Annotated in this window: 58 protein-coding genes and 1 riboswitch (1 of these 59 only partly in view); of the genes, 30 read left to right on the forward strand and 28 right to left on the reverse strand. The window is 69.1% G+C overall.

The features are described 5' to 3' along the window. Positions 1-127: 127 nt before the first annotated feature. From ACFVWL_RS04255 to ACFVWL_RS04275, 5 genes are all read right to left on the reverse strand, one after another. Entirely contained in the window at positions 128-1261 is a 1134-nt protein-coding gene (locus tag ACFVWL_RS04255) for a bifunctional 2-methylcitrate synthase/citrate synthase (RefSeq protein WP_387178916.1), read from the reverse strand. Positions 1262-1263: 2 nt separating this feature from the next. Then, on the reverse strand, positions 1264-2166 hold the full coding sequence (gene prpB / locus ACFVWL_RS04260; RefSeq protein ID WP_387178919.1) for a methylisocitrate lyase: 903 nt from the start codon (positions 2164-2166) through the stop codon (positions 1264-1266). A gap of 136 nt (positions 2167-2302) precedes the next feature. Continuing rightward, positions 2303-3829, reverse strand: coding sequence for an MmgE/PrpD family protein (locus ACFVWL_RS04265; protein WP_387178921.1), 1527 nt, complete (start codon positions 3827-3829; stop codon positions 2303-2305). 3 nt (positions 3830-3832) lie between these two features. Next, positions 3833-4516 carry a GntR family transcriptional regulator gene (locus tag ACFVWL_RS04270; protein ID WP_387178923.1) on the reverse strand — a complete coding sequence of 228 codons (684 nt, stop codon included), beginning with the start codon at positions 4514-4516 and terminating at the stop codon, positions 3833-3835. A gap of 34 nt (positions 4517-4550) precedes the next feature. Continuing rightward, the gene (locus ACFVWL_RS04275; RefSeq protein WP_387178927.1) at positions 4551-5558 is read right to left on the reverse strand and encodes a DMT family transporter; all 1008 of its coding nucleotides are present in this window, start codon (positions 5556-5558) and stop codon (positions 4551-4553) included. Positions 5559-5597: 39 nt separating this feature from the next. Here ACFVWL_RS04275 and ACFVWL_RS04280 point away from each other — a divergent pair, with 39 nt between their 5' ends. The 7 genes from ACFVWL_RS04280 to ACFVWL_RS04310 all read left to right on the forward strand — a co-directional run bounded on the left by ACFVWL_RS04280 (position 5598) and on the right by ACFVWL_RS04310 (position 11593). Then, entirely contained in the window at positions 5598-6134 is a 537-nt protein-coding gene (locus ACFVWL_RS04280) for a CGNR zinc finger domain-containing protein (protein WP_387178930.1), read from the forward strand. 112 nt (positions 6135-6246) lie between these two features. Beyond that, positions 6247-6822 carry a glucose-6-phosphate isomerase family protein gene (locus tag ACFVWL_RS04285; RefSeq protein ID WP_387178932.1) on the forward strand — a complete coding sequence of 192 codons (576 nt, stop codon included), beginning with the start codon at positions 6247-6249 and terminating at the stop codon, positions 6820-6822. Positions 6823-6831: 9 nt separating this feature from the next. Next, positions 6832-8322: a xylulokinase gene (xylB, locus tag ACFVWL_RS04290; protein ID WP_387178935.1), complete on the forward strand. Its 1491-nt coding sequence runs from the start codon at positions 6832-6834 to the stop codon at positions 8320-8322. Further along, positions 8322-9287: a phosphoglycerate dehydrogenase gene (locus ACFVWL_RS04295; RefSeq protein ID WP_387178937.1), complete on the forward strand. Its 966-nt coding sequence runs from the start codon at positions 8322-8324 to the stop codon at positions 9285-9287. Before xylB ends, ACFVWL_RS04295 begins: the two co-directional genes overlap by 1 nt. Next, positions 9284-10255, forward strand: coding sequence for a shikimate dehydrogenase family protein (locus ACFVWL_RS04300; protein ID WP_387178940.1), 972 nt, complete (start codon positions 9284-9286; stop codon positions 10253-10255). The genes ACFVWL_RS04295 and ACFVWL_RS04300 overlap by 4 nt, the downstream gene beginning before the upstream one ends. After that, complete coding sequence (locus ACFVWL_RS04305) at positions 10255-11226, forward strand: phosphotriesterase (protein ID WP_387178942.1); 972 nt, start codon at positions 10255-10257, stop codon at positions 11224-11226. Before ACFVWL_RS04300 ends, ACFVWL_RS04305 begins: the two co-directional genes overlap by 1 nt. Before the next feature lie 70 nt (positions 11227-11296). Next, complete coding sequence (locus ACFVWL_RS04310; protein ID WP_387178945.1) at positions 11297-11593, forward strand: putative quinol monooxygenase; 297 nt, start codon at positions 11297-11299, stop codon at positions 11591-11593. A 15-nt stretch (positions 11594-11608) separates the two neighbouring features. Here the strand turns inward: ACFVWL_RS04310 and ACFVWL_RS04315 are convergent, their stop codons facing one another. From ACFVWL_RS04315 to ACFVWL_RS04335, 5 genes are all read right to left on the reverse strand, one after another. Continuing rightward, positions 11609-12190, reverse strand: a complete 582-nt coding sequence (locus ACFVWL_RS04315) for a VOC family protein (protein WP_387178948.1) — start codon at positions 12188-12190, stop codon at positions 11609-11611. 142 nt (positions 12191-12332) lie between these two features. Continuing rightward, positions 12333-13334 carry an ABC transporter substrate-binding protein gene (locus tag ACFVWL_RS04320; RefSeq protein ID WP_387178951.1) on the reverse strand — a complete coding sequence of 334 codons (1002 nt, stop codon included), beginning with the start codon at positions 13332-13334 and terminating at the stop codon, positions 12333-12335. A 156-nt stretch (positions 13335-13490) separates the two neighbouring features. Then, positions 13491-14525 carry an ABC transporter permease gene (locus ACFVWL_RS04325; RefSeq protein ID WP_029258495.1) on the reverse strand — a complete coding sequence of 345 codons (1035 nt, stop codon included), beginning with the start codon at positions 14523-14525 and terminating at the stop codon, positions 13491-13493. Continuing rightward, positions 14525-16027 carry a sugar ABC transporter ATP-binding protein gene (locus tag ACFVWL_RS04330; protein WP_387178955.1) on the reverse strand — a complete coding sequence of 501 codons (1503 nt, stop codon included), beginning with the start codon at positions 16025-16027 and terminating at the stop codon, positions 14525-14527. The genes ACFVWL_RS04325 and ACFVWL_RS04330 overlap by 1 nt, the downstream gene beginning before the upstream one ends. Before the next feature lie 189 nt (positions 16028-16216). Beyond that, entirely contained in the window at positions 16217-17086 is an 870-nt protein-coding gene (locus tag ACFVWL_RS04335) for a sugar phosphate isomerase/epimerase family protein (protein ID WP_387178958.1), read from the reverse strand. A 196-nt stretch (positions 17087-17282) separates the two neighbouring features. Here ACFVWL_RS04335 and ACFVWL_RS04340 point away from each other — a divergent pair, with 196 nt between their 5' ends. Then, on the forward strand, positions 17283-18284 hold the full coding sequence (locus tag ACFVWL_RS04340; protein ID WP_387178961.1) for a LacI family DNA-binding transcriptional regulator: 1002 nt from the start codon (positions 17283-17285) through the stop codon (positions 18282-18284). A 40-nt stretch (positions 18285-18324) separates the two neighbouring features. Here the strand turns inward: ACFVWL_RS04340 and ACFVWL_RS04345 are convergent, their stop codons facing one another. The 3 genes from ACFVWL_RS04345 to ACFVWL_RS04355 are packed head-to-tail and all read right to left on the reverse strand — an operon-like array spanning position 18325 to position 21089. Further along, the gene (locus ACFVWL_RS04345) at positions 18325-18744 is read right to left on the reverse strand and encodes an RbsD/FucU family protein (protein WP_387178964.1); all 420 of its coding nucleotides are present in this window, start codon (positions 18742-18744) and stop codon (positions 18325-18327) included. Between the two features lie 46 nt (positions 18745-18790). Then, positions 18791-19807, reverse strand: coding sequence for an aldo/keto reductase (locus ACFVWL_RS04350; protein WP_387178967.1), 1017 nt, complete (start codon positions 19805-19807; stop codon positions 18791-18793). Then, positions 19794-21089, reverse strand: a complete 1296-nt coding sequence (locus tag ACFVWL_RS04355) for an L-fuconate dehydratase (RefSeq protein WP_387178970.1) — start codon at positions 21087-21089, stop codon at positions 19794-19796. The genes ACFVWL_RS04350 and ACFVWL_RS04355 overlap by 14 nt, the downstream gene beginning before the upstream one ends. Before the next feature lie 124 nt (positions 21090-21213). Between ACFVWL_RS04355 and ACFVWL_RS04360 the strand changes: the two genes are divergently transcribed. Next, positions 21214-22074, forward strand: a complete 861-nt coding sequence (locus ACFVWL_RS04360; protein ID WP_387178973.1) for a fumarylacetoacetate hydrolase family protein — start codon at positions 21214-21216, stop codon at positions 22072-22074. Continuing rightward, entirely contained in the window at positions 22071-22838 is a 768-nt protein-coding gene (locus ACFVWL_RS04365) for an SDR family NAD(P)-dependent oxidoreductase (RefSeq protein WP_387178976.1), read from the forward strand. Before ACFVWL_RS04360 ends, ACFVWL_RS04365 begins: the two co-directional genes overlap by 4 nt. Positions 22839-22943: 105 nt before the next feature. On the opposite strand, the gene ACFVWL_RS04370 is transcribed toward ACFVWL_RS04365, so the two are convergent. Further along, positions 22944-23918 carry an amidohydrolase family protein gene (locus tag ACFVWL_RS04370; RefSeq protein ID WP_387178979.1) on the reverse strand — a complete coding sequence of 325 codons (975 nt, stop codon included), beginning with the start codon at positions 23916-23918 and terminating at the stop codon, positions 22944-22946. Positions 23919-23964: 46 nt separating this feature from the next. Between ACFVWL_RS04370 and ACFVWL_RS04375 the strand changes: the two genes are divergently transcribed. Continuing rightward, complete coding sequence (locus ACFVWL_RS04375; RefSeq protein WP_387178982.1) at positions 23965-24642, forward strand: FadR/GntR family transcriptional regulator; 678 nt, start codon at positions 23965-23967, stop codon at positions 24640-24642. 28 nt (positions 24643-24670) lie between these two features. Here the strand turns inward: ACFVWL_RS04375 and ACFVWL_RS04380 are convergent, their stop codons facing one another. Then, complete coding sequence (locus ACFVWL_RS04380; RefSeq protein ID WP_387178984.1) at positions 24671-25333, reverse strand: transaldolase family protein; 663 nt, start codon at positions 25331-25333, stop codon at positions 24671-24673. A 118-nt stretch (positions 25334-25451) separates the two neighbouring features. Between ACFVWL_RS04380 and ACFVWL_RS04385 the strand changes: the two genes are divergently transcribed. From ACFVWL_RS04385 to ACFVWL_RS04410, 6 genes are all read left to right on the forward strand, one after another. Then, a complete protein-coding gene (locus tag ACFVWL_RS04385) occupies positions 25452-26426 on the forward strand; it encodes a ribokinase (RefSeq protein WP_387178987.1) in 975 nt (324 codons plus the stop codon). Positions 26427-26475: 49 nt separating this feature from the next. Then, positions 26476-26880, forward strand: coding sequence for a D-ribose pyranase (gene rbsD / locus ACFVWL_RS04390; protein WP_387178990.1), 405 nt, complete (start codon positions 26476-26478; stop codon positions 26878-26880). Beyond that, complete coding sequence (locus tag ACFVWL_RS04395; protein ID WP_387178993.1) at positions 26880-27692, forward strand: GntR family transcriptional regulator; 813 nt, start codon at positions 26880-26882, stop codon at positions 27690-27692. The genes rbsD and ACFVWL_RS04395 overlap by 1 nt, the downstream gene beginning before the upstream one ends. Before the next feature lie 43 nt (positions 27693-27735). After that, positions 27736-28092, forward strand: coding sequence for a cupin domain-containing protein (locus ACFVWL_RS04400; RefSeq protein ID WP_387178996.1), 357 nt, complete (start codon positions 27736-27738; stop codon positions 28090-28092). Positions 28093-28134: 42 nt separating this feature from the next. Next, complete coding sequence (locus ACFVWL_RS04405) at positions 28135-29193, forward strand: PLP-dependent cysteine synthase family protein (protein WP_387178999.1); 1059 nt, start codon at positions 28135-28137, stop codon at positions 29191-29193. A 124-nt stretch (positions 29194-29317) separates the two neighbouring features. After that, positions 29318-29833, forward strand: coding sequence for a glycine cleavage system protein R (locus ACFVWL_RS04410; RefSeq protein ID WP_387179002.1), 516 nt, complete (start codon positions 29318-29320; stop codon positions 29831-29833). A gap of 79 nt (positions 29834-29912) precedes the next feature. Here ACFVWL_RS04410 and ACFVWL_RS04415 read toward each other — a convergent pair whose 3' ends face one another. Then, complete coding sequence (locus ACFVWL_RS04415) at positions 29913-30596, reverse strand: FadR/GntR family transcriptional regulator (protein ID WP_387179004.1); 684 nt, start codon at positions 30594-30596, stop codon at positions 29913-29915. 165 nt (positions 30597-30761) lie between these two features. On the opposite strand from ACFVWL_RS04415, the gene ACFVWL_RS04420 reads away from it, so the two are divergent. The 4 genes from ACFVWL_RS04420 to ACFVWL_RS04435 are packed head-to-tail and all read left to right on the forward strand — an operon-like array spanning position 30762 to position 35252. Beyond that, on the forward strand, positions 30762-31997 hold the full coding sequence (locus ACFVWL_RS04420; RefSeq protein ID WP_387179007.1) for an aminotransferase class V-fold PLP-dependent enzyme: 1236 nt from the start codon (positions 30762-30764) through the stop codon (positions 31995-31997). Positions 31998-32055: 58 nt separating this feature from the next. After that, positions 32056-33366, forward strand: a complete 1311-nt coding sequence (locus ACFVWL_RS04425; RefSeq protein WP_387179010.1) for an ABC transporter substrate-binding protein — start codon at positions 32056-32058, stop codon at positions 33364-33366. 3 nt (positions 33367-33369) lie between these two features. Next, positions 33370-34335, forward strand: coding sequence for a carbohydrate ABC transporter permease (locus ACFVWL_RS04430; RefSeq protein WP_387179013.1), 966 nt, complete (start codon positions 33370-33372; stop codon positions 34333-34335). Further along, entirely contained in the window at positions 34332-35252 is a 921-nt protein-coding gene (locus ACFVWL_RS04435; protein ID WP_387179016.1) for a carbohydrate ABC transporter permease, read from the forward strand. Before ACFVWL_RS04430 ends, ACFVWL_RS04435 begins: the two co-directional genes overlap by 4 nt. Positions 35253-35321: 69 nt before the next feature. On the opposite strand, the gene ACFVWL_RS04440 is transcribed toward ACFVWL_RS04435, so the two are convergent. The 3 genes from ACFVWL_RS04440 to ACFVWL_RS04450 are packed head-to-tail and all read right to left on the reverse strand — an operon-like array spanning position 35322 to position 38414. Continuing rightward, complete coding sequence (locus ACFVWL_RS04440) at positions 35322-36335, reverse strand: aldo/keto reductase family protein (RefSeq protein ID WP_387179019.1); 1014 nt, start codon at positions 36333-36335, stop codon at positions 35322-35324. A gap of 53 nt (positions 36336-36388) precedes the next feature. Further along, positions 36389-36898 (reverse strand): hypothetical protein, encoded by a 510-nt coding sequence (locus ACFVWL_RS04445; protein ID WP_387179022.1) that lies wholly within the window; start codon positions 36896-36898, stop codon positions 36389-36391. A 10-nt stretch (positions 36899-36908) separates the two neighbouring features. Then, entirely contained in the window at positions 36909-38414 is a 1506-nt protein-coding gene (locus tag ACFVWL_RS04450; protein ID WP_387179024.1) for a PLP-dependent aminotransferase family protein, read from the reverse strand. 19 nt (positions 38415-38433) lie between these two features. Between ACFVWL_RS04450 and ACFVWL_RS04455 the strand changes: the two genes are divergently transcribed. Next, positions 38434-38742 (forward strand): hypothetical protein, encoded by a 309-nt coding sequence (locus tag ACFVWL_RS04455; RefSeq protein ID WP_387179026.1) that lies wholly within the window; start codon positions 38434-38436, stop codon positions 38740-38742. A 30-nt stretch (positions 38743-38772) separates the two neighbouring features. Here the strand turns inward: ACFVWL_RS04455 and ACFVWL_RS04460 are convergent, their stop codons facing one another. Further along, positions 38773-40428 (reverse strand): DUF4407 domain-containing protein, encoded by a 1656-nt coding sequence (locus tag ACFVWL_RS04460; protein WP_387179029.1) that lies wholly within the window; start codon positions 40426-40428, stop codon positions 38773-38775. Between the two features lie 86 nt (positions 40429-40514). Next, the gene (locus ACFVWL_RS04465) at positions 40515-41087 is read right to left on the reverse strand and encodes a TetR/AcrR family transcriptional regulator (RefSeq protein ID WP_387179032.1); all 573 of its coding nucleotides are present in this window, start codon (positions 41085-41087) and stop codon (positions 40515-40517) included. Between the two features lie 65 nt (positions 41088-41152). On the opposite strand from ACFVWL_RS04465, the gene ACFVWL_RS04470 reads away from it, so the two are divergent. Further along, on the forward strand, positions 41153-41818 hold the full coding sequence (locus ACFVWL_RS04470; protein ID WP_387179035.1) for an NAD(P)H-dependent oxidoreductase: 666 nt from the start codon (positions 41153-41155) through the stop codon (positions 41816-41818). Here the strand turns inward: ACFVWL_RS04470 and rlmN are convergent. Then, positions 41767-43068 carry a 23S rRNA (adenine(2503)-C(2))-methyltransferase RlmN gene (gene rlmN / locus ACFVWL_RS04475; protein ID WP_387179037.1) on the reverse strand — a complete coding sequence of 434 codons (1302 nt, stop codon included), beginning with the start codon at positions 43066-43068 and terminating at the stop codon, positions 41767-41769. The genes ACFVWL_RS04470 and rlmN overlap by 52 nt on opposite strands. Positions 43069-43139: 71 nt before the next feature. On the opposite strand from rlmN, the gene ACFVWL_RS04480 reads away from it, so the two are divergent. From ACFVWL_RS04480 to ACFVWL_RS04495, 4 genes are all read left to right on the forward strand, one after another. Beyond that, positions 43140-43700: a ribosomal protein L7/L12 gene (locus tag ACFVWL_RS04480; RefSeq protein ID WP_387179040.1), complete on the forward strand. Its 561-nt coding sequence runs from the start codon at positions 43140-43142 to the stop codon at positions 43698-43700. Between the two features lie 62 nt (positions 43701-43762). After that, positions 43763-44401: a bifunctional 4-hydroxy-2-oxoglutarate aldolase/2-dehydro-3-deoxy-phosphogluconate aldolase gene (locus ACFVWL_RS04485; protein WP_387179042.1), complete on the forward strand. Its 639-nt coding sequence runs from the start codon at positions 43763-43765 to the stop codon at positions 44399-44401. 37 nt (positions 44402-44438) lie between these two features. Continuing rightward, complete coding sequence (locus ACFVWL_RS04490) at positions 44439-45134, forward strand: ankyrin repeat domain-containing protein (protein ID WP_387179045.1); 696 nt, start codon at positions 44439-44441, stop codon at positions 45132-45134. Next, positions 45131-45880, forward strand: a complete 750-nt coding sequence (locus ACFVWL_RS04495) for a sulfite exporter TauE/SafE family protein (protein WP_387179048.1) — start codon at positions 45131-45133, stop codon at positions 45878-45880. The genes ACFVWL_RS04490 and ACFVWL_RS04495 overlap by 4 nt, the downstream gene beginning before the upstream one ends. Positions 45881-46053: 173 nt before the next feature. Here ACFVWL_RS04495 and ACFVWL_RS04500 read toward each other — a convergent pair whose 3' ends face one another. After that, positions 46054-46884, reverse strand: a complete 831-nt coding sequence (locus tag ACFVWL_RS04500; protein ID WP_021198290.1) for an NAD(P)-dependent oxidoreductase — start codon at positions 46882-46884, stop codon at positions 46054-46056. 46 nt (positions 46885-46930) lie between these two features. Then, positions 46931-47689, reverse strand: coding sequence for an SDR family NAD(P)-dependent oxidoreductase (locus tag ACFVWL_RS04505; protein ID WP_387179052.1), 759 nt, complete (start codon positions 47687-47689; stop codon positions 46931-46933). A 170-nt stretch (positions 47690-47859) separates the two neighbouring features. Here ACFVWL_RS04505 and ACFVWL_RS04510 point away from each other — a divergent pair, with 170 nt between their 5' ends. Together ACFVWL_RS04510 and ACFVWL_RS04515 are read left to right on the forward strand one after the other, a co-directional pair. Beyond that, a complete protein-coding gene (locus ACFVWL_RS04510) occupies positions 47860-48585 on the forward strand; it encodes a phosphotransferase (RefSeq protein WP_387179054.1) in 726 nt (241 codons plus the stop codon). 2 nt (positions 48586-48587) lie between these two features. Beyond that, positions 48588-48932 (forward strand): CHY zinc finger protein, encoded by a 345-nt coding sequence (locus tag ACFVWL_RS04515; protein ID WP_387179057.1) that lies wholly within the window; start codon positions 48588-48590, stop codon positions 48930-48932. 6 nt (positions 48933-48938) lie between these two features. Here the strand turns inward: ACFVWL_RS04515 and ACFVWL_RS04520 are convergent, their stop codons facing one another. The 3 genes from ACFVWL_RS04520 to ACFVWL_RS04530 form a co-directional block, all read right to left on the reverse strand. Continuing rightward, positions 48939-49718, reverse strand: coding sequence for an energy-coupling factor transporter transmembrane component T family protein (locus ACFVWL_RS04520; protein WP_387179060.1), 780 nt, complete (start codon positions 49716-49718; stop codon positions 48939-48941). After that, positions 49715-51166 carry an ABC transporter ATP-binding protein gene (locus ACFVWL_RS04525; RefSeq protein ID WP_387179063.1) on the reverse strand — a complete coding sequence of 484 codons (1452 nt, stop codon included), beginning with the start codon at positions 51164-51166 and terminating at the stop codon, positions 49715-49717. Before ACFVWL_RS04525 ends, ACFVWL_RS04520 begins: the two co-directional genes overlap by 4 nt. A gap of 2 nt (positions 51167-51168) precedes the next feature. Further along, positions 51169-51825, reverse strand: coding sequence for an ECF transporter S component (locus ACFVWL_RS04530; RefSeq protein ID WP_387179066.1), 657 nt, complete (start codon positions 51823-51825; stop codon positions 51169-51171). After that, positions 51818-51927, reverse strand: a riboswitch (TPP riboswitch). Its footprint overlaps the gene before it by 8 nt. Positions 51928-52008: 81 nt before the next feature. Between ACFVWL_RS04530 and ACFVWL_RS04535 the strand changes: the two genes are divergently transcribed. Continuing rightward, entirely contained in the window at positions 52009-53679 is a 1671-nt protein-coding gene (locus ACFVWL_RS04535) for a D-alanyl-D-alanine carboxypeptidase family protein (RefSeq protein WP_387179068.1), read from the forward strand. 76 nt (positions 53680-53755) lie between these two features. Here the strand turns inward: ACFVWL_RS04535 and ACFVWL_RS04540 are convergent, their stop codons facing one another. Beyond that, positions 53756-53801, reverse strand: partial view of an ABC transporter ATP-binding protein gene (locus ACFVWL_RS04540; RefSeq protein WP_387179071.1) — the 3' portion only. It continues 2216 nt past the right edge of the window; the window shows 46 of its 2262 coding nt (coding positions 2217-2262); the start codon falls outside the window, past its right edge; it ends in the stop codon at positions 53756-53758.

The following is a 53801-nucleotide window of genomic DNA, read 5'->3' on the forward strand; positions in this document are numbered from 1 at the left end:
GGCGGCCCCCCCGCCCTCCGGGCCCGGCCCACACACCCCCACCCCTCTCCCCCCCCCAACAACCCCCTCAAATGGTCCCGTTTCGACGTGAAACGGGACCATTTGCGCGATTCGAAACTTCTCGATGTCAGTCGGTGACGTGCCGCTCGTCGGGGCCGTCGTAGAAGGACAGCGGACGGATCAGCGCGTTCGATCCCGCCTGCTCGATCACGTGCGCGGTCCACCCCGTCACCCGTGCCGCCACGAAGAGCGGCGTAAACGTGAGGGTGTCGAACCCGATCAGGTTGTAGGCCGGGCCTGAGGGGTAGTCCAGGTTCGGGTAGATGCCCTTGCGCGCCACGAACTCCGACTCGAGAGCGTCGTACAGAGCGGCGACGTCGGCGCGGTCGTAATGCTCCACGAGGGTGTCGAGCGCCGCCTTCATGGTCGGCACGCGGGAGTCGCCCTTCTTGTAGACACGGTGCCCGAAGCCCATGATCTTGCGCTTCTCGGCGAGAGCCTTGTCGAGCCAGGGCCCGACGTTGTCGGCCGTGCCGATGTCGTCGAAGATGTGCAGCACGGCCTCATTGGCCCCACCGTGCAGCGGCCCCTTGAGCGCGCCGATCGCACCGACCACCGCCGAGTAGATGTCGCTCAGGGTCGAGGTGATCACGCGCGCGGTGAACGTCGAGGCGTTGAAGGAGTGCTCGGCGTACAGGATCATCGACCGGTTGAACGCGTCGACCACCACGTCGTCCGCCTCTTCGCCGAAGGTCATCCAGAGGAAGTTCGCCGAGTAGTCGAGGTCGTCGCGCGGCGCGATGAGCTCCTGGCCACGACGGCGCCGCTGACCGTAGGCGACGATCGCCGGGAGTGCGGCGAACAGGCGGATGCTGCGCTCGAGGTTCTGCTCCGGGCTGCCGCCCGCATCGAGCACCGAGCCGCCTGCACCGGGGTCGGAGGCGCCGATCAGGCTGACCGCGGTGCGCACCTCGTCCATCGGGTGCGCGTCGAGCGGCACCAGGTCGATCGCGGTCTTGACGTTGTCGGCGAGCGCACGATGCTTCCGCTCCTCCAGCCGGAACGCCGCGAGCTCTTCCGGAGTGGGCAGCTCACCGTTCCACAGGAGGTAGGCGACGGCCTCGAACGGCTGGGTGTCGGCCAGCTCCTGGACGGGGTAGCCGCGATACAGCAGGCTGTTCGTCTCGGGGTTGACCTTCGAGATCGCGGTCGTGTCGACGACGACGCCCGCGAGGCCCTTCTTGATGTCCGGCTCGGTCATGGTCACTCCTTCGTGATGGTGAAGTTGAAGACGCCGGAGTCGAAGTGGTTGTACGACTCGTAGTCGATCAGATCGTAGAGATCGGCGCGGTGCTGCATCTCGCCGAGCTTCGAGGTCAGATGCCCCTCCTCGTTCAGAGTATCCAGTGCGCGGCCCGCCGCCCCCATCGAGATGCGCAGCAGCGACACCGGCCAGATGACCAGGTTCACCCCGGCGTCGCGCAGCTGCTCGACCGAGAACAGCTCGCTCTTGCCGAACTCGGTCATGTTCGCCAGGATCGGCACGTCGAGCGCCTCGGCCATGGCCTCGAACTCCTCGAGGGTGCGCATGGCTTCGGGGAACACCGCGTCGGCGCCGGCATCCACCAGCGCCTTCGCCCGGTCGATGGCGGCATCCAGCCCCTCGACCGCACGGATGTCGGTGCGCGCCATGATGAGGAAGTTCTCGTCGCGACGGGCGTCGGCGGCGGCGCGGATGCGCTTGATCGCGGTGTTCTCGTCGACCACGGCCTTGCCGTCGAGGTGTCCGCAGCGCTTCGGGTTGATCTGGTCCTCGATGTGCGTGCCGGCGAGGCCCGCGTCTTCGAGCTCCTGGATCGTGCGGGCGACGTTCATCGGCTCGCCGAAGCCGGTATCGGCGTCGACGATCGCGGGGAGGTCGGTCATGCGGGCGATCTGCTTCGCGCGACCGGCGACCTCGGTGAGCGTGGTGAGGCCGATGTCGGGCAGGCCCAGGTCGGCCGAGAGCACGGCGCCGGAGATGTAGACGCCGTCGAAGCCCTTCTGCTCGATCAGGCGGGCACTCAAGGGATTGAACGCGCCGGGGAAGCGCAACAGCTCACCGCTCGCGAGGCGCTCGCGGAACAGTCGGCGCTTCTCAGCGGGCGTGACGGTGGAGTACAGCATCAGTTCGCTTCCCTTTCGGTCAGGTGCCGTTCACAACTCAGGAAGTGCGTGGTGGAGCACACTCTGTGACCGCGGAACCGCGCGGCGCCGGAACGCTGACCCCGACGATGTTCCTGAGTTATGAACGGCGACAGCATCAGAACAGTCCCGCGGGAGCAGGGGCGGCCTCGATCAGGCCGGGCTTCGCGACGATCGACAGTTCGCCGACCTCGGCTGCGCTCAGCTCGGGCAGGCGCTGCACGAGGGCGAGGAACCGCTCGATCTCGGCCGGCTCGAGCACGGGCTCTGCCAGCAGACGGAACTTCGCGATGTAGTTGTCTCGGGCGAACGGACGCGCTCCCAGCGGGTGTGCGTCGGCCACGGCGATCTCGTCCACCACGGTCGATCCGTCGGTCAGGCGGATCTCGACGCGGCCGCCGAACGCCTTCTCGTCCGGGTCTTCGGAGTGGTAGCGGCGCGTCCACTCGGCATCCTCGGCCGTGGTGATCTTGTGCCACAGCGCGACGGTATCGGCGCGGCCCGCGCGCTCGGGGGCGTAGGAGTCGACGTGGTGCCACCCGCCATCCTGCAGCGCCACCGCGAAGATGTACGGCACCGAGTGGTCGAGCGTCTCGCGCGAGGCGGTCGGGTCGTACTTCTGCGGGTCGTTCGCGCCGGAGCCGATCACGTTGTGCGTGTGATGGCTGGTGTGGATGACGATCGAGTCGATGTTCGCGGGGTCGCGCAGCGCCGGGTTCGAGGTCCCGAGCTTGCGGGCGAGGTCGATCAGCGCCTGGGCCTGGTACTCGGCCGAGTGCTCCTTCGTGTACGAGTCGAGGATGGCGCGCTTGGGCTCGCCGGCGGCGGGCAGCGGCACGTCGTACGCCGCGTCCTTGCCGTCGAGCATCCAGGCGATCACACCGTCTTCGCCTTCGTAGATGGGGGCGGGGCTGGTCTGTCCGCGCATCGCCCGGTCGACCGCTTCGACGGCCATCTTGCCGGCGAAGGCCGGAGCGTGCGCCTTCCAGGTCGAGATCTCGCCCTTGCGGCTCTGGCGCGTGGCGGTCGTGGTGTGCAGGCCCTGCCCGACGGCCTGGTAGATGGTCTCGACGTCGAGGCCGAGCAGGGTGCCGATGCCGGCGGCGGCAGACGGGCCGAGGTGGGCGACGTGGTCGATCTTGTGCTTGTGCAGGCAGATCGCGCGCACCAGGTCCATCTGGATCTCATAGCCGGTGGCGATGCCGCGCACGAGCGCCCGGCCGTCCTTGCCTGTGTGCTGTGCGACCGCGAGGATCGGCGGGATATTGTCGCCGGGGTGCGAGTACTCCGCGGCCAGGAACGTGTCGTGGTAGTCGAGCTCGCGCACGGCCACGCCGTTCGCCCAGGCCGCCCATTCGGGGCTGGTGCGGTGGTCGAGCGCCGCCCCGAAGAGGTTCGCGCCGACGCCGCCGGTCGAGACGGGGTGGCTGAACGCCTGCGCACGGGCCGCGTTGATCGGCGCGCGGGTGAGGGAGGCCGCCGCCACCGAGGCGTTGTCGATGATGCGGTTGATGATCATGTCGACGACGTCCTGCTCGACCTCGACCTGGTCGGCGGCGACCTCGGCGATCTTCCAGGCGAGCTGGTCTTCCCTGGCGAGGTTCTCGGAGCTTGGGTGCACACGGACGTGGTGGGTGACGGTCATTTCTTATCCTTCACTGTTGCGAGAGTCGACACTGTTGCTGGAGTCGAGGGAGTCGAGGATGCCGGCGAGCGCGTTGTGCAGGTGCACGTGCGTGGCATGGGCGGCGAGGTCGCCGTCGCGGGCGGCGAGCGCTTCGGCGATGGTGCGGTGCTCGGCGGCGGAGGCCGCGAGGCGGGTGGGCTTGTCGCGGGCCATCCGGCGCACCCGCACGAGGTGCGTGCGCACGGTGCGCAGCGCCGAGGCGATGTAGTCGTTGGCGACAGCGGCGTCGAGGGCGGCGTCGAAGCGGGCGATCAGCGCGTAGTAGGCGTCGCGGCCTTCGACCGCAGCGAGGTCGACGTGCGCGAATTCGTCGGCGAGGGCGGCGAACAGGGCGGCGTCTCCCCTGGCGGCGGCGAGGCGGGCCGAGCTCTCCTCGAGCGCGCGGCGGATCTCGAAGAGGGAGCGGATGTCGTCGGCGTCGAGGTCGGCGACCACCGTGACCCGCGGCGACTGCTGCACGACGAGCCCATCCGCGATGAGCCGTCGCAGCGCTTCGCGCATCGGGGTGCGACTCACGCCGAGGCGTTCGGCCTGTTCGACCTCGCCGAGCACGAAGCCGGCCGCAAGAGCGCCGGACTGGATGTCGTCGAGCAGGGCCGCATATGCGCGATCGCTCGCGGAGGTGCGTTCGACGGCCAAGGTCATGCCCTCAGTGTATACATAAAGCGGCTAGACGGGTTCAGATGCCTTCCGGAGTGCGCTTCTCGTATACATTCTCGCCCGCAGGCAGAGGCTCGATGAACTCCGAGGCGGCCGGTTCACCCAGCTTGACGACCACGACACCCACGAGCACGAGCACGCCGCCGAGCGCCTGCAGCAGGTCGGGCAACTGCCCGAGCAGCAGCCAGCCGAACAGCAGAGCAGCGACCACCTCGGCGAGCGCCACGAAGGAGGCGAGTCGCGATCCCAGCATCCGGGTCGAGGCGATGCCGAGCAGGTACGCGAGTGCGGTCGCGACCACGCCCATCGCCAGCACAGGAACGAACCAGGGCACGCTGCCGAACCGGTACGCGATGTCGTCGGTCGTCCAGGTGATCGGCAGCACGCCGATCGCCCCGGCCGCCGTGAGCCCGAGTGCCCCGAGCAGCAGGCCGCTGCCGGCGAGGGCGATGGGCGGCAGCCCCGTGTCGGCCTTGGCGGAGAGCACGAAGTACGTCGCCGCTCCCACCATGGCTCCGAGCGCCCACAGGATGCCGGCCACGTTCACATCGGCCCCCGTGAGGATGTCGAGCATGAGCACCAGGCCGACGAAGGCGATGGCCGCACCGATGATGCTCCGACGCGTCGGTCGCTCACCCCGCCGCAGCCAGAGCCACAGCAGCACCGCGATCGGAGCGGTGTACTCGATGAGCAGTGCCAGACCGACATCCATGACGGCGACGGCCTGGAAGTAGAAGAGCTGGGTCGCGGCGACCGCGAGCAGTCCGTAAGCGAGGATCATGCCCGCGTTGCGACGCAGCAGACCCCAGCGTCCGCGCAGGGACAGGATCGTGGGGATGAGCAGCACGAGGGCTGCGACCCAGATGCGTGCGGTGACTGCGGCGCCCGGAGTCCATCCGGCATCGATGAGCCCGCGCGCCCAGCCGCCGGACATGCCGAAGGCGAAAGCTGCGGCGATCGCGAGCGGCAGCCCGAGGCGCACGTCACGCGCGGACGCGACCGCCGTGTCACTGCTCACCTTGCTCATGATCGATGACGCTACTCGCGCGCGCTGTAAGATGTCAACATGATCTTCACCGATGACACGGAGGAGGCGCTGCGCTCGGCCGTCTGGCTCGTGAACTCCGCGGAGCAGCCGGACACGCTGACGGGCATCGCCGACGAGGACGCCTTCCTTGAGGAGTTCCCCTACACGGGGCGCCTCGACCGCGATGAAGAAGAGGTGGCCTCGCTGCGACGCCTGCGACCGCGCCTGCGAACGATGCTGCTGGCGCCGCGCGACGAGATGGCCGCCCACGTCAACGACGCCCTCGCCGAGTCCCGACTCACCCCGGCGCTGCGCCGCCATGACGGGGTGGACTGGCACCTGCACGCCGTCGCCGATGAGCACCCATTCGCGGAGCGCGTGCTCATCGAGACAGCGATGGCCCTGATCGACGTCATCCGCGCCGACGAGGGCTCGCGCCTCACCGTGTGCGAAGACGACACCTGCCAGGCGATCGCGCTCGACCTGTCTCGCAACCGTTCGAAACGGTACTGCTCGACGACGTGCGCGAACCGCAACGCCGTCGCCGCCTACCGCGCCCGGCTCGCCGCCGACTGACCCGGCGCTGACTCCGACGGCCCCTCCTCTGGACGCCACCTGTCATAACAGGTACAGTGAACCTGTCATTACAGGTTGCGCAGCGCCGCAGCATCCGTTACGAGGAGCACCGATGCCCGAGTTCCACACCCCGCCGATCTCTCCGATGGCGATCGCCTTCGACGCCGAGAAGCTCACGCTCTCCCCCGAAGGGCCGACCCTCACCCGGCGGATGTCCGACCTCGAGGGGCTCTTCCTCGACGCCGAGGCCTGGGCCGAAGCATCCGCAGGCGAGAACCCCGTGGTCTACACGGTCGTGAGCTCCCCCGTGCCCGAGATCGACCGCGAGCTGCCGCAATCGATCACCACGATCATGCCCGGCGACACCTCGGGTGAGCTCTGGATGACCAAGGGCCACCAGCACCCGAACCACCAGGGCGAGATCTACCTCGCCCTGAAGGGGCAGGGCGGCCTGCTCATGTTCGACGGCGAGCGCACCGAGTGGCTCGACATGCTCCCCGGCACGATCGGCTACATCCCCCCGGGGTGGGCGCACCGCTCGGTCAACACCGGCGACGAGCCCTACGCCTTCCTCGCGGTCTACCCGGGAGGGGCGGGGCACGACTACGGCTGGGTGCTGGAGCACGGCATGGGCTCGCGCGCATACCGTGGTGCCTCCGGCGTCGACCTGCGTCCGTACGCGGAATAGGCTCCGGCCATGATCATCGCGCACGACCTGGGCACGACCGGGAACAAGGCCTCGCTGCATCACGACGACGGCCGACTCGTCGCCTCGGTCACCGTTCCCTACCCCGCGCACTTCGCCGCGGGCGGGGTCGCCGAGCAGAACCCTGCGGACTGGTGGAACGCGGTCGTCGCCGCCACCCGCGACCTGATCGCCCGCACCGACACGGCCCCGACCGACGTCGCAGGGCTCGTGGTGAGCGGCCAGATGATGGGGGCCGTGCTGCTCGATGCCGATGGCGAACCCGCCCGGCCGGCGATCATCTGGGCCGACACCAGAGCCGGCGCCCAGCAACGCGAACTCGAGGCCGCGATCGGCGCCGAGCATGCTTACGGCATCCTGGGGCACCGCCTCAACCCCACCTACTCGGTCGAGAAGATCATGTGGGTGCGCGACAACGAGCCCGACGTCTGGGCGCGCGTGCGCCGCGTCTGCGTCGCGAAGGACTTCATCGTGCTGCGCCTCACCGGACGCCTCGCGACCGACCGCTCCGATGCATCCGGCACCAACGCCTACGACCAGGCGCGCGGCACCTGGTCCGACGAGGTGCTACAGGCCGCACGCCTCGACCCGGCTCTGTTCCCCGAGATCCTGGAATCCACGCAGATCGCCGGCACGCTGACGGATGCCGCAGCCATGGCCCTCGGCCTGCCCGCGAGCGTCAGCGTGGTGATGGGCGGCGGCGACGGTCCGATGGCCGCCGTCGGCTCGGGTGTCGTCGCGCCGGAGGACGGCGCGTACGTGTGCCTGGGCACGTCATCGTGGATCTCGTTCGCGGCCGACGCCCCGCTGCACGACCCCGCGATGCGCACCTTCACCTTCGACAACGTCGTGCCCGGCTCGTTCGTGCCCACCGCCACCATGCAGGCCGGCGGCGCCTCCGTGCAGTGGATCGCCGAGGCCCTCTCCCCCGACCCCGGACATCCCGAGACCGCGCGGCTGACGGCCGAGGCATCCGCCGACGTCGACACCGACGACCTCTACTTCCTCCCCTACCTCCTCGGCGAGCGCTCCCCGATGTGGGATCCGGATGCCCGTGGCGCGTTCGTCGGCCTCGCCCGCCACCACGGCAGGGCGCACCTCGTGCGGGCCGTGCTGGAGGGCACCGCATTCAACCTGCTCAGCTGCATCCAGGCGTTCCGCGAGTCCGGTGCCGTGATCGACCGCATCGACGCGGTGGGCGGCGGAGCTCAGAGCGACGTGTACCTCTCGGTGCTCGCCGACGTGTGGGGTGTGCCCGTGCGCCGCCGCACGGTCGTGGAAGAGGCGAACAGTCTCGGCGCCGCGGTCACCGCCGCGGTCGGACTCGGGCTCACCGACTTCTCGGCCGCCCGCGCCCTGAGCGAGGTCACCGCCGAGTTCACCCCCGATGCCGCACGTCACGCCGTCTACGCCGAGCGGCACGCCCGCTTCGCCGACGCCTACACGGCCCTCGCGCCGTGGTTCGCCGGAAGGCCGCGCTGATGGGCGTCATCCTCGTCACCAGCCGCTCGTTCTCGGACGGCGACCTCGACCTGGTGGAGCGCGCGGCGCAGGCGGGTCACCGCGTCCTGCGAGGGCCGGCACACCACGACCTCGACGAGCTGCGGTCGCTGCTGCACGGTGCCGATGCGTGGATCGCCGGCACCGGTGCGGTCACGGATGCGCACTTCGCCGCCGCTCCGAAGCTCAAGGTGGTCGCTCGGTACGGCGTCGGCACCGAGTCGGTCGATCTCGCCGCCGCCCGGGATCGCGGCATCCCGGTGACCAACACCCCCGGCGCCAATTCCGATGCGGTCGCCGACCACGCGGTCGGGCTCATGCTCGCCGCGCTCCGCTTCGTGCCCGACGGCGACCGCCGCGTGCGCGCGGGCGACTGGGGTGTGCGACGTGGACGCGAGCTCGGTGCCGCCACGGTCGGCATCGTCGGCTTCGGGCGGATCGGCCAGGGGGTCGCCGCACGGCTGAGCGGCTTCGGACCACGCGTGCTGGCGGCCGATCCGTTCCTTCCTGACGATGTCGTGCGGGCTCGTGGTGCGGAACCCGTCTCGCTGGACGACCTGTTCCATGCCGCCGACGTGATCACGCTGCACGCTCCGGGCGGACAGCGGCTCGTCGACGTCGAGCGCCTCAGGGGCATGCGACCGGGCACCGTGCTGGTCAACACCGCCCGCGGCGACCTGATCGACGAGGCCGCTGTGGCACAGGCGCTGCACGACGGCATCCTCGCCGGCTATGCGGCAGACACCCTCGACGGCGACACGGCCGCGCACGACAGCCCGCTGCTCGCACCCGAGCTCGCCGACCGCGTGATCGTCACCCCGCACCTGGGCGCGCAGACCACACAGGCCGTCGACAACATGGGTTCCCTCTCGCTCGCCGATGTGATCGCGATCCTCTCCGGCGTCGAGCCCGCCCACCCCGTCCCCATCCCCCAGGAGACCCCATGACAACCACCGCTGACGCTGCCACCACCGCGCCGGCCCCCGCACCGGCCACGGCGTCCGCCGACTACATGGGCTTCGTCGGGGTGACCACCGCGTCGTCGTCGATCATGAAGGTCTTCCCGCTCTGGGCCGACATCCTCGGGCTCCCGACCCGCACCCTGGTCGGCCACGACCTGCCGATGGATGCCGATCCCGCGCAGTACCGCGCCATGGTCGAGCAGATCCGCGACGACCCGCATCACCGCGGGGCCCTCGTGACCACGCACAAGATGAACGTGTACGCCGCAGCGTCCGACCTGTTCGACGAGCTCGACCCGTTCGCGGTGTCGTGCTCCGAGATCTCCAGCATCTCGAAGCGCGGCCGGGTCCTCTCGGGGCGGGCAAAGGATCCGATCACGGTCGACCTCGCGCTGAACGACTTCCTTCCCACCGACCACTTCGCCCGCACGGGGGCTGCGGTCGTGATCCTCGGCGCCGGGGGCTCGGGCACCGCCCTGAGCTGGGCACTGGCCGAACGCGAGGATGCCCCGGCGAAGATCACGGTCACCGCCCGCACGCAGGACAAGCTCGATCACCTGCGCGAGGTTCATCGCCAGCACGGCACGCGCGAGGGGCTGATCGAGTACGTCGTGACCGCCTCCCCCACAGAGGCCGATGCCCTCGTGGCCGCCGCCCCCGCGGGTTCCGTGATCGCCAACGCGACCGGGCTCGGCAAGGATCGCCCCGGTTCACCCCTGACCGACGCCGTGGTGTTCCCCGAGGGGGCGTACGCGTGGGAGTTCAACTACCGCGGCTCGCTCGAGTTCCTGCACCAGGCCGAGGCGCAGTCATCCGCACGCGGGCTGCACGTGGTCGACGGCTGGCGCTACTTCATCCACGGCTGGTCGCAGGTGGTGGCCGACGTGTTCGAACTCGACCTCACCCCTGAGGTCGTCGAGCGACTCGCCGAGGCCGCGGAGTCGGTGCGCTGATGTCCGCCGTCGTCCGCACGGTGCTCGGCGACATCACGCCTGCGCTGCTCGGGCGCGTGGACTATCACGAGCACCTGTTCCAGGTGTCGCCCCTGCTGCCGGGCGATGAACTCGACGATGAGAAAGCCTCAGGCGAGGAAGCGGCCCGGCTGCACGCGAGCGGGTTCGAGGCGATGGTGGATGCCACGCCGTTCGGCCTCGCCCGCGACCCCGCAGCCCTGGCGCGGATCAGCGCCACGACCGGACTGCACATCGTCGCGACGACCGGCCGACACCGTGAGGCCCACTACGGCGCAGACCATCCGATGCAGGTGTGGACCGCTGACCGTCTGGCTTCCCTCTTCATCGCCGACATCACGCGCGGGATGCCGGCCGACGACGGGGAGATCTTCGAGACGCCGGATGTGTCTCTCGCCACAGCGCCCGATGGTGGCCCCGTACGCGCCGGACTCCTCAAGGGCGGCGCCGACTACTGGCGCATCAGTCCGTTCGAGCGCACGACCCTGATCGCCGTGGCCGAGGCGCACCGTGCGACAGGCGCTCCGGTCATGGTGCATCTGGAGTTCGGCACGGCGGCCCATGAGGTGCTCGACCTGCTCGCGGCCGAGGGGGTGTCCGCCGACCGCGTCGTGCTCGCGCACGCCGATCGCGATCCCGACCCCGGGCTGCACGTATCGCTCGCCGAACGCGGCGCCCACCTCGGCTACGACGGCTACGCACGTCCGCGCACCCGCTCCGACGCCGAGCTGCTCGCCCTGACGGTCGCGGTGGTCGAACGCGGTGCCGGAGACCGGATCGTGCTCGGCGGCGATGTGGCCCGGCGCACGCGGTACATCGCTTACGGCGGCATGCCCGGACTCGCCTACCTCGGCGACCGCTACCTCCCGCGCCTCCGCGCGGCCGTCGGCGACGAGGCCGTGCACCGGATGCTCGTGACCACCCCGGCCCGCCTGCTGACTCTCACGCCCTGATCTTCACACCCTGCGCACGAGCATGACCATGAGCATCCGCCTCCACTCCCGACACCCCCGAGGAGACACCGTGTCCGAGCCGACCATCCTGCACGCCACCTTCACCGCCCAGCCTGGAACGGGCGACCGTGTGGCGGCCCTGTTGCGCGACTTCGCCGAGGTCGTGCGCGCCGAGGAGGGCAACGTGGTCTTCGATGCGACCCGGCTCGTCGACGACCCCGACCGCTTCTTCGTCTACGAGGTCTATCGCGACGACGCGGCCTTCCGGGCGCACATCGACGCCCCCGCAGGCATCCCCTTCAACGCGGCGCTGCAGGAGCTCATCGTCGAACCGTCGTCGCAGCTCACCTTCCTCCGCCGCCTCTGACGGCCCCGACGCCGTTCAGCGATCGAGCCTGGGATCCCGCAGGGATGCCATCGCCTCCACAAGGCTCTCGTGGATGTACTCGAGCTCTGGCGAGGTGAAACTCGACCAGTCGTCTTCGGCGGCATCGTGCACTTCGGCCTCTCCACCGTCCGCAGATCCGTTCCACGTGGCAACGTCCGCTCCGTCGGCATCCCACGTCTGATCCTGCGGAACGTGGGCGTAGACCCACCAGAGATTTCCCGAGGGGTCGGCGAAGCGCGAGAACGTATCCCCGAAGAAGTCCGTCGGCCGGGTCACGATACGGGCGCCGAGTTCGACGGCTCGTGCGAGCGTTCCCTCGACGTCGTCGACGTACACCTGGAGGAATCCGGGAGTGAAGGGCCAGTCGGGCTTGCGGTCGGCGACCGTGATGACGGAATCGCCGATGCGCAACTCGGAGTGCAGGATCAGTCCGTCGGTGTCGACGGTGCGGGCCTCGGGAACGTCGGTCGCCCCGAAGACCTCGATCACGAAGTCGATGATGCGGGCCGCGTCATCGGTCATGAGGAAGGGGTTGATGGTGTTCGATCCTGCCGGGAGGGCGGGAGTGCTGCTCATGGTGTGTGTCCTTTCGTCGCGATCACTCTGACAGCCACCCCGGACAGATTCTGTCCTCGATCGTCGAACTCCACCCCATGCCGGCCCCGAACACGAAGAAGCCCCCCACCCGAAGGTGAGGGGCTTCTTCATGGTTGCGGTGTCACTCGTAGAGGACTGCCGCGATCTTCGGGTCTTCGATGTTGCTCTCGTCGTACCAGTACGAACCGGTGTCGTAGAACTTCTCGACGTCCTTGCCGTTGGCGGCATCGTACGCGGCCTGCACGACCTGTGCGCCGATGCCGATCGGGTCCTGCGTGATCGCGCCGGCCATGGTGCCGTCCTTGATGGCGTTGATCTGGGCAGCGCCGGAGTCGAAGCCGACGATCGTGATCTTGCCCTTCTCGAGGCCGAGCTCGTTCACGGCGTTCACGACACCGATGGCGGAGCCTTCGTTGGTGCCGTAGATGCCCTTGAGGTCGGGGTGAGCCGCGATCAGGGTCTTGGCGATGTCAGCCGACTTGAGGTGGTCGCCGTCACCGTACTGGATGTCGACGATCTCGATGTCGGGGTAGTCCGCCTTGATCTTGTCGACGAAGCCGTCACGACGCTCGACACCGGTCGAGTTGATCTGCGAGTGGCCGACGATCGCGACCTGGCCCTCGCCGCCGATCAGGTCGGCCATGTGCTCGGCGGCGAGCGCACCGGCGACCTTGCTGTCGGTCGCCGACAGGCTGAGCCCGACGTCGCCGTTGCAGGGAGCGTCGAAGTACACGACGGGGATGTCCTTCGCCTTGGCCTGCTCGAGCGGGGCGACGCACGCCTCGGGGTCGAGTGCGGCGTAGGCGATGGCATCGGGGTTCTTGTCGATCGCGGCGGTCAGCATCTCGAGCTGGCCGGCGATCTCGGTCTCGGCTGCGGGGCCCTCGAACGTGATCTTCACGCCGAGCTCCTTCGCCTTGTCCTCTGCACCCTTCTTGACGGCCTGCCAGAACTGGTGCTGGAAGCCCTTGGAGACCATGGCGATGTACATCTCGCCGTCGCTGCTGCCGCCGCTGCCCGAGCCTTCCTCGATCACGTCGCCGCCACCACCGGCACAGCCGGCGAACACCAGTGCGGATGCGGCCACGAGGGCCACGAGTGCGGTCTTCTTCCCGAATTTCATGAAAACTCCATTGTTTGGGTACGAATCGGTTTGTTCTGTGTGGATGCCGGGCGAACCGGCGCTGTGGACATTCCAGGTGCCTGTGCGGATGTCTCCGCGGGGACCGGCCGGGGCCGGAGGACGACGACGGGCACGGGTTTCGCCGCCGTCCAGGTCTCAGGTGCGCTGCCGGTTGCGCAGCGAGTCGAGGAATACCGCGAGCAGCACGACCACGCCGACGACGATGTTCTGCCACTCGGGCTGGATCGACATGATGCGCAGACCGTTCACGAGCACGCTCATGATGAGGGCGCCGATCACGGTGCCGAGGATCGATCCGCGTCCGCCCAGCAGCGAGGTGCCGCCGATGATGACCGCGGCGATCGCCTGCAGTTCGTATCCGGTGCCGATCTGCGGTTGCGCCGAGTCGAGGCGGGAGGCGATGACGATGCCCGCGACGCCGGTGAACGCCCCCGCGAACATGTAGATCAGGATCGTCCAGCGACGCGTGTTGACACCCGAGAGGCGCGTGGCCTCCTCATTCGAGCCGATCGCGAACGTGTACCGGCCGAGCAGCGTCTTCGACAGCACCAGGTACGCGATGATCGCGAGCACGGCGGTGACGAGCACGGCGTTCGGGATGCCGGGGATGATCACACCGAGGGCGATCTTCTTGAAGTCGGGGGCCGACGTCGAGAAGTAGATAGGCGCGACACCCGAGATCACGAGGGCGAGCCCGCCGGCGATCATCATCATCGCGAGGGTGGCGATGAACGGGGGGAGGCGGAGGAACGTGATGTTCACTCCGTTGACGAGCCCCATCAGCACACCGGTCAGGATGCCGCCGATGACGCCGACCCATACCGGGAGTCCCATGTTCGTCACGAACACACCCGTCATCACGGCGCAGAGCGCCATGCCGGTGCCGATCGACAGGTCGATGCCGCCGGTGATGATGACGAAGGTGGTGCCGAGGGCGAGGATTCCGATGACAGCGGTCGACAGCAGCACCGTGGCGATGTTGCTGAACGTGAAGAAGTTCGGGCTGGCGATCGAGAAGAAGATGATCAGCACGATGAGCGTGCCGAACGCCAGCGACTGCTGGAACTGACGCTTCAGGAACGCGCCGACGTCTCTCTTGTCGGTGTTCTCGTTCACGGCGGTCTGGATGATCGTCGTCGTCGACGATCCGGGCTGCTGCGGAGCGCTCATCAGTCTTCCTCCCCGTGGGCTGCGAGTTGCATGATCTTCTCCTGGCTTGCTTCCTCGTTGCGGAGCGTCCCGGTGATGCGTCCGTTGGCGAAGACCGCGATGCGGTTCGCCACGCGGAGGATCTCCGGGAGCTCGGATGAGATGACGATGATGGATTTGCCTGCGTCAGCGAGCTGCTGCATGAGGCGGTAGATCTCCTCTTTCGCGCCGACGTCGATCCCTCGGGTCGGCTCGTCGAAGATGAGGATGTCGCAGTCGCGCATCAGCCACCGGGCGATGACGACCTTCTGCTGGTTCCCTCCGGAGAGGAGCTTGACGACCTGGTTGACCGAGGGGGTCTTCACGCGCAACTGCTGCACGTACTCCTTGGTGCGGTTCTTCGCCTTGCTGTCGCCCATCCAGCCGATCGCGTTGGCGTAGGAGCCGAGCGAGGCGAGCACGGTGTTGAACGTCACGTCCTGCTCGAGCATGAGCCCGAGGAGCTTACGGTCCTCCGAGAGGTATCCGACGCCGTGCTGCACCGCATCCGCAGGCTGGGCGATCCGCACCGTGCGACCGTCGATCGCGATCGTGCCGCTGTCGCGGTGATCGGCACCGATCACGGCACGCGCGGTCTCGGTGCGCCCGGCGCCCATGAGCCCGGCGAAGCCGAGGATCTCGCCCTTGTGCAGCTGGAACGAGACGTCTTTCAGGAGGTTGCGGGTCGACAGCCCCTGCACGTCGAGGACCACGGGGTCGTTCGCGTGCTCTCGGGCTTTCGGACGGGTTCCCTCGTCGATCACACGTCCGACCATCATCTCGATGATCGTCGGGATGGTGATCTCCGACTTGTCGAGTGATCCGATGTATGTGCCGTCCCGGAGGACGGTCACGCGGTCGGCCAGACGGCGCAGCTCGTCCATGCGGTGCGAGATGTAGACGATCCCCGTGCCGCGCGCCTTGAGCTGTTCGATCAGCACGAAGAGCGTCTCGACCTCGGTGTCGGTGAGCGCGGAAGTCGGCTCGTCCATGATGAGGACCTTGGCGTTGAACGACAGCGCCTTGGCGATCTCGACCATCTGCTGCTCGGCCACGGTGAGCTCGCCGACGAGCTGCCGGGGGTTCAGGTGGATGTCGAGGCGCTGCAGGAGGTCGGCGGTCTGCGCGTTCAGCTTGCGCTCCGACAGGAACGGCCCGGTGGTGGGCTCTCGCCCCACGTAGATGTTCTGCGCCACGGTCAGATCGGGCATCAGGTTGAGCTCCTGATGGATGATCGTGATGCCGAGCTCCTGCGCCTGGAGCGGGCTCGTGAGTTCGACTTCCTGCCCCTCGAACGTGATCGTGCCCTCGTCCTTGGTGTAGATCCCGGAGAGGATCTTCATCAGGGTCGACTTTCCCGCGCCGTTCTCGCCCACGAGCACGAGCACCTCGCCGGCGTGCACCTCGAGGTGCACGTCCTTCAGCGCCTGCACGCCGGGGAATCCTTTGCTGATCCCCTCGACCCGGAGGATGGGTCCACTCATGCGCTCACCTGCTTCCTTGAAGGTTCTGCTTCGACGTCGACGGATCATTCCGTCGCAAACATCGGATCAATTCTGCGTCCTACGCTACGGGCAGCGCAAGTTGTATCTAAATGTATCTAAAGTCGGGCGGATGAGGAAGACCTGTAATGACATCTTGACCTTTCGCTCTGCTCCGCCTCGAGATACTGCTCAGTGCAGGCGGATCGACTCGACGGCCACGAGCTTGTCGCGGATGTACGCGTTGGCATGGGCGCCGAGCTCGACGTTGTCGTTCCAGAGGTTCCGCCAGATGCCGAGCATGCGGCTGAGGTCGGGGGCGACGACCGCCGAGGAGAACGACTCGAACACGATCGGGCCGTCGTAGCCGATGCGACCGAGCGCCTTGAAGAACGTGTCGAAGTCGACCGTTCCGGTGCCGAGGTAGCCACGGTGACTCTCGCCGATGTGCACGTAGCGCAGGGCGGGAGCGGCGTCGAGGACGGGCGCGAACATATCCGACTCCTCGATGTTCATGTGGTACGTGTCGATGTGGATCCCGAGGTTCGGCCGATCGACCTCGGCGACGTAGGCCAGGGCCTGACGAGCGGTGTTCAGCACGTTCGTCTCGTAGCGGTTCACGACCTCGAGCGAGACCGACACCCCACGCCGGGCGGCATGGTCGGCGACCCGCGCGATCGCGGCCCGGCTGCTCGCGAGACCTTCCGCGGTCACCGGCTCCATGTACTTCTTCATGGCGCTGTAGATCACCCCGCAGAAGTGCTGTCCGCCGAGGTCGGCGAGCACGTCGACGGCCTTGATCAGGAGGGCTTCACCGGCCGCGACGATCGCCGGGTCGGAGCTGGTGACGTCGGTGACCTCGGAGAGTCCGAGCGACGCGCTGACGGCCAGGTCGTACTCCTCCAGCGCGTCCTTCGCGACGGAGACGTCGAACGAGAACGGATCCATCAGCGGGAACTCGATGAGGTCGAAACCCGCCTCCTTGGTCTTGCGCACCGCGAGACGGATGCCCTCGGCATCGAAGTTCCCCGTCCAGACGAGCCCGTGGCAGCCGATGTTCATGAGACCTCTCCCAGCGGGTGTGCGGCACCGTCGCCGTCTCGCAGTTGGCACGTGCCAACTGCGGTGTGCGAGTCACGCTACGTCGCCCGGACGATGCCTGTCAAGAACTTTCTTGGCACGTTGCAACTCCTCCGATATCCTGATGCCGCCGACGCGGTCAGGAACCTCGATCGACGCGGCCCGACGAAGGAGACCCATGCCCGCGAGCGTCAAGGACGTCGCCGCCCTCGCCGGAGTCTCCTCCTCCACCGTCTCGAACTACCTCAACCATCCGCATGTGCTCGGAGCCGCGAGCCGCGAGCGGGTACGGGCCGCGATCGAGCAGCTCGGCTTCGTGCCCAACGAGTCGGCACGGCAGCTGCGCGCGGGCTCGAGCAAGGCCCTGGCGCTCATCCTCCTCGACGCCTGGCTGCCGTACTTCCACGACCTCTCGCGCGGGGTCGAAGACGTGGCGCGCGAGGGCGGCTGGTCGCTCTTCTTCAGCAACAGCAACCGCGACGACGCGCAGGAGCGGCGCAATCTCGACATGTTCGAGGCGCATCGGGTGCAGGGCATCGTCATCTACCCGCTCGGCGACGTGGTGCCGCGTCTGGAAGCGCTCGCCGATCACGGCATCCGCTCGGTCGTGGTGGGTCCGATCCCCGACTCGTCGAAGGTCGCTTCCGTGCTGTTCGACGACCGCGCGGGCGGGCGCCTCGCGGGAGAGCACCTCGTGGCGCTCGGCCGACGGCGCATCCTGTTCCTCGGGAGCCCCACGGTGAGTCAGTCGAACGACCGCCTGGCCGGGCTCCGGGAGGCGGTAGCAGGCACCGACACGACCATGTCGACCATCGACGTCCCGCACCTGGCGACCGAAGACGGTCTGCAGGCCGGGGCGCAGATCATCGCGATGCCCGCCGTCGAGCGGCCCGACGCCGTCTTCGCGGCGAACGACATGGTGGCCCTCGGCGTGCTCACCCAGCTGTTGCGACACGGCATCCGCGTGCCGGAGGAGATCGCGCTGGTCGGCTTCGACGACGTCGCCCAGGCGCACCAGAGCGTCGTGCCGCTCACGAGCGTGCGACAGCCCGGCTACGAGATCGGCCGTGCCGCCGGAGCCGCACTCCTGCAGCAGCTCGCCGACCCCACGGCACCGCCGCCCGCGACGACGCCGTTCCCCGCCGAGCTCGTCGTGCGGGAATCGACCGTCGGGCGCTGAGGCGGTCGGTCTCCGGCCCGGCCGATCGGCTCCTCCTCCCTCACGCCGAGGGGTGTCCGACCACGCCCTTCCGCAACAGGGCGTTGCCGTACTTGCGGGTCTCGCCCGTGCGCACCAGCAGGTACGCCGCCTTCGCCACCTCGTAGTACGCAAACCGCTCGACGAAGGCCGTCGTGTCTTCGGCGGTGCCCGCCGCGGCCATGAGCTCGCGCTGCACGTCGAGCACCTCGCCGTCGGCCGAGGCCATCAGATCGAGGCCGGGCGCATCGTCCAGCGGGAGCACCGTACGGATGGCGGCGACGACATCAGGCGTCGTCGTGCCGGGGAGGTCGAGGACACGTGCCCCCAGGCCCCACGCCGGGAAGTGCGCATCGGCGACGACCACGGCATCGGAATGCCCCATGCGATCGAGGTGCAGCAGCAGCTCTCCGGTCAGCAGGGGATGGATTCCTTCGAGCATGAGTGCTCCTCTCGGTGAGGCGGCGGTGATTTCTGCGGCGGGTGATTCAGACGACGGGCAATTCAGACGACGGGTGATTCAGACGGGGAATGAGCCCATCCGACGCCAGGTTCTCCCACAGTCCCGTCGGGATCTCGAGCGCGGCGTACTCCGCGTTCTGCTGCAGCTGCGCCGGACGACTGCCACCCACCACGACCGAGCGCACGACGTCGGACTGGAGCGGGAACTGGATCGCCGCAGCGGGCAGCGGCACACCGTGGTCGGCGCACACGGCGGCGATGCGCACGAGTCGGTCCCAGAGCTCGTCCGGAAGCTGCCCGTACTCATAGCGCCCGTCGCGACGCGGCTCGCTCGACGCGAGCAGCCCGGAGTTGAACACCGACGCCGCCACGATCCCGGTCCCGGTCTCGCGGCACGCGGGGAGCACGTCGACCGCGGCGGGCTGTTCGAGCAGCGTGTAGCGGCCGGCCACCATGATCAGGTCGAGGTCGGCCGAGCGCACGGCCGCGGCGAGCGCTTCCGACACCATCGAGCCGATGCCGATCGCGGTCACCTCGCCCTCGGCGCGCAGCTGCTCCATCGCCGGAAGCGCTTCGGCGAGCGCGAGGTCGAGGTCGTGGCGCTCGGGGTCGTGCAGGTAGAGCAGGTCGATGCGCTCGATGCCGAGCCGCTCGCGGGACTCCTCGACGCTGACGCGGACGCCCTCCGCCGAGAAGTCCCAGACACGCTGCAGGTCGTCCGGCACGTGGAAGTCGTTCGCGGTGTCGAGGCCTCCGGCATGGTCGGGGTTCGGTCGCAGCAGCCGTCCTGCCTTGGTCGAGAGCACGTACTCATCCCGCGGCTTGGTCTGCAGGAACGCCCCGAGCCTGCGCTCCGAGAGCCCGAGGCCGTAGTGCGGCGCGGTGTCGAAGAAGCGGATACCGCTCTCCCACGCTGCATCCAGCACGGCCCAGGCCTCGTCGTCGGTCAGCGGACGGAACAGGTTTCCGACGTTCGCGGCACCGTAGCCGAGTGGGGGAACCGACAGACGCTCGGGCACTGCGTTCCGATCAGACGCCGACATGTGCGCCCTTCCAGGTGTAGGTCGCGATGCTGTCGGCCTTCATCTCCATGCCCGTGCCCGGCGCGGTCGGCGCCATGTACGAGCCGCCCTGGATGTCGGTGGGCACCACGAAGTGCTCGTGCAGGTGGTCGACGAACTCGATCATGCGGCCCTCGCGGGTGCCGGTGACCGCGACGAAGTCGAACATCGACAGGTGCTGCACGGCCTCGCACAGGCCGACTCCGCCGGCGTGCGGGCACACCGGCACGTCGAACTTGGCGGCGAGCAGCAGGTTCGCGATGTTCTCGTTCACGCCGGCGACGCGCACGGCGTCGATCTGCATGACCGAGATCGCCTCGGCCTGCAGCAGCTGCTTGAAGATGACACGGTTCTGGGCGTGCTCGCCCGTGGCGACGCGGATGGGCGCGACGCCACGGGCGATCTCGGCGTGACCGAGCACGTCGTCGGGGCTCGTGGGCTCCTCGATCCACGCGGGGTGGAACTCGGCGAGCGCGTTCACCCACTCGATCGCCTCCGACACCTCCCAGCGCTGGTTGGCGTCGATCGCGATCGGGAAGTCGGGTCCGCACACCTCGCGCGCCTTGCGGAAGCGGCGGATGTCGTCGTCGAGGTCGGCGCCGACCTTGAGCTTGATCTGCGTGAAGCCGTCGGCCATGGCCTCGCGCGCGAGGCGCTCGAGCTTCTCGTCGGAGTAGCCGAGCCAGCCGGGGCTGGTGGTGTACCCCGGATATCCGGTGGCGAGCAGCTGCCGCTCCCGCTCGGCTCGACCGGGTTCGGCCGCCCGCAGGATCTCGAGGGCGTCCTCGCGGGTGAGGGCGTTGGTCAGGTAGCGGAAGTCGACCAGATCGACGAGCTCCTCCGGCGTCATGCGGGCGAGCAGCTGCCACAGCGGGAGGCCGGCGCGCTTGGCCTTGATGTCCCACAGCGCGTTGATGACCGCGCCGATGGCCATGTGCATGACGCCCTTCTCGGGGCCGAGCCAGCGCAGCTGCGAGTCGCCGATGATGTCGCGGAACGTGCCGCCCATGTCGTCGAGCAGGGGCTCGATCTCACGCCCCACGAGGTGACCGGCGAGCGCGTCGATCGCCGCGACCTGCACGTCGTTGCCGCGGCCGATCGTGAAGACGAACGCGTGCCCCTCGATGTCGTCGTCGGCGTCGGTGCGCACGATGACGTACGCGGCCGAGTAGTCGGGGTCGGGGTTCATCGCATCCGACCCGTCCAGGCTCAGAGACGTGGGAAAGCGGATGTCGGTGGTGTCGAGGGCGACGATACGGCTCACGGGATTCCTCTCCATGCACGGGTGATTTCTTCCGTGCGGATCTCTTGGAGTGTAAACATCCGATGTCTATACTGTCAACGAGACCGGCCGCCTCGTCGCGGCCTCCCGACCGATCAGGAGAAACATGAAGTTCGCGCGGCTCGGCACCCCCGGGAATGAGATCCCCGTCCTCGTGGAGGGCGACCGATACCTCGACCTCCGCTCCGTAACATCCGATGTGAACGGCGCTTTCCTCGAGAGCGACTTCGTCGCCCGCGTGGCGGCCGCCCGCGAAGCCGGAGAGCTTCCGGAGCTCGCCGATGCCGCATCGATGCGCATCGGCGCCCCGATCGCCCGCCCGAGCGCCGTGATCTGCATCGGCATGAACTACGCGGCCCACGCCGCCGAGTCGGGTTCGGAGCCGCCCACCATCCCGATCCTCTTCCTCAAGACACCGAACACGGTCGTGGGCCCGAACGATGCGGTCACGATCCCCCGCGGCAGCGAGAAGACCGACTGGGAGGTCGAGCTCGGCATCGTGATCGGCACCCGCACCGCCTACCTCGACTCCCCCGACGAGTCGATGGCGCACGTCGCCGGCTTCGTCGCCGCGAACGACGTCTCCGAGCGCGACTTCCAGATGACCGTCTCGGGCGGACAGTGGTCCAAGGGCAAGATCGCCCCCGGCTTCAATCCGACCGGCCCCTGGCTCGTCACCCCCGACGAGGTCGACCATCACGCGCTCGGCCTGCGCAGCTTCGTGAACGGCGAGCCGCGGCAGGACTCGAACACGAGCGACATGATCTTCACGGTCGAGCACATCGTGCACCACCTGTCGCAGTACGTGACGCTCGAGCCGGGCGACCTGATCCTCACCGGCACCCCGCAGGGCGTCGCCCTGTCGGGCAAGTACCCCTACCTCGCCGCGGGAGACGTGGTCGAGATCGAGATCGACGGCCTCGGTCGTCAGCGGCAGGAATTCGTGGCATGGGAGGCCTGGAAGTGAGCGCACGGAACAGACAGGACGGACTGGACGGGCTGGTGGCGATCGTCACCGGCGGAGCATCCGGAATCGGCGCGGCGATCGCGCAGCGTCTGCACGCCGACGGGGCGACCATCGCCGTCCTCGACCGCGATACAACCGCGGCCGATCCCGCCTTCGCCGCCTTCACCGCCGACGTCTCCGACCGCGCGAGCGTCGACGCGGCGGTGGCCGCCGTGGGCGAGAGGTTCGGACGCATCGACATCGTCGTCAACAACGCCGGGATCGGCGCACAGGGCGACATCGCCGCGAACGACGACGACGAATGGGCTCGCGTGCTCTCGGTCAACGTCACCGGCATCGCCCGCGTCACCTCGGCAGCTCTCCCCTGGTTGCGGAAGTCCCCTTCGGCCGCGGTGTGCAACACGGCATCCATCGCCTCGACCACCGGACTGCCGCAGCGGGCGCTGTACAGCGCATCGAAGGGCGCCGTCTCCGCCCTCACCCGCGCGATGGCCGCCGACCACCTGCGCGAGGGCATCCGGGTGAACGCCGTCAACCCCGGCACCGCCGACACCCCGTGGGTGGGCCGCCTGCTCGACTCGGCGGTCGACCCCGCCGCCGAGCGCGCAGCCCTCGAAGCCCGCCAGCCACACGGACGCCTGGTCAGCCCCGACGAGGTCGCCGCCGCGGTCGCGTACCTCGTGAGCCCCGCAGCGGGATCGACCACCGGCACCTTCATCGAGGTCGACGGCGGCATGGCCCAGCTGCGCCTGCGCGCGGAATAGCCCGCTGACCTGCGCTCGAATCGCGCGACTGGTCCCATCCGCGCCGCAAAGGGGACCAGTCGCGCGATTCGAAATGACGGTGTCGGCGCGGCGGCCCGAATCGGCTCAGCCGCGATGGCCGCGGAGCCACCCCCGGATGCCGGAGCGCGGAGCCTCGTCCGTCGGAGCCGACCGCAGACTGTCGGTGCGGTAGAACTGCTCGGCGTTCCCCCACAACAGCGCGTCGAGGTCGTGGCCCCGCGATTCCGCCCAGGCGATCACGGCGTCGGCCCAGCGCGACCGCGCCGTGGGCTGGTACGTCGCGGAACCGTCATCGGGTGCGTGCGGGTCGCCGGGCTCGGCGGGGCCGATAGCCGAGACGGGCCAGTCGCTCCCCCACATCAGGCGCTCGACACCGAAGGCATCTGCGGCCACGTCGAGGAACGGCTCCAGCTGCTCGGCGTTCCAGTCCCCGCGGGCCTCACCGGGCAGACCCGACAGCTTGCAGAAGGTGTGCGGATGCCGGGCCAGCTCTGCGACGTCGCGCGCCCACTCCGCCGACGGTGCGAGCGGAGACGCTGCGGTGCCGACGGCGGGCTTGCCGAGGTGGTCGAGCACGATCCGCAGCTCCGGGATCGCACCGGCGAAACGGGCGATCTCCGGGAGCTGGTCGGCGCGCACGCACGCGTCAAAGGTCAGATCGCGCGCGGCGACCTCGCGCGCGCCGGTCACGAACGCGGCCGAGACGGCCAGCCCGTCCGGCTCGCCCTGCAGGTTGTGCCGCACGCCGACGACGAGGGGCTCGGCCATGAGCCCCTCCAGGTGCGCGACGGTGTCGGTCCCCCGGTCGAGACGGACGCCGGCGACGATCCCGACGATGCCGAGCGCAGGCGCCAGGTCGGCGACCCACTGCACCTCATCGAGGAAGTCGTCTTCGACGGTCTCGGCCTGCACGAACACCGACTTCTCCGGTTGCGCCTCGGACAGACGGGCGAGCCCGAGCTCCCGGTCGGCGAACCGGTACGCCATCGGGCCTTCGAGCCAGGTGTAGGTCAGAACCTCCGGATCCCAGAGGTGCAGGTGTGAATCGAGAACGCGCATGGCTCCATCCTGCCGGAGACATCCGATCAATCGCTAGGATGACGCCATGGCAGTCACCGACGAGGCGATCGAGAAGATCAAGGCGATGATCGTGGCGGGCGAGCTCGCCCCCGGCGATCGGCTTCCCCCCGAGAAGGAGCTGTCCGAACGGCTCGGCCTCTCTCGCAGCTCCATGCGCGAGGCGGTCAAGGCGCTGGAGGTCATCCGGGTCCTCGACGTGCGCCGGGGCGACGGCACCTACGTGACGAGCCTCGAGCCACATCTGCTGTTGGAAGCCATCTCTTTCGTCGTCGACATGCACGACGACGACTCGATGCTCGAGATCTTCGCGGTGCGTCGGATGCTCGAGTCGCAGGCGACCGGGCTCGCCGCCACCCTCGGCACCGACGAGCAGATCACCGAGCTGCAGGACGAGGTCGACTCCGTCGACGCGGCCGTCACGATCGAGGCTCTGGTCGATCACGACATCCGCTTCCACCGGGAGATCGTCGCGATGTCCGGCAACGCGTACCTCGCGAGCCTGATCGAGCACCTGAGCAGTCAGACGGTGCGCGCTCGTGTGTGGCGCGGCCTCACCGAGGGCGGCGCGGTCGAGCGCACCCTGTCGGAGCACCGGGCCATCGCCGACGCGATCGCCCAGCATGACTCCGCTCTCGCGACCTCGCTCGCCACCGCGCACATCGCGGGTGTGGAGCGCTGGCTGCGCCAGGCTGCGGCGAGCTGACCCGTCGGCAGCCCTCAGCAGATCAGGCTCATGCGCCCAGGCGCACCATCGCGGCATCGAACTCGGCGGCCGAGCTGTCGCTCACCTCGTGGAAGAGCACCCGGTCGAGCACGTCGGGCGCGGCGGTGAAGTAGGGCACTCCGGCCAGCCGCAGTCCGACGATGTCATCCGGCGCGCGCAGGGATGCCGCGAGCACGTTCGAGCCGCTCCCCGCGCACACCTCCTGCATCCGGGCGATGGTCGCATCGCCGTCGAGCCCTGCATCGCGCATCCGGCCCAGGTACGGAGCGATGTACTGCGCGCCGATCGAGGCGCACGCGAGCGCCTGCGCGACCGAGTACACGGCCGTCACGAGCACGGTCGCCCCGTCGCGCACGAGAGCGGATGCCGCGGCGAATCCCGCAGCCGTCGCCGGCACCTTCACGGCCACCCGATCGCCCAGTGCGCGGATGCCCTCGGCGTTGCGCAGGAACGAGGCGGTGTCGCCGCCCCAGGTCTGGAAGAAGATCTCGCGCGCCCCCTCCGACTCCCACCGGGCGTAGAGGTCGGGGATCTCGGCGGCGGTACGGCCCCCGCGTTCGAGGATGGTGGGGTTCGTGGTGACGCCGTGCACCACGCCCGCGGCGAGCAGCCGGGAGACGCGGTCGACATCGGCGCTGTCGACGTACAGGCGTGGCGCGATCGGGGTCATCGGGGTCTCCTCGCGGACAACCTGTCGTTACAGGTGCGGATTCGGCTAATGTAATGACAGCCACCGCGGTCTGTCAAAGCGTCGGCTACGCCTGCCGTCGAGGAAGATCAGGAGCGAGATGACCCCCGCACACCCCGAGGACCGTACCGGCGTCGTCATCGTCGGCAGCGTCACGGCCGACGTCACCACCTTCTCCGGCCGCCTGCCCGCTAGGGGCGAGACGATCCTGGGCGACGAATTCACCCTCATGCTGGGCGGCAAGGGCGCGAACCAGGCCGTCGCCGCCGGACGCTCCGGGGCGCGTACGAGTTTCGTCGGCTGCGTGGGAGACGACCTCTTCCACGACCTGGTCGTCGAAGGGTTGACCGCGGCCGGTGTCGACCTCACGCATCTGCGAACGGTCCCCGGTCCCACCGGCGTCGCGCACATCCGCGTCGACGCGTCGGCGCAGAACGACATCGTGATGGTGCCGCTCGCCAACGCCGCCCTGAGCGCCGCGCAGATCGACGAAGCACTCGCGGCCCTCGCCCCCACGACCTCCGTCCTTCTCACTCAGCTCGAGACGCCGTCCGCACTCACCGCCCACATCACCGCGCGCGGACGTGAGCACGGCATGACCGTCATCCTCGACCCGGCCCCGGCCGCCGAGCTCGACGCCGAGATCTGGCGGAGCATCGACATCGTCACCCCCAACGAGACCGAGGCGACCCTGATCAGCGGCATCGAGGTGACGGATGCCGCGTCGGCCGAGCGCGCCGGACGCTGGTTCCTCGCCCAGGGGGTCGGCGCCGCCGTCATCACCCTCGCAGGCCAGGGATCGTGCGTCGTGACGGCCGAGGGCGCATCCGTGATCCCGCCGTTCCCCGTGGATGCGGTCGACACGACCGCCGCGGGCGACGCCTACGCCGGCTATCTCGGCGCGGCGCTCGCGAGCGGCAGCACCCTGGCGGATGCCGTGCGCCTGGCCACCGCGGCCGGCGCGCTGGCGGTCACGAAGCAGGGGGCGTCGCCGAGCCTTCCCCACCGCGCCGACGTCGACGCGTTCCTGACCGCGCGCACGGCTGCACCCACGCCCGCACCCGTCGCGAGCTGAACCAGCGAACGAGCTCACGAACCGAGCATCCGGAGAACCGAGGAGACACATGCGCAAGACGGCCACCACGATCAACCCCGCGCTGTCCCGCGTGATCAGCGAGACCGGGCACACCGACCTGATCGTCGTCACCGACGCGGGCCTGCCCATCCCCCCGGGGTCCGAGCGCATCGACTTGGCGTATCGCCCCGGGGCTCCGGCCTTCCTCGACGTGCTCGACACGGTGCTCGCCGAGCTGGTGGTGGAGGGGGCGACGGTCTCGGCCGAGGTCGCCGAGAAGAGCCCGGAGGTGCTGGAGGCGCTGCGAGAGAGGTTCGCCGACATGGGGTTCGAGGTCGAACTCATCCCTCACGTCGAGTTCAAGAAGCTCAGCCAGGGTGCCCGCGCGTTCGTGCGCTCGGGCGAGTTCACCCCCTACGCGAACGTGATCCTGCACGCGGGGGTGGCGTACTGATGGCCATCGTGGACGACGCGATCGACCGGCACTCCGCCGCGCCCATGTACGACCAGCTGCGCCAGCTGATCATCGACGGCATCACCCGAGACGGCTTGCAGCCCGGCGACCCGCTTCCCGGCGAGCACCGGCTGTGCGAGCGCTACGGCATCTCGCGCACCGTCGTGCGTCAGGCACTCGCCCAGCTCGAACACGAGGGGCTCGTCGAGCGCGTGAAGGGCAAGGGCACGTTCGTCTCCCGTCCCCGCACGAGCGAGAGTCTGGTGCACACGCTGGTCGGCCTGTACGACGACGTCGAGCGCCGTGGCGGGCACGTGCACAGCGACGTGCTGCGGCACGAGCAGACGACGGCCGATGAGGAGGTCGCGCTCGCCCTCGAGGTGCCCGTCGGCTCGCCCGTGGTCGTCCTGGAACGCCTGCGCCACGTCGACGGCGAGCCGTGGTCGCTGTCGACGACCTGGATGCCCGAGGCCGTCGGGTCCGTCACTCTCGGCGCCGACCTCACGGAGGGATCGCTGTACCGGCTGCTCGCCGACCACGACATCGTCGCGACGCACGGTGTGCGCTCGGCGGAGGCGACCGTGGCCACGCACGAGCAGGCGCAGCACCTGGGCGTCAGCGCCGGGTCGGCCCTGCTGCGACTGCGCAGCATCAGCCGCAGCACCGACGGCACGCCGATCGAATACTTCATCGCGTATCACCGCGGCGACCGCTCGCGCTTCGAGTTCCAGCTGCAGCAGGAGCAGTCACAGGCCTCTCTCCTGCACGTCGACGGCGACGGCGGGGCCTCCCGCGCCGGGACGGTCGGCTGAGGAGCCCCTGTCGGCGCTGGCGCGCCGGGTGTACCGTCACCGCATGATCACCGACGATCCCACCCTCACCAACCCCGATCACTACCGCACGCTCTGGGAGAACGAGCACGTCCGCGTACTCGACTACACCGACCAGCCCGGCGACGAGACGACGCCGCACGACCATCCGAACAGCATCCTGGTCATTCTCAGTGACTTCTCCCGGCGCCTCAGCCTGGGCGAGCGCACCTTCGACACCGTCCTCGCCGCTGGGCAGGCCGTGTGGTTGCCCGCGCAGCGCCACTCCGGTGAGAACACCGGCACGACGCCGACACACACGATCCTCATCGAGCTCAAGGGCGATGCGGCGGGTGAGCCGACCTCGACCCACCTCGGCCCGGAGCATCCCGCCGCCGCGTGATCGGCCAGAGCGCCCGGCTGAGCGACAGGTAGTCTCGAGGGCATGAGCGACTGGACCAGCACCGCGATCGCCCTGCTGGAAGCCGATGCCAACCGCAGCGCCGACACGCACCTGCACCTCTTCCCGCTGCCGCCCGAGTGGGGCATCGACCTCTATCTCAAAGACGAGTCCGTGCACCCGACGGGCTCCCTCAAGCACCGCCTCGCGCGTTCGCTGATCCTCTACGGCCTGGTCAACGGGCGCATCCGCGAAGACACCACGCTCGTCGAGTCGTCGAGCGGATCGACCGCCGTGTCCGAGGCGTACTTCGCCCGCATGCTGGGGCTGCCGTTCATCACGGTCGTGCCCCGTTCGACCGTGCAGGAGAAGATCGACCTCATCGAGTTCTACGGCGGCACCTGCCACTTCGTCGACCGCGCGGAAGACATGTCGCCCGAGGCGCAGCGCCTCGCGTCGGACTGCACCGGCCACTACCTCGACCAGTTCACGTTCGCCGAGCGCGCGACCGACTGGCGCGGCAACAACAACATCGCCGAGAGCGTGTTCAGCCAGCTCTCCCAGGAGCGGCATCCGATTCCCACCTGGATCGTCACGGGTGCCGGCACCGGAGGAACCAGCGCGACGTTCGGCCGCTACGTGAAGTACCGCCGCCACCAGACGAAGGTCGCGGTCGTCGACCCCGAGGGCTCGGCCTTCTACGACGGATGGGCCGGGACGGTGGATGCACCGGCCGGGCGTCCGAGCCGCATCGAGGGCATCGGCCGCCCCCGGGTCGAGGCCTCGTTCGTGCCCACCGTGATCGACGAGATGATCCAGATTCCGGATGCCGGCTCGATCGCCGCGATCCGTCTGCTGCGCGAGCGCACCCTGCACTGGGCCGGCGGTTCGACCGGCACGAACCTCTACGGCGCGTTCCAGCTCATCGCCCGGATGCGGGCCGAGGGCGAGACCGGCAGCGTCGTGACCCTGATCTGCGACAGCGGCGTCCGCTACGCCGGTACCTACTACTCCGATGAGTGGGTCGCCGCCCAAGGCTGGGACCTCGCCCCGCACCGCGCGCGGCTCGAAGGTTTCCTGGAGTCCGGCGTCTGGACCGAGTAAAACCGCCGATCTCGTCGCGTCGCCGTCCACAACTCAGGACTCCCGTTCCTCCAGCCCCGGAATCCGGCCGCTCCAGCCCCTGTGCGTCCGTTGTTCCTGAGTTGTGAACAGCTACGCTGGCCGCATGACCACACTGATCCTCACCGTCGCGGGTGCAGACCGTCCTGGCCTCGTGGCCGCCGTCGCCGATGTCGTGGATGCGCACGGCGGCAACTGGGAGAACAGCTCGCTCGCCGAGCTCGCCGGCACGTTCGCGGGCGTGATCGAGGTCTCGGTTCCGACCGAGCAGGCGGCAGAACTCGAAAGCGCCCTGCGCGGCCTCCAGGGTCAGGGGCTGCTCACGCTCGCGGTCCTCACCGGCTCCCCGGATGTCGCCTCCGACGACGATCAGCTGCTCGAGATCCAGGTGCTCGGCAACGACCGCCCCGGTATCGTGCGAGAGGTCTCCGGCGTGCTGAGTGCGCATGCCCTGAGCATCGAAGAGCTGGCGACCGAGACCCGCGATGCCGCGATGGCCGGAGGCCGCCTGTTCGAGGCCTCGGTCACCGCGAAGATCCCCGCCTCCGTCGACCTCGACGCCCTGCGCGCCGACCTCGAACGTATCGCCGCCGAGATCCAGGTCGACATCACGCTTTACTGAGGTCTCCCCCGTTTCGAATCGCGTGAATGGTCGCATCTGACGGCCGGATGCGACCACGTGCGCGATTCGAAACGAGCCGTCAGTCCTCGAGCCCCGAGTACTTCCGCACCCAGTACTCCGTGTACGCCACGTGCGCGGAGGCCGCGGCGCTCGCGGCGACCGGATCTGCCGACGCGAGTCCGCGCAGGATCGCGCGGTGCCCGGCATCCGAGTGCACCTTGAGTTCTGCCGCGTCTTCGGGGTCGGAGATGCGATAGGCCCGCGAGCGCGATCGCAGCACGTCGATCAGACTGGTCAGCGCCTCGTTCCCGGCGACGCCGGAGATCGCCATGTGGAACTCGTGGTCGAGCCGCGACTGCACCTCGAAGTCGGTGGTCGCCTCGATCTCGTCGAGCACGCGGTCGAGCGACTCCACGGTCTGCTCGTCGATGCGGGCGGCGGCGAGCGCGGCCGCATGCGGTTCGAGCACACGACGGAGTTCTGTCAGCTCCAGCACCCCGGCCATCGGCAGCAGTCCGACGGTGAGCGAGAGGCTGCCGATCAGGTCGGCCGCACGCAGCTCGCTGACGTAGCTGCCCGAGCCATGGCGCGTATCGAGCACACCGAGGGCGGCGAGCATGCGGATGGCCTCGCGGAGAGACCCGCGGGAGACGCCGAGACGTTCGCAGAGCTCGCCTTCGCTGGGCAGCCGGTCGCCGGGTCGCAGCGCACCGTCGGCGATCAGCGCCCGCAGCCCGTGCAATGCCGTGTCGAGTGCGCTCATCGTCATCCTCTCTGACACTCCCCCACCCCTCGTGAAGTCTGTCGGAACTCCCCCTCGCAGGAAACTCGTATGACAACTATGTTTCAAGATCAGGTTTTCATGGCAGTTTTCCACGGTATGTGGCAAAGTTGTGCAACAACTCGCCCGACTCATCGATGAGGACTGATGCCCGCACCGCTGTTCCCCGCACCGCTCACGCTGAACTCCGGCATGCGAGCGCGCGACGCCTGGCCCCTCGACCCGGCAGTGATCCACCTCAACCACGGATCCTTCGGCGCGGTCCCGTCGATCGTCGTCGCGCATCAGGACGCCCTCCGTCGCCGCGCGGACCTCAGCCCCGTCGAATGGTTCCCGCGTATCGCCGAACGCGTGCAGGCGGCCCGAGAGCGCACCGCCCCGTTCGTCGGCGCCCGTGCCGAGGACAGCGTCTTCGTGCCCAACGCTTCCGCCGCCGCGACCATCGTCTACAACGCGCTGCAGCTCGAAGCCGGCGACGAGATCCTGGTGACCGATCAGGGCTACGGCGCCATCACGATGGGAGCCGAGCGCCTCGCCCGCCGGTTCGGCGCACGCGTACGCACCGTCGCCCTTCCCCTGCTCTCCTCCGACGACGAGATCGTGCAGCTCTTCACCGACGAGCTCACGCCCCGCACCCGCCTGATCGTGGTCGACCAGATCACCTCCCCGACCGCCCGACTGCTGCCCACTCGACGCATCGCCGACGCAGCGGCCGAACGGGGCGTGCGCACACTCGTCGACGGCGCCCATGCCCCGGGCTTGATTCCGGATGCGGCCGCGGTCGCGGGTGGCGACTGGTGGTTCGGCAACCTGCACAAGTGGCCCTGCGCCCCGCGAGGATCCGCCCTGCTGGTCACGTCCGCCCAGGACCGCGACGAACTCTGGCCGCTCATCGACTCCTGGGCAGCGCGCGAGACGTATCCGACCCGCTTCGACACCCAGGGCACGATCGACGCCACCACGTACCTGGCCACCCCGACCGCCATCGACTTCATCGAAGGCGAGTTCGGCTGGACAGCCGCGCGCACGGCGATGGCGGAGATCGCGGATGCCGGCGCCGAGCTGATCGCCGAAGCACTGCGCCCCTACGGCGACGAGGACCCGCTGACACCACTCCCCTCACCCGTGCCGTCGATGCGGCTCGTGCGCCTTCCGCTCGGGCTCGGTGCGACGCGGGAGGAGGCCGATGCACTGCGCATGGACCTGCTCGACGAGGTCGGCGTCGAGACGGCCTTCACGAGCTTCCGCGGCATCGGCTACTTCCGGCTCTCGGCCCACCTCTACAACGAGGCCGCCGACTACGAGGCCTTCGTCGAGCGCTGCATCCCGCAGATCCTGAGCCGTGCCGGCATCCGCCGCGCCGACTCCCTCATCCTTCCCTGACCGCATCCGTCCCCCACCCGACCGCAACACCCACCCCCACCCCACCGAGAGGCACATCGTGAAGAACAAGATCTTGACGACCGCAGCGGGATTCGGCACCGTCGCCGTCCTCGCTCTCACCGGCTGTTCCGCAAGCTCCGGCCCGTCCGCCGACGGCACCGTCACCCTGCAGATGGTCGAGAGCCTGACCAACCCCGCCCGCACCGAGCTCCTGCGCGGGCTGCTCGACGACTTCGAGAAGGCGAACCCGAAGATCACGGTCAACCTCGTCTCGCCGCCCACCGAGCAGGCCGATGCGAAGATCCAGCAGATGCTGCAGTCCGGCAAGGGCGTCGACGTACTCGAAGTCCGTGACATTACCGTCGGCCCCTTCGCCAACAACGGCTGGCTGTACGACCTCGCCCCCGACCTCGAGAAGTGGGACGGCTGGGACGCCCTGACCGACAACGCCCAGTCCGCCTCGGTCGCTGCCGACGGCAAGAGCTACTTCGTGCCCTACGGCTTCTACGGACTGTCGCTGTTCTACCGCACCGACCTCGTGAAGGACGCCGGCTTCGACGGTCCACCGCACAGCTGGAAGGACCTGCTCGAGCAGGCCAGCGCCATCCAGGACCCGTCGAACAACATCTACGGCTACGCCTTCCGCGGCGGCCAGAATGCCAACAGCAACGTGGTCGCAGCCATCGAGGCGTACACGATCGACGGACTCGACGTCGACGACGCTTTCCTCATGGAAGACGGTTCGACGATCTTCGCCGCCCCCGAGGCGCAGGATGCGGTCGACGACTACTTCGACCTGTTCACGGAGGCCTCTCCGCCCTCCGCCGTCTCGTGGGGCTACCCCGAGATGGTCGCCGGCTTCACGAACGGCACCACGGCGTTCCTGCTGCAGGACCCCGAGGTCATCGCGACCGTGCAGGACTCCTCGCTGACCGAGGACCAGTGGGACACCGCTCCGCTGCTGGTCGGCCCGTCGGGCAAGGCCGCGCAGCCGCTCGCCGTCGCTGGGTGGGGCGTCGCCGAGAACAGCGAGAACAAGGAGGCGGCCGTCAAGCTCGTCGAGTTCCTCTCGTCCGCCGAGCCCGCCACCGAGTTCGCGCAGGCCAACAGCCTGGTGCCGATCATCACCGCCGCGGCCGACGACGACTTCTACTCGTCGGGCCCGTGGACCAGCTACGTGACCATGACCGAAGACCCGGAGACCTACGTCAACGTGCGCCAGCCGCGCGGGGTCAGCTGGTGGACCGAGTGGATCCAGAAGTCCGACCAGGACGTGCAGAACGTGCTGCTGGGCAACATGTCGACCAGCGACCTGCTGGCCTCGTGGGATGCGTTCTGGACCGAGAAGTACGCCGCGGAAAAGGGCTGACCTGTGGCCCGCACCGCTCAGAAGGGAGGCTCCGTCGGCACTGCTTCGCAGCAGGCAGCCGTCGGGGCCTCCCCGGCATCCCCTCGACGCCGCCCGTTCCGCGGCCGCCAGGCATGGACGCTGTTGGCCTTCCTCGCGCCGGCGATCGTCTTCGTCTGCTGGTTCACCTACTGGCCGATGCTGCAGGGCGCGCGCATGGCCTTCCACGACTGGAACCTCTGGGACCTCACCTCGACGCCGTTCGTGGGCTTCGACAACTTCCTCGCGGTGTTCCGTGATCCGGCCTTCCCGACGGTGGCGTGGAACTCGGTGCTGTGGGTCGTCGGCTCGCTCGTGCCGCAGCTCGTGATCGGATTCCTGATCGCGCTGGCCCTGCGCAAGAAGTTCCGCTTCCGCGGGCTCTACCAGGCGCTCGTGTTCTTCCCGTGGGCGGTGTCGGGCTTCCTGATCGGCATGCTGTTCCGTTGGATGTTCAACGCCGAGTTCGGTGTGGTCAACGATCTGCTCATGAAGGCGGGGCTGATCGACGCGCCGCTCCCCTGGCTGGCCGATCCGAAGCTCGCGATGTTCGCCGTGATCGTCGCCAACGTCTGGTACGGAGTGACGTTCTTCGCGATCATGATCCTCGCGGCTCTGCAGTCGGTGCCCGACGAGATGCTGGAGGCGGCGAGCCTCGACGGCGCGGGCAAGTTCCGGCAGCTCTTCTCGATCATCATCCCGTATATCTCGATGACGCTGCTGCTGACGATTCTGCTGCGGGTGATCTGGATCTTCAACTTCCCCGACATCATCTACGCGATGACCAACGGCGGACCCGCCAACCAGACGCACATCATCACGACCTGGATGATCAACTACACCCAGCAGGGCAACTACGGCTTCGCGAGCGCGATCGGCCTCATCGTGATGGCCGTCCTGTTCGTGTTCTGCGCGTTCTACCTGATGGCGATGCGGAGAGTGCAGCGATGACCATGACAGACACCTCACGGACGGGCTCCTCGATTACCGAGACCCGGCGCATCACCGTTCCGGACCCGGCATCCGCCCCACGCCCGAAGCCGCGCGTGACGATCGGCGGCGTCGTCCGCGTCGTGGGGCTCGGACTCTGGCTCCTGATCACGCTGTTCCCGCTGTATTGGATCGCGCTGACGTCGATCAAGTCGCCGGGCACGATCAACCGCTTCCCGATCGAGTACTGGCCGAGTGAGCCGTCGCTCGAGAACTACATCAGCCTGTTCCAGAAGAGCTCGTTCGGCGTCTTCCTCGGCAACTCGGCTCTGGTCGCTGTCGTCGGCGGCGCGGTGGCGACGCTCATCGCCCTGTTGAGCGCCTACGTGCTCGCCCGGTTCGAGTTCCGCGGCAAGGGGGCGATCCTGATCGCGTTCCTGCTGACGCAGATGATCCCCGCGTTCATCGCGTTGGGCCCGCTGTACTCGATGATGACCGACCTGGGACTGGTCGACACCAAGCCCGGACTCATCCTCGTGTACATCGCGATCTGCATCCCGTTCTCGACGGTCATGCTCCGCGGCTTCTTCGAGAACGTGCCGGATGCGCTCGAAGAGGCGGCGATGATCGACGGATGCTCGCGCCTCGGCGCCCTGTTCCGCGTGCTCGTCCCGGTGATGACCCCCGGCATCATCGCGGCGTTCATCTTCAACTTCGTGAACTGCTGGAACGAGCTGTTCCTGTCGGTCGTGCTGATGAACACCGACGCGAACCGCACCGTCCCCTCGGCGCTGAACGGCTTCATCTCGACGTTCAACATCGATTGGGGCTCGATGAGCGCCGCAGCCGTGCTGACGATCCTGCCGACCATGGCGATGTTCGCACTCGCGAGCCGCTGGATCGTGCAGGGCCTGACCGCCGGCGCGGTCAAGGAATAGCCCTCGAATCGCGCAAATGGCCCCATCTGCGAGTCGGATGGGGCCATTTGCGCGATTCGAACCTGTGGTTCAGACCAGGCGGGACTTCGGCGACGTCGAGTACGTCGCCTCGGCGTCACGGTTGACCGTGTCGCCCAGGGCCGTGTCGATCGCGGCGAGGGTGTCGGCGTCGAGCTTCACTCCAGATGCCTTGACGGTCTCGGCGAGCTGCTCCGGACGGGAGGCTCCGACCAGGGCCGCCGCCACGTTCGGGTTCTGCAGCACCCACGCGATCGCGAGCTGCGGCATCGAGAGGCCCGCCTGCTCAGCGATCGGCTTGAGGCGCTGGACGGCGGTGAGGATGTCGTCCTCCAGGAAGCTCTTGATGAAGTCGGCGCCGCTGTGCGGGTCGGTCGCGCGCGACCCCTCGGGCACCGGCTGACCAGGCAGGTACTTGCCGCTGAGCACGCCCTGCGCCATCGGCGACCAGACGATCTGCGAGATGCCGAGCTCTTCGGAGGCCGGCACGACCTTGCCCTCGATCACACGCCACAGCATCGAATACTGGGGCTGGTTCGAGATGAGCTGGATGCCGAGCTGCTTCGCGAGCGCATGCCCCTCGCGCAGCTGCTCCGCGGTCCACTCGGAGACGCCGATGTAGAGCGCCTTGCCCTGACGGACGACGTCGGCGAAGGCCTGGAACGTCTCCTCGAGCGGGGTCTCGTAGTCGAAGCGGTGTGCCTGGTACAGGTCGACGTAGTCGGTGCCGAGGCGCGCGAGCGAGCCGTTGATCGACTCGAAGATGTGCTTGCGGCTCAGGCCGGTGTCGTTCGGACCCTTGGGGCCGGTCGGAAAGTAGACCTTCGTGAAGATCTCCAGCCCCTCGCGGCGCTGACCCTCCAGCGCCTTGCCGAGCACGACCTCTGCCGCCGTGTTGGCGTAGGTGTCGGCGGTGTCGAAGGTGGTGATGCCGGCGTCGAGCGCGGCATGCACGGTCTTCACGGCGGCGTCGTCGCCGACCTGTGAGGCGTGGGTGACCCAGTTGCCGTAGGTGATCTCCGAGACCTTGAGACCGCTGTTGCCGAGATAGCGATAGTTGACCATGGATCAACGCTACTGGCTGCCCGCTATGGCCGGGCCGGATGCGAGGGAAGAGGTCAAGCGGTCGCAGGAGTCGAGCGCGGGCGTACCGCGGCAATGACTCCGACGACGACGAGCGCGACGGCGGAGAGCGCACTCACGGCATAGAGGGGGCGAGCCCATGGCGAGTAGTCGCCCCCGCCGATGCCGAAGGCGTCGGCGAGTCCCATGCCGGCGCCGAACGAGGCGATGAAGTAACCCCCCGCCCCGAGCGTCAGCAGCACCAGGAAACCCATCGCCGGGATCAACGGACGCGCAGCGGTGCATGCCGCGACGACCGCGAGCGCCACAGCCAGCGCGATCCCGAGACCGAGGATGAAGAACGCCTGGCCCGGCATCAGGCTCTCACCGGCGTTCGACATCTCCGCATGGATCTCGTCGAGTGACCTGCCGGGAGCGGCCGCGAGTGGATTGAGCACCAGGATCTGCACGGCGGCGAACGCGGCATAGATCGTGACGGCGAGCACGCCGACGATCGAGATCCACAGCGTCTGCATGCGCATGGTCCGACGCTGCATCCGAGTCATGCGGGTCAGCCTAAGAGGACATCCCGAGAGTCTCCCGATACTCGCGCCAGGCCGCCCCGAGTCGGCGGACACCCTCGGCCAGCACCTCGTCGGGGGCGGTGAACGGGATGCGGATGTGATCGTCCGGTGACACGGAGACCGCGAAGGCCGCGCTTCCGGCGATCGAGACACCGTGCGCCGCTGCCGTCCTGGCGAGCGCCGCTGCGGACCCCGCGGGCAGCCGCACCCAGAGCGACAGTCCGCCGCGGGGCGGTTCGACGGTCCATTCGGGCACGTGCTCGGCCATCAGGCTCTGCAGCAGTCGCAGTCGGTCCTGGTGGATGCGGCTGTTCGCCCGTCGGAGGTCGTCGGCACGGGCGATCAGGTCGAGCGCAAGCAGCTGCCCTGGCACACTCGTGGATTGGTCGGCGAGCTGCCGCGCACCGCGCAGCCGCCGCACGAGCACGGGGTCAGCACGCAGCCAGCCGATCCGCAGTCCCGCCCACACCCACTTCGACACCGACTCCACCACGATGACGGGAGCGTCGGCGCGCTCGGCCGCGAGCGTGGGCGGCACCACCCCGTCGAACGAGATGCCGGCGAGCACACGGTCTTCGATGACGGGAACGCCGTACTGCGCGGCGAGCTCGGCCACGCGGTGCCGTGCCGCGGCGGGAAGGCGCGACCCGGTCGGGTTCTGGTGGTGCGGATTCAGTGCGACGAGCACGGGACGCAGCCGTGCCAGTGCCTGCTCCAACGCCTCGACATCGAGACCGTGCTCGCCCATCGTGACGCCGTGCACCGTGCCGCCCCGCAGGCCGACCGAGTCGGTGACACCCGGCCAGGTGATCTCCTCGGCGAGCACGATGTCGCCGGGGCCCACGAGTGCATTGACCACGAGGCTGATCGCCTGCTGCGCGCCGTGTGTGACGAGGATCTGCTCGGGCGTCGTCGGCGTCCCCTCCGCGGTGTACATGTCGGCGATGAGGGTCCGCAGCGCAGGCAGGCCCGCGGGATCGGTCTCGGGCAGCAGGGCGAGGTCGAGCCGCGGTGTGTGATCGCGGATGAGCTGCACCCCGAGGTCGGAGATCTGCGGCACGGTGCGCAGCAGGTCGATGGCGTTCGGGAGTGCGGAGAACAGGGCCTCTCCTCGTCCTGGACGCTGAGTGGGTCCGGCGGTCGCGGCAGTGCCGGCGATGCGGGTGCCGCTCCCCTGCCGCCGGTCGACGAGACCGCGTTCGGCGAGGTCGGTGTACGCGGCGACGACCGTGCCGCGCGAGACGGAGCTCGCGGCGGCGAAGGTGCGCTCCGCCGGCAGCCGATCCCCTGGACGCAGCTCGCCACTCGCGATCAGAGCCTCGACGCCCCGAGACAGCCGAGCGGCGAGCGTGCCGTCTCCGTGCGTCCAGCGGCCGAGCCGTGCCGAGAGCGCATCCGACGACACGTCACCTGCGTGCACGAGAGGTACTGCTCGCCCCGCAGCACTGGCCGATACCTGATCCATTGGCGCACCATTGGCCCTGTCATCGATGCTCATGAGAACAGACTATGGACCAATGGACACCCGCATCGCCAGCACTCCTTCGGATCCTGGACCAATCGATCTCGATTGGACCATCGGACAGCTTCTGGAGTGGCTCAGCGATGATATCCGCCAGCACGAGGTGACGCTTCAGCATCCGCTCGCCCGCATCGAGGCGCAGATGACCGGAGCGCACTGGGCACGCACCCCGTCCACCGTTGCGTTGATCCGCTCGATCGCCGCCGCTGTTCGCGACGCCCCGGCGCTGGCAAGCATCCGGATCCGCGAGCTCTCCCCGCCGCAGACGCCACGGGTGTCGGAGCGGATTCCTCAACTCGCCTGACCGGCGATCGGCCGCGCCTCGGTGCTCGACTCAGCCGATCGTCGGACGAACCAGCTGCTCCTGCTCCTCGAGCGTCTGCGCCTGCGCGCGCTTCTCCGCGAGTTCTCGCTCCTGCGCCTCGGCCGCCTCTCGGCGTTCCGCACGCGTCTGCGGCTCACCGGATCCGGTCTCCGCCTGTACCTCCTGGGACTGGTCCGTCACGATCTTGGCGCGGTCGCGGAAGCCCTCGGCCGTCACCCGGTCGAGGGCGACCTGCTTGCGGATCGCCGCGGCCTTCTCGTAGAGGCTCGGGTCGCCGTAGCTCGTGAGAACCTTCACGAGCACCGGCAGCAGCTCGATCATGAAGAACAGCGCGGCGATCAGGATGTGCGCCCACAGGATAGAGGGCTCCTTCTCGCTCAGCCGGTTGAGTCCGCTGATCTGGCTGAGCAGTCCGACGGCACCGGCGTTGCCCTGCGCCACGGCGTCGGCCCGCGCGTTGTACGCGGCGAGCGCCTGGTCGTAGGAGTCACGCGCGGTCGGCAGCTGCGACTTCGCCTGCTCGCGGTTCTGCGCCTCCGACGACGAGGTGTTCTCCTTGGCGGCGGTGCCGGCCGCGGCGAGCTCTTCGTTCGCGGTGCGCAGCTGTGCGGCGAGGGCGTCGTAGGTCTGCTGAGCCTCGGCGAGCTGTGCCTTGGCGGCGTCCGAACTCGCGCCCTGGCCGTTGACACCGGTGCAGCCGGGGACAGTGCCGGCACCCTCACCCGTCAACTCGCACTGGTAGAGCACCCGGGCCTGGTCGATCACGGCCTGCTGGGCGGTCATCTTCGCGGTCACGTCGTCGACCGTGGCCTGGGCGGCCGACTCGGTCGCCGACGACGCGTCGGTTCCCGCGACGATGCCGGTGGCCGCCTGGTTCTCGAGTGCGGCGACCTTGGCGGATGCCGCGTCGAGCGCGATCTTCTCCGGGCCGTTCTCGAGCGCCTCCTGGTCGGATTGCGACTGGGTGATGTTGGTGGAGGCCACCTCGCGCGCGATGTCGTTGTGGAAGATCTGCAGAACGAGCGGCTCGGCGACGACGAAGCCGATGATCGCCGCCATGATCACACGCGGGATCGCGAGGCCGATCAGGCGCCAGACGTTCCTCGTCGAGCTCATCGTCGAGGTGAGGAAGCGGTCGAGGTTGAAGATGATGAGCGCCCACACGAGCGCCAGCGGCACGGCGAGCCACATGGCCGCCTGCACACCGGTGGTGAGGGCGAAGAGCATCGAGATCGCCGAGACGAGCGCGGTGCCGGCGAGCACGAAGAACATCTGCACGAAGCGGGGCGTCTCGCCGGGGACGCGGTCGAGGATCTCGCCTTCCGCGCCTCCGAGGATCGCGAGGGTCCGCGCGCGCGAACCGGGTGTGCGCGGTGCGCGGCTCTTGCGAGGACGGCGAACCCGGGGCTCGCGCGGGGGCTTCACCGGGGCGGGCTCGTCCGCAACGGACTCGTCAGCAGCGGGCACGTCAGCAGAGAGGGCATCGGCGATCGGGGTCGCCTCCGACGGCACGGACTCGGGCACCTCGCGGGTGGCGTCGTCGGTGCCGGTGGGCTCGAACTCGCGCAGAAAGTCGAGGTCATCGGTGACGGCGTCGGGTTCGCTGTCGAGGATGATCCGACCCTGCGAGTCGTAGCGACCCGGTCGATGGGCGGAATAGGGCATCCGAACAATCTACGAAAGGTCGCCTGTGGATAACGTGGAAAAGTCCTTGGAGCAGCTCACAGGTTGGACAGCGGAGGCGGGGCGGATCACGCCGCGGGAAGCAGCCGATCGAGGGCCGCGGCGTAGGCGGCGAGACCGTCGTCGAGCGTGAAGTGCCCGGCGGCGGCGAGCGTGCCGAGCCCGTGGATCAGGCCCCACAGCGCGACGGCATCGGTCGGCCGATCAAGGCCCGCCGTGGCAGCCCCCTCGGCGAGGACGGCCTCGAGTCCATCGATCAGGGGCGCCATCGTGGGCGTCGGGGATCCGGGCACGCAGACGGTCGGGTCGTAGACGGCATCGAACGCATGCGGATGCTCGACGGCGAAGCGGATGTACGCCGATCCGCCGTCCGTGAGCGCGGCCCGTGGCGTCGAGGCCCTCTCGGCGGCGGCGCGGACCTGGTCGAGGAGGTCGGCCATGCTGCGCTCGGCGATCGCCTTGAGCAGTCCGAGTCGATCGGAGAAGTGGTGGTAGGGCGCGTTGTGGCTGACGTTCGCGGCCCGTGCGACCTCGCGCAGGCTGATCTCCGCCGCGGGCATGCGTTCCAGCAGCTGCATCGCAGCATCTTCCAGGGCACGGGCGAGATCGCCGTGATGGTAGCCGTCCTTCGAACTTGACATGCGCAACATCCTCTCCTATCTTGACAGTGTCCACCAGCTTGACACTGTCCAGATAGGAAAGCACCATGACTGCTCTCGTGATCGACGGCCACCCCGACGGCCGCTCCCTGACCGCTTCGCTCGCGCAGCGCTACGCCGCCGGCCACGGCGACGCTCGCGTGCTCGCCCTCCGCGACCTCGACTTCGATCCGAACCTGCGCTTCGGCTACCGCGAGCGCATGACGCTCGAGCCCGACCTCGTCGAGGCGAAGCAGGCGCTGCAGAGCGCCGACACGGTCGTCATCGCGACCCCGCTGTGGTGGGGCTCCGTCCCCGCGCTGCTCAAGGGCTTCTTCGATCGTGCCCTGCTGCCGCAGCAGGAATACCGCTACACGAAGCTCGGCCTCGTCGACGGACTGCTGCCGGCGCGCAACGGCCGCCTACTCCTGCTCGCCGACACGCCCTGGTACTTCGTGCCGTTCACCGGGCTCCCCGCGCAGACCCATGTCGCCCGAGGGACGATGCGCTTCTGCGGGATCCGCTCGGTGCGCACGCATCGCATGCTCGGCGTGAAGGACGCGAGCGAGGCCACCATCACGCGATGGCTCGACCGCGCCGAACGCCTCGGGGCCGCGGACGGACGCCGAGCGGGTGCGCCTCAGGCCACCGCCGCAGCGCCTCAGGCCGTCGCCTCTGCGCCTCAGGCCATGGCGGCGGAAGCAGCCTCGTCCTCGGTCGTCGCGACGAGCTGACCACAGGCGCCGTCGATCTCCTTGCCGCGGGTGTCGCGGAGAGTCGTCGGGATTCCGGCGTCGTTGAGCCTGCGCACGAACTCGTTGGTGACATCCTTCTCGGATGCCGTCCAGATCGAGCCGGGCGTCGGGTTCAGCGGGATCGGGTTCACGTGCACCCAACCGCGTCCGCGCTGATTGAGCTTCTCCGCCAGCAGGTCGGCGCGCCAGGCGTGGTCGTTCATGTCCTTGATGAGCGCATACTCGATCGAGACGCGACGACCGGTCTTGGCGTAGTAGTCGTAGGCGGCGTCGAGGGCCTCGTCGACCTTCCATCGGGAGTTCACCGGGATGAGCTCGTCGCGCAGGTGGTCATCCGGCGCGTGCAGCGACAGCGCGAAGGTGACGGGGATGCCCTCGTCGGCCAGCTTCTTGATCGCCGGGACCAGGCCGACCGTCGACACGGTGATGCCGCGAGCGCTCATGCCGAGGCCGTCAGGCTGCGGGGCGACCATCGAGCGCACCGCATCCATGACGCGCTTGTAGTTGGCGAGCGGCTCTCCCATGCCCATGAAGACGATGTTCGAGACGCGCTCCATGCTGTGGTCGTCGGACTTCTTGCCGCCGAGGCCGCCCTCGGCGATCAGACGGTTCGCGCGCACGATCTGCTCGATGATCTCGGCGGTCGACATGTTGCGGGTCAGCCCCGCCTGTCCGGTCGCGCAGAACGGGCAGTTCATGCCGCAGCCGGCCTGGCTCGACACGCACAGGGTGATGCGGCCGGGGTAGCGCATGAGCACCGACTCGACCAGGGCGCCGTCGTGCAGGCGCCACAGGAACTTGATCGTGTCGCCGCGGTCGGTCTCGAGGCGTCGCACCTCGGTGAGCAGCGGCGGCAGCATTCCGGCGACGAGCTGCTCGCGGGTATCGGCCGGAAGGTCGGTCATCTGCTCGGGGTCAGACGTGAAGTGGCGGAAGTAGTGCGTCGACAACTGCTTCGCACGGAAGCCGGGCAGCCCGAGCTCCTTGACCTTCTCGATCCGCTCAGCGGGTGTGAGGTCGGCCAGGTGCACCGGCGGCTTGCCGCGCTTGGGGCTCGCGAACTGCAGCAGCGGACGCCCTTCGGCATCCTTCTGCTGGGTCCATCCCTCGGTCGCGGGACGCACCTGCGGCTTCTTCGTCTCACGGACCTTGCCCGGGGCGGGCCGACCCTGCGGGGCGGACGCGGATGCTGCGGGGCGCGTCTCGCGCGTGCGGGGAGTCTCGGTCATACCCTCCAGGGTACGCGGTAGCGGATGGGAACGCCCTGGGGCGCAGGCGGCCACCTCTCTAGACTGAGCCCATGGATGCCGTGCTGTGGATCATCGGGATCGTCGTCGGCCTCATCGTCGTCGTGGCGATCCTCGCCGTCGCGGTCCGCGGCATGCGCCCGAAGCTGCCGGAGCCGCAGGTGTTCACGCCGTCTCCCACCACCGCGCGCACAGCTCCGGCCTCGTCGGCGTCGACGGCTGTCTCGGGCCTGACACCGAGCGTGATCGCCGAGATCGACCGCCTCGTCGCCGCGGGGCAGAAGATCCACGCGATCAAGCTGTACCGCGACCACTCCGGTGTCGGGCTCAAAGAGGCGAAGGACCGCATCGAGCACTGGTCGGTCAGCACAACCGCCCCGCACACCGCAGCCGTGTCGAACGCCACGGCCACGCACTCGTCGATCACCCCGACCGCCATGACCCCTTCGTCGGTCCGCGCCTCCCTTCCGGTGTCGGTCGTCTCCGACATCGACAGGCTGGTCGCGAGCGGCTCGGCCATCGCTGCGATCAAGGCACTCCGCGAGCACACCGGACTCGGGCTCAAGGAATCCAAGGACCTGATCGAGGCCTGGCCGCATAGCCACGCATCCTGACCAACTTGTCGTTACAGGCCGCGCCCGGAAGAATGGACGAGCCCGCCCGATCAAGGAGCCCCATGTCCGACCGTCTCGACCGCGCCCGCACGACCGGCATCCTCGCCGTCCTCCGCGCCCCCTCCCCCGAACTGGCTCTCGAAGCCTCCGAGGCGATCATCCGCGGCGGCGTCACGGGCATCGAGGTCACCTTCTCCACCCCCGATGCCCCGGCGGTCATCCGCGAGCTCATCGCCCGCCACGGCGACGCCGCCTACATCGGCGCCGGCACCGTGACCACGGCCGCACAGGCCCAGCAGGCCGCGGATGCGGGGGCCGAGTTCCTCGTCAGCCCCGGCACGTTGCCGCACCTCACCCGCAGCATGCTCGACACGGGCCGCGTCGTGATGACCGGTGCCATGACCCCGACCGAGGTCATGGGCGCGCTCGAGCTCGGCGTCGACATCGTGAAGATCTTCCCCGCATCGCTCGGTGGGCCCTCGTATCTCGGCGCCCTGCGCGGGCCGTTCCCCGACGCCCCGCTGATGCCCACGGGCGGCGTGAGTCCCGACAACCTGGCCGCCTGGTTCGCTGCCGGCGCGGTCGCGGTCGGCGCCGGTGGAGACCTCGCGAACGGCGCGTCGATCACCGCCTCCGACTGGGCCGACATCGAGCAGCGCGCCGCACGGTTCGCCGCGGCTCTCACCACCACGCGAGGCTGATCGCCCGGCACCCAGCATCGTTTGGTATACCGGACGCATGGGTGCCCGGAGGATGCTGATCATCGGCGCCGTCGCGGCCGCACTGCTGACGATGACGGCCTGCACGGCCGCGCCGCATTCTTCCCTGCCGACTCAGGAGGCCGCCATGACCGACGCCACTCGCGATCTGCTCACCGCCGCTGCGGCCGGAGATGCGTCCGCCGTGGAGCAGGCCCTGAATGCGGGCGCGGAGATCGAGGCGCAGGGGTCGGGCGGCATGACGGCGCTGGTCGCGGCCACCAAAGGAAACCACGTCGACGCGGCGCGTGCCCTGATCACGGCTGGCGCCGACGTGAACGCGAAGGACGACATCCAGGACTCCGCCTACCTCTACGCGGGCGCCCGCGGACACGACGACATCCTCCTGCTGACTCTCGAGAACGGCGCCGACCTCACGAGCACGAACCGCTTCGGCGGCACGGCACTGATCCCCGCCTCCGAACGCGGGCTGCTCTCGACCGTCGAGATCCTGCTCGAGGCCGGCGTCGACCCGAACCACGTCAACAACCTGAACTGGACGGCACTGCACGAGGCGATCGTGCTCGGCGACGGATCCTCGACCTACGTCGACGTGGTGCGCGCGCTCATCGGCGGCGGCGCCGATGTCGGAATCCCCGACGGCGACGGCGTGCTCCCGGTCGATCTCGCGAAGGCCCGGGGCTACGACGCGGTCGTCGCCGAGCTCGAACGGTGAGCGCCCTCGATCCGTGGGCCTGGGTGGCGCTCGCCGTCGCCGCGGTGACGATCGGCATCTCGAAGACGGCACTGCCCGGCGGCAGCATCCTGGCGATCGCACTGTTCGCGGCCGTGCTTCCCGCGCGCACCTCGACCGCGGCGACCCTGCTGCTCCTGATGGTCGGCGACCTGTTCGCCCTGTTCGCCTATCGCCGGCACGCGCACTGGCCCACGCTGCTGCGGCTCGCCCCCGCGGTCATCGCGGGCCTGCTGGTCGGATTCGCATTCCTCGCGCTCGCCGGCGACGGGGTGGTGCGCCGTGCGATCGGCGTGATCCTGCTGCTGATGATCGCCGTGACGCTGTGGCGCCGGTGGAAGCAGAGCAGAGCGGATGCCGTGGCTCCCCCCTCCAGCGGCATGCTGCTCGCGGGCGCCTACGGCACGCTCGGCGGCTTCACCACCATGGTCGCCAACGCCGGCGGCCCGGTCATGTCGATGTACTTCCTGGCCACCCGCACACCGGTGCAGGTGTTCCTCGGCACGTCTGCGTGGTTCTTCGCCATCATCAACGTGATCAAGGTGCCGTTCCTCGCGGGCCTCGGGCTCTTCGAGTCACCGGTGCTGCTGATGGATGCCGTGCTCGCCCCGCTCGTCGTGGTCGGAGCGCTCCTCGGCCTGCGGGTCGCGCGCCGCATGAACCAGCGCGTGTTCGACCGCATCGTGATCGCCCTCACGATCGTCGGCGCGGTCTACCTGCTGATCTGAGCGCCCCGGCTCCCGCTTCCGCCGTTCATAACTCAGGACGTCTGTCGCAGATCCCCTCGTATTGCCCTGTCCCGAGGCGGAGTCGGCTTTCTTCCTGAGTTGTGAACGCGCCCTGCGCTCAGTCGAAGAAGCTCAGTCGAAGAAGCTCGGTCGAAGAAGCTCGGTCGAGAAGCTCAGTCGAGGAAGATGTCGGGGAAGAGCGCGCTGTCGGGGGTGCCGGGGATCGCAGCGTAGCCGGAGAAGTCGGTCACGCCGTCCGCTTCGAGCACGTCTTCCACGATGAGCGTCTGCCCCGTGTACGACGCCGCGGGCTTGAGCAGCACGGCGTACGCGGCATCCGCGTAGATGTCGGGCGTGCGGCTCGCGGCCATGACCTTGTCGCCGCCGAGGAGGTTCTGCACCGCCGCGGTCGCGATGGTGGTGCGCGGCCAGAGCGTGTTGGCGGCGATCCCGTCGCGCGCGAACTCGGCGGCGAGGCCGAGGGTCGCCATGGTCATGCCGAACTTCGCGAGTGTGTAGCCGGTGTGCGCGCCGAGCCACTTCGGCGTCGGGTTGAGGGGCGGCGACAGCGAGAGGATGTGCGGGTTCTCCGCGTCCTTCAGGATCGGCACCGCCGCACGCGAGAGCATGAACGTGCCGCGTACGTTGACATCCTGCATCAGGTCGTACTTCTTGGCGTTCAGGTCGAGCGAGCGCGAGAGGTCGATGACGCTGGCGTTGTTGATCACGATGTCGATGCCGCCGAATTCGCCCTGCGTCTTCATGACGGCCTCGGTGATGTCGTCGTCATCACGGACGTCACCGACGATCGGCAGCGCCTGACCGCCCGCCGCGCGGATCTGCTCGGCGGCGGTGTGGATCGTGCCCTCGAGCTTCGGATGCGGGGTGTCGGTCTTCGCGAGCATCGCGATGTTCGCACCGTCGGCGGCTGCCCGCAGCGCGATCGCGAGGCCGATGCCGCGGCTGCCGCCCGACATCAAGATGGTCTTGCCTGCAAGGGACATGGGTTCTCCTGGGTTCTCGATCGCGGGTTCTGAGGGTTGCCGCAGGTCAGCGCGGCGCCATGCGGATGGCGCCGTCGAGGCGGATGGTCTCGCCGTTCAGGTAGCCGTTCTCGACGATCTGCTGCACGAGAGCGGCGTACTCGTCCGGGCGGCCGAGGCGGGACGGGAAGGGCACCTGCTGGCCGAGCGAGTCCTGGGCCGCCTGCGGGAGACCCATCAGCATCGGCGTCTCCATGATGCCGGGGGCGATCGTGCACACCCTGATGCCGTAGCGGGCGAGCTCGCGCGCCACCGGGAGGGTCATGGCGTGCACGCCGCCCTTGGATGCGGAGTAGGCGGGTTGGCCGATCTGACCGTCGAACGCGGCGACGCTCGCGGTGTTCACGATGACGCCGCGCTCCTCGTCGTGCAGCTCGTTCTTCGCGATCACGGCGGAGGCCTGCGAGATGACGTTGAACGTGCCGACGAGGTTGATGCGGATCACGCGCTCGAAGTCGGCGAGCACAGCCGGGTTGCCTTCGCGGTCGAGCACCTTGGCGGGCGGCGCGATGCCGGCGCAGTTCACGACCACCCGCAGCGGAGCCGCCGACTGTGCGGCCGCGACAGCCGCCTGCACCTCATCCGCGTCCGTGACGTCGGCCGCGACGAACAGCCCACCGAGCTCATCCGCGATCTCGGCACCCCTCGACGAGGCGAGGTCGATGATCGTGACGTGCGCTCCCGCGGCGACGAGCCGGCGCGCCGTGGCGAGTCCGAGACCCGAGGCCCCTCCGGTGACGAGTGCACCCTGTCCGCTGATCTGCATCTGATGTTCTCCTTCGAACGTCGTCGTGCGACATGCATTGATGGAACGCAGTATCAGCCTACGTGGTTCTTGGTTCACCACGAGCAAGAGAACTGCGCCGAGAGCGAGCCTACGACAACGCCGCGATCGACGGCAGGCTCCCCGTCGGCATGATCGGGCAGGATGGACGGATGAGCATCCCCTCCGCATCCCTCGACGTCCCGCCGCGGGTTCGCGAGCTCGCCCGCGGTGCAGCACTCGTGCCGGTCTGGCTCAACGGCATCGGCGGGCTGACGTTCCGCACCGATGACGGCCGATACATCAAGTGGGGTCCGCTCGATGACGAGGCGAACATGCGCGACGAAGCCGAGCGCATGAGGTGGGCGCGCACATGGCTCCCCGTGCCCGAGGTGCTCGAGCAGGCCCAGGACGACACGCACGAGTGGCTCGTCACGGTCGCCATCGATGCGACGAGCGCCGTCGACCCCCGCTGGGCGGACGAGCCGGAGACCGCGGTGCGGGCGGTCGGTGCAGGCCTTCGGGCACTGCACGACGCTCTGCCCGTGGCCGAGTGCCCCTGGGAGTGGAGCACGCAGTGGCGGATCGCCAACGCCGCGGCGCGCGGCGCGGTCGTGCCAGACGACCTGCACCAGGCGCCGCCGATCGACCGGCTGGTCGTGTGCCACGGCGACGCCTGCATGCCGAACACGCTGCTGGACGCCGAAGGTCGTCCCGCCGCGTTCGTCGATCTCGCCGCGCTCGGAGTCGCCGACCGCTGGGCCGACATCGCGGTGGCGTCGATGAGCACGATGTGGAACTTCGGCACCGGGTGGGAGGACACTCTCATCGAGGCCTACGGCGTCGAGCCCGACCGCGAACGACTCGAGTACTATCGGCGGCTCTGGAACGAGATGTGAGCGTGACTCCGGCGTCTTCCGGTCGGCCTCCGGTGTTCGGAGCCGTCGTCGACGACATGACCCGGTGCGCGCATTACCGGGGCCCGACCGACATCATCGCGATCCGCTTCGCCTGCTGCGGCGACTACTACCCGTGCCATCTCTGCCACGAGGAGTCGGCGGGGCATCCCGCTGCGCAGTGGGCGCCGGAGCAGCACGAGACGCGGGCGATCCTCTGCGGCGCGTGCGGACACGAGCTCACGATCGCCGAGTACTTCGCGGTGACGGCCTGCCCGCGGTGCTCCGCGCCGTTCAACGAGAGGTGCGCACTGCACCGGGACCAGTACTTCCAGCCGAGCCCGAGCTAGCGCGGGCTAGCTCCAGACGAAGCGGAACGTGCCGAGGAGGACAGCCGCGGCGAGTGCGAGCGCCATGATCGCGATTCCACCGATCAGCGCCACCGCATCGCGCGGATGCAGCCGCGACGGACGCGACCAGGTGCGGGGGATGCCGGAACCGAAACCCCGGGCTTCCATCGCGAGCGCCAGCGTGGATCCGCGCCGCACGGCGAACACGAGCAGCACGAAGGCCATCGAGAAGAATCTCCGCAGCACACCCCGGTCTCCCACGCCCCGCGCACGACGGGCCAGGCTCATGGTGCGCCAGTCGTCGAGGAACAGTCCCAGCATCCGCGTGCCGGCGAGGATGCCGAGGACGAAGCGACTGGGGAGCCGGGCGACCTGCGCCAGGGCATCGGCGAGTTCGGTCGGGTCGGTGCCGCCGAAGAGCAGGATCGTCGGCAGTCCCAGGGCGATCACACGCAGACTCACCGCGATCGCGAGCGTGATGGAGTCCTCGCTGATCGTCGCGAACCCGAATGTCCAGTAGACGTGCCCGGCAGGCTCGGCGTACAGCAGCATGCTCACACCGGCGATCGGCGCGAAGATGGCGATCGGCAGCAACCGCTTCAGCACCGTCGACACTCGCAACCCGGTCAACGGCAGGCAGAGCAGCTGCAGGACGATCGCGGCCAGCGCGCTCGTGACGTCGATCGACGCGAACAGCGGAACCGACAGCAGCACCGCGAGCACCAGCTTCGTGACCGGGTTCACCCCATCGAGCCACACGCGCCGCACGGTCTCGGTCGTCGTCACGAGGCCGCCCCCAGCTCGATGCGATGACCACCCAGGTGTCGGATCACGGCGTCGTCGTGCGTGACCGCGATGATCGACCGACCTCGCGCGATCTCCTCCTGCAGCAGGGCGACGAGCGAGATCCAACCTCGACGGTCCTGTCCGAAGGTCGGTTCGTCGAGCACGATCACCTCGGGCGCTCCCGCCAGCACGGTCGCGACCGACAGTCGCCGCTTCTGCCCGCCCGAGAGGGTGAACGGATTGGCGAGCGCGAGAGGGGCCAGACCGAGGCGCTCGAGCAGTTCGTCGACGACGGCGTCCGTCTTCGCGCGGTCCCAGCCGAGGGCTCGGGGACCGACGGCGAGCTCGTCGCGCAGCGTCTGGGCGAGGAACTGATGCTCCGGCTCCTGGAACACCATGCCGATGCGGGTGAGCAGCTCGCGCGAGGTCCAGCGGATGGGGCGCCTGCCCTTGCGACCGGCCAGCTCAGGCGCAGACCGCACCTCTCCTGCCTGTTCCGGGATGAGCCCGGCGAGAGTGAGAGCGAGCGTCGACTTGCCCGCACCGTTGGGCCCCGTGACGACGGTCGCGTTCGCGCGCGGCACGCGCAGGTCGAGTCCCGCCTGCACCACGACGCCCGCCTCCCTCGCGATCGAGAGACCGGAGGCGGAGAGGGCATCGGCCGCGGGCACCGGATCCAGCACGGGAAGGTCGATGCCGCGGTCAGGCACCCACACCCCCGCATCGGCGAGCACATCGCCGTGGGCCGCGAACACCTGATCCGGAGCTCCATCGGCGAGCAGCCCGCCATCGGCCGCCAACACGATCACACGCGTCATCAGATCGACCCAGATCGGCGTGCGGTGCTCGACGACGACCAGCGTGGCACCGGTGGAGGTCACAGCGCGTTCGACGCTCGCGCGCACCTCCCGCACGCCGTCGGGGTCGAGGTTCGCGGTGGGCTCGTCGAGCAGCAGCAGTCCCGGGCGCATCGCGAGCACGCCGGCCAGCACCAGTCGCTGCTTCTGCCCACCCGAGAGCGCCTTCGTGGGCCGCTGCAGCGGAACGTCAAGTCCGACGGCGTCGAGGGCTTCGGCGACGCGGCCGGGGATCTCGGACGCCGCGACGCCCAGGTTCTCGCAGCCGAAGGCGACGTCGTCGCCCACCTTCGACAGCACGATCCCCGCGTCCGGGTCCTGCAGGACGAGTCCCACCTGCCCGTGCCGCGACTCGGGGGCCGCGCCGTCGATGCGCAACGACCCCGTCCGCTCTCCTTCGTCGTCATCGCCGAGGACCCCGGCAAGGCCGGCGAGCAGGGTCGACTTCCCCGCGCCGGACGCACCGAGCAGCAGCACCCGCTCACCCGGTTCGATCGTGAAGGAGACGTCCGCGACGGCTGGGCGCTTTCGACCGGCGTACCGCCAGCCCCAGCCCGCAGCCTGCACGCGGGCCGGGGAGGCGAAGGTCACGCTCAGACCTCGCGTACGTGCTCTCGCCCGACGGCGAAGCGGTTGAGGGCACCGGTGACGGCGAGAGCGCGCACGAGCAGCCAGCCGACCACGCCGGCCAGGATCGCGCCGGACACGACCACGCTGACCAGGTAGATCGTGTTGAACTCCACCGACTTCAGGACGTTGGGCGAGCTGCCGTAGAACAGCTCGAACACCCAGGCGGCGACAGCGGCTCCGACGCCGGCCAACGCCGCGACCGCGATGCCGAAGCGACGGTAGAAGAAGAAGGCGAAGATGATCTCCGCGCCGAGGCCCTGCACGATGCCCGACAGCACGGTCGAGACGCCCCACACGTTGCCGATCAGCATCGACACGATCGCGGCGACCAGCTCGACCACGAGCGCGGCCCCCGGCTTGCGGATCACGAGGCCGCCGACGACTCCGCCGAGCAGCCAGATGCCGACGGCGATGCCGCCGAGACCGGGCGTCAGGGCGTCGGCCGCGCCGAACCACGCGTATCCGATCGTGTTCCAGCCCCAGAACACGAGGCCGATCGCGACGCCGAGAACCGCGGCGACGACGATGTCGACGACGCGCCAGCGCCAGATCGATGTGCGGTGCAGGCCGTTCGCGGCGGCGGATGCCTGCTGCGCGGATGTGGACGTAGGCGTACTCATCTGAACTCCTCCCTGCGCTGGCATGACCCAGATCAGGTTCGACGGTCGAAGCGCGATTCGCTCCCTCTCAGCCCGGCTCGCCGGACTCCCGTGGTTGTGCTGATGATCTTACCGTCGGCGACACCCGCACGGCGACAGGGCCGTGCGCCGCGGAACTCGCCCGGGATTGGGTACCGTAAACGAGTGACCGCAACAGATCCCGCCGACGAGGCGACGGGCGTCGTCAGCGATGACGGCCCGGCGACTGCCGCCCCCTCCGGACCTGTCGATGCTGCGACGGGTGGTTCGGTGCTGACGGCCGAGCAGCCGTCGACGCGCGCGCTCGCACGGGAGTCGGTGATCCCGCCGGAAGCCGTGGTGCCCCCGGAACCGGTGGACACCCCTGAACCGGCCACCCCCGCCCTGACGAAGCCGCCTTTCGTTCCCCGCGAGAGCGTCGCCCCGGAGGCATCCGACGACGCCCTCGCCCTGCTCGACACCTCCGCACCCCAGTGGGCGGATGACACCACCACGGCCACGGCTCTGACCTGGGTCGACACCGCGTCGGTCGCCGCTCACACCTCCACCGCGACTCTCGATGAGACGTCGGACGCCGAACAGTCGGACGGCCTGCTCCGCGGGGCGCGCCTTCGTCCGGCCATCGCCCGTCCCGGGATCCTGGTTCCGCTGGCCACTCTCGTCGGCCTCGTCGCCACCTATGCCGGCACCACGCTCCTCTGGCCGCTGCACGAGGTGCCGCCCACGGTGCAGTCGGTCGAGTTCGTGACGACGCCCGCCGCCGCTGCCACGGTCACGTGGCCGACCGCGGGAGCCGGTGCCGTCGGCATCTCGGGCATGACCACCGCCGCCTCGGTCCCCGATGCGGTGAGCATCGCGAGCATCACGAAGGTCGTGAGCAGCCTGATGGTCCTCGACCGCATGCCGCTCGCGGTCGGCGAGCAGGGGCCCGAGTTCTCGTTCACCCGCGCCGACAGCGTGAAGTACTGGGACTACCGACGCAGCGACCAGTCGTCCCTCGACGTGCCGATCGGCGGGGTGCTGACCGAGTACCAGCTGCTGCAGGGCACGCTCATGGGATCGGCGAACAACTACATCGACCGGCTCGCGACCGAGATCTGGGGGTCGGAGCGCGAATTCGCCCGAGCTGCAGAGGTGTGGTTGCGCGAACGCGGACTGACCGGCATCACCGTGGTCACGCCGTCGGGTTTCGACGCGCGCAACGTCGCCACCCCCGAGGCCCTGGTCGCTCTCGGCGAGCGCGCGATGCAGAACCCGGTGTTCGCCGAGATCGTCGGCACCAAGTCGGTCGACCTCCCGGGCGCCGGCACCGTCGTGAACACGAACGCGATGCTCGACGACCCGGGCGTCGTGGGCATCAAGACCGGCACGCTCGTCGGCTGGAACCTGCTCACCGCGAAGGACGTGGTCATCGGCGACACGACGGTGCACCTCTTCGCCGCGGCGCTGAATCAGGCCGGCAACGACGAGCGGCTGGCCCTGACCCGCTCACTGTTCGCCGAGGCGGAGGCTGCGCTGGAGGCTCAGGAGCCAGCCGTCGGCAAGGACACGGTCGTCGGCCAGGTCACGACCCCCTGGGGGGAGAAGGTCGATGTCGTCACCGAATCCGACGCCGATGTGGTGCTCTGGAACGGTGCGACCGCGACGGCCACGGCGGCCTTCGACCTCGGCGAGGAACGGGAGCAGGACGGCTCGGTGGGCGAGCTCACCACAGCCGGCCCGCTCAACACCGTCACGACGCCTCTGGTACTGGCCGAGGATATCGAGGGGCCGAGTCCCTGGTGGCGCCTGACCCACCCGCTGGAGCTGCTCGGCATCACGGCCGACCCCTCCTGAAGCAGTCCGCGCGAGCATACGACGACGCCCCACCCCGCGGGAGCGGAATGGGGCGTCGTACGGATGCTGCCGGAGGTCAGGACCGGTGGCCGGAGCCGTCCGCTCCGTCTTCCAGCAGGGCC

The sequence above is a fragment of the Microbacterium sp. NPDC058269 genome (genome assembly GCF_042881445.1).
GTDB lineage: Bacteria > Actinomycetota > Actinomycetes > Actinomycetales > Microbacteriaceae > Microbacterium.

What these genes read in the sequence shown, in the direction of transcription:
- ACFVWL_RS04335 (WP_387178958.1), bottom strand. Translation starts at nt 17,086, where the DNA reads ATGAACATCGGCTGCCACGGGCTCGTCTGGACGGGGAACTTCGATGCC.
- ACFVWL_RS04330 (WP_387178955.1), bottom strand. Translation starts at nt 16,027, where the DNA reads ATGAGTGGACCCATCCTCCGGGTCGAGGGGATCAGCAAAGGATTCCCC.
- ACFVWL_RS04375 (WP_387178982.1), top strand. Translation starts at nt 23,965, where the DNA reads ATGGCAGTCACCGACGAGGCGATCGAGAAGATCAAGGCGATGATCGTG.
- ACFVWL_RS04370 (WP_387178979.1), bottom strand. Translation starts at nt 23,918, where the DNA reads ATGCGCGTTCTCGATTCACACCTGCACCTCTGGGATCCGGAGGTTCTG.
- ACFVWL_RS04410 (WP_387179002.1), top strand. Translation starts at nt 29,318, where the DNA reads ATGACCACACTGATCCTCACCGTCGCGGGTGCAGACCGTCCTGGCCTC.
- ACFVWL_RS04285 (WP_387178932.1), top strand. Translation starts at nt 6,247, where the DNA reads ATGCCCGAGTTCCACACCCCGCCGATCTCTCCGATGGCGATCGCCTTC.
- ACFVWL_RS04480 (WP_387179040.1), top strand. Translation starts at nt 43,140, where the DNA reads ATGGATGCCGTGCTGTGGATCATCGGGATCGTCGTCGGCCTCATCGTC.
- ACFVWL_RS04405 (WP_387178999.1), top strand. Translation starts at nt 28,135, where the DNA reads ATGAGCGACTGGACCAGCACCGCGATCGCCCTGCTGGAAGCCGATGCC.
- ACFVWL_RS04345 (WP_387178964.1), bottom strand. Translation starts at nt 18,744, where the DNA reads ATGCTCGAAGGAATCCATCCCCTGCTGACCGGAGAGCTGCTGCTGCAC.
- ACFVWL_RS04490 (WP_387179045.1), top strand. Translation starts at nt 44,439, where the DNA reads ATGGGTGCCCGGAGGATGCTGATCATCGGCGCCGTCGCGGCCGCACTG.
- ACFVWL_RS04385 (WP_387178987.1), top strand. Translation starts at nt 25,452, where the DNA reads ATGACCCCCGCACACCCCGAGGACCGTACCGGCGTCGTCATCGTCGGC.
- ACFVWL_RS04450 (WP_387179024.1), bottom strand. Translation starts at nt 38,414, where the DNA reads ATGAGCATCGATGACAGGGCCAATGGTGCGCCAATGGATCAGGTATCG.
- ACFVWL_RS04350 (WP_387178967.1), bottom strand. Translation starts at nt 19,807, where the DNA reads ATGTCGGCGTCTGATCGGAACGCAGTGCCCGAGCGTCTGTCGGTTCCC.
- ACFVWL_RS04275 (WP_387178927.1), bottom strand. Translation starts at nt 5,558, where the DNA reads ATGAGCAAGGTGAGCAGTGACACGGCGGTCGCGTCCGCGCGTGACGTG.
- ACFVWL_RS04400 (WP_387178996.1), top strand. Translation starts at nt 27,736, where the DNA reads ATGATCACCGACGATCCCACCCTCACCAACCCCGATCACTACCGCACG.
- ACFVWL_RS04500 (WP_021198290.1), bottom strand. Translation starts at nt 46,884, where the DNA reads ATGTCCCTTGCAGGCAAGACCATCTTGATGTCGGGCGGCAGCCGCGGC.
- ACFVWL_RS04270 (WP_387178923.1), bottom strand. Translation starts at nt 4,516, where the DNA reads ATGACCTTGGCCGTCGAACGCACCTCCGCGAGCGATCGCGCATATGCG.
- ACFVWL_RS04435 (WP_387179016.1), top strand. Translation starts at nt 34,332, where the DNA reads ATGACCATGACAGACACCTCACGGACGGGCTCCTCGATTACCGAGACC.
- prpB (WP_387178919.1), bottom strand. Translation starts at nt 2,166, where the DNA reads ATGCTGTACTCCACCGTCACGCCCGCTGAGAAGCGCCGACTGTTCCGC.
- ACFVWL_RS04320 (WP_387178951.1), bottom strand. Translation starts at nt 13,334, where the DNA reads ATGAAATTCGGGAAGAAGACCGCACTCGTGGCCCTCGTGGCCGCATCC.
- ACFVWL_RS04265 (WP_387178921.1), bottom strand. Translation starts at nt 3,829, where the DNA reads ATGACCGTCACCCACCACGTCCGTGTGCACCCAAGCTCCGAGAACCTC.
- ACFVWL_RS04415 (WP_387179004.1), bottom strand. Translation starts at nt 30,596, where the DNA reads ATGAGCGCACTCGACACGGCATTGCACGGGCTGCGGGCGCTGATCGCC.
- ACFVWL_RS04465 (WP_387179032.1), bottom strand. Translation starts at nt 41,087, where the DNA reads ATGTCAAGTTCGAAGGACGGCTACCATCACGGCGATCTCGCCCGTGCC.
- rbsD (WP_387178990.1), top strand. Translation starts at nt 26,476, where the DNA reads ATGCGCAAGACGGCCACCACGATCAACCCCGCGCTGTCCCGCGTGATC.
- ACFVWL_RS04255 (WP_387178916.1), bottom strand. Translation starts at nt 1,261, where the DNA reads ATGACCGAGCCGGACATCAAGAAGGGCCTCGCGGGCGTCGTCGTCGAC.
- rlmN (WP_387179037.1), bottom strand. Translation starts at nt 43,068, where the DNA reads ATGACCGAGACTCCCCGCACGCGCGAGACGCGCCCCGCAGCATCCGCG.
- ACFVWL_RS04360 (WP_387178973.1), top strand. Translation starts at nt 21,214, where the DNA reads ATGAAGTTCGCGCGGCTCGGCACCCCCGGGAATGAGATCCCCGTCCTC.
- ACFVWL_RS04440 (WP_387179019.1), bottom strand. Translation starts at nt 36,335, where the DNA reads ATGGTCAACTATCGCTATCTCGGCAACAGCGGTCTCAAGGTCTCGGAG.
- ACFVWL_RS04305 (WP_387178942.1), top strand. Translation starts at nt 10,255, where the DNA reads ATGTCCGCCGTCGTCCGCACGGTGCTCGGCGACATCACGCCTGCGCTG.
- ACFVWL_RS04470 (WP_387179035.1), top strand. Translation starts at nt 41,153, where the DNA reads ATGACTGCTCTCGTGATCGACGGCCACCCCGACGGCCGCTCCCTGACC.
- ACFVWL_RS04295 (WP_387178937.1), top strand. Translation starts at nt 8,322, where the DNA reads ATGGGCGTCATCCTCGTCACCAGCCGCTCGTTCTCGGACGGCGACCTC.
- ACFVWL_RS04420 (WP_387179007.1), top strand. Translation starts at nt 30,762, where the DNA reads ATGCCCGCACCGCTGTTCCCCGCACCGCTCACGCTGAACTCCGGCATG.
- ACFVWL_RS04280 (WP_387178930.1), top strand. Translation starts at nt 5,598, where the DNA reads ATGATCTTCACCGATGACACGGAGGAGGCGCTGCGCTCGGCCGTCTGG.
- ACFVWL_RS04445 (WP_387179022.1), bottom strand. Translation starts at nt 36,898, where the DNA reads ATGACTCGGATGCAGCGTCGGACCATGCGCATGCAGACGCTGTGGATC.
- ACFVWL_RS04510 (WP_387179054.1), top strand. Translation starts at nt 47,860, where the DNA reads ATGAGCATCCCCTCCGCATCCCTCGACGTCCCGCCGCGGGTTCGCGAG.
- ACFVWL_RS04315 (WP_387178948.1), bottom strand. Translation starts at nt 12,190, where the DNA reads ATGAGCAGCACTCCCGCCCTCCCGGCAGGATCGAACACCATCAACCCC.
- ACFVWL_RS04530 (WP_387179066.1), bottom strand. Translation starts at nt 51,825, where the DNA reads ATGAGTACGCCTACGTCCACATCCGCGCAGCAGGCATCCGCCGCCGCG.
- xylB (WP_387178935.1), top strand. Translation starts at nt 6,832, where the DNA reads ATGATCATCGCGCACGACCTGGGCACGACCGGGAACAAGGCCTCGCTG.
- ACFVWL_RS04460 (WP_387179029.1), bottom strand. Translation starts at nt 40,428, where the DNA reads ATGCCCTATTCCGCCCATCGACCGGGTCGCTACGACTCGCAGGGTCGG.
- ACFVWL_RS04455 (WP_387179026.1), top strand. Translation starts at nt 38,434, where the DNA reads ATGGACACCCGCATCGCCAGCACTCCTTCGGATCCTGGACCAATCGAT.
- ACFVWL_RS04300 (WP_387178940.1), top strand. Translation starts at nt 9,284, where the DNA reads ATGACAACCACCGCTGACGCTGCCACCACCGCGCCGGCCCCCGCACCG.
- ACFVWL_RS04380 (WP_387178984.1), bottom strand. Translation starts at nt 25,333, where the DNA reads ATGACCCCGATCGCGCCACGCCTGTACGTCGACAGCGCCGATGTCGAC.
- ACFVWL_RS04485 (WP_387179042.1), top strand. Translation starts at nt 43,763, where the DNA reads ATGTCCGACCGTCTCGACCGCGCCCGCACGACCGGCATCCTCGCCGTC.
- ACFVWL_RS04505 (WP_387179052.1), bottom strand. Translation starts at nt 47,689, where the DNA reads ATGCAGATCAGCGGACAGGGTGCACTCGTCACCGGAGGGGCCTCGGGT.
- ACFVWL_RS04325 (WP_029258495.1), bottom strand. Translation starts at nt 14,525, where the DNA reads ATGAGCGCTCCGCAGCAGCCCGGATCGTCGACGACGACGATCATCCAG.
- ACFVWL_RS04395 (WP_387178993.1), top strand. Translation starts at nt 26,880, where the DNA reads ATGGCCATCGTGGACGACGCGATCGACCGGCACTCCGCCGCGCCCATG.
- ACFVWL_RS04340 (WP_387178961.1), top strand. Translation starts at nt 17,283, where the DNA reads ATGCCCGCGAGCGTCAAGGACGTCGCCGCCCTCGCCGGAGTCTCCTCC.